Source organism: Vermiculatibacterium agrestimuris, assembly GCF_943193085.1.
Taxonomy (GTDB): domain Bacteria; phylum Bacillota; class Clostridia; order Oscillospirales; family Oscillospiraceae; genus Vermiculatibacterium; species Vermiculatibacterium agrestimuris.
Map to the genome: position 1 here is coordinate 1 of NZ_CALPCU010000017.1, position 46678 is coordinate 46678.

Annotated in this window: 40 protein-coding genes; 22 read left to right on the forward strand and 18 right to left on the reverse strand. The window is 62.9% G+C overall.

Translation table 11 applies throughout. The features are described 5' to 3' along the window. The first annotated feature begins 150 nt into the window (after nucleotides 1-150). Nucleotides 151-1332 carry a tRNA uracil 4-sulfurtransferase ThiI gene (thiI, locus tag NFR87_RS07160; RefSeq protein ID WP_251448390.1) on the forward strand — a complete coding sequence of 394 codons (1182 nt, stop codon included), beginning with the start codon at nucleotides 151-153 and terminating at the stop codon, nucleotides 1330-1332. A 75-nt stretch (nucleotides 1333-1407) separates the two neighbouring features. Here thiI and nifJ read toward each other — a convergent pair whose 3' ends face one another. Then, complete coding sequence (nifJ, locus tag NFR87_RS07165; RefSeq protein WP_251448393.1) at nucleotides 1408-4944, reverse strand: pyruvate:ferredoxin (flavodoxin) oxidoreductase; 3537 nt, start codon at nucleotides 4942-4944, stop codon at nucleotides 1408-1410. 278 nt (nucleotides 4945-5222) lie between these two features. Here nifJ and NFR87_RS07170 point away from each other — a divergent pair, with 278 nt between their 5' ends. Next, nucleotides 5223-6479, forward strand: a complete 1257-nt coding sequence (locus NFR87_RS07170) for a competence/damage-inducible protein A (protein ID WP_251448396.1) — start codon at nucleotides 5223-5225, stop codon at nucleotides 6477-6479. Between the two features lie 54 nt (nucleotides 6480-6533). Here the strand turns inward: NFR87_RS07170 and typA are convergent, their stop codons facing one another. Then, the gene (typA, locus tag NFR87_RS07175) at nucleotides 6534-8399 is read right to left on the reverse strand and encodes a translational GTPase TypA (protein ID WP_420910708.1); all 1866 of its coding nucleotides are present in this window, start codon (nucleotides 8397-8399) and stop codon (nucleotides 6534-6536) included. A gap of 145 nt (nucleotides 8400-8544) precedes the next feature. Between typA and NFR87_RS07180 the strand changes: the two genes are divergently transcribed. After that, entirely contained in the window at nucleotides 8545-10074 is a 1530-nt protein-coding gene (locus NFR87_RS07180) for a phosphodiester glycosidase family protein (RefSeq protein ID WP_251448402.1), read from the forward strand. Between the two features lie 83 nt (nucleotides 10075-10157). Here NFR87_RS07180 and NFR87_RS07185 read toward each other — a convergent pair whose 3' ends face one another. Beyond that, entirely contained in the window at nucleotides 10158-10526 is a 369-nt protein-coding gene (locus NFR87_RS07185) for a BlaI/MecI/CopY family transcriptional regulator (RefSeq protein ID WP_251448406.1), read from the reverse strand. 180 nt (nucleotides 10527-10706) lie between these two features. On the opposite strand from NFR87_RS07185, the gene NFR87_RS07190 reads away from it, so the two are divergent. After that, nucleotides 10707-10988, forward strand: a complete 282-nt coding sequence (locus NFR87_RS07190) for a DUF2508 family protein (RefSeq protein ID WP_251448409.1) — start codon at nucleotides 10707-10709, stop codon at nucleotides 10986-10988. A gap of 14 nt (nucleotides 10989-11002) precedes the next feature. Beyond that, on the forward strand, nucleotides 11003-11263 hold the full coding sequence (locus tag NFR87_RS07195) for a pro-sigmaK processing inhibitor BofA family protein (protein ID WP_251448412.1): 261 nt from the start codon (nucleotides 11003-11005) through the stop codon (nucleotides 11261-11263). Between the two features lie 76 nt (nucleotides 11264-11339). Here the strand turns inward: NFR87_RS07195 and NFR87_RS07200 are convergent, their stop codons facing one another. The 7 genes from NFR87_RS07200 to NFR87_RS07230 form a co-directional block, all read right to left on the reverse strand. Then, entirely contained in the window at nucleotides 11340-11498 is a 159-nt protein-coding gene (locus NFR87_RS07200; protein ID WP_251448415.1) for a FeoB-associated Cys-rich membrane protein, read from the reverse strand. Between the two features lie 11 nt (nucleotides 11499-11509). Beyond that, nucleotides 11510-13906 (reverse strand): ferrous iron transport protein B, encoded by a 2397-nt coding sequence (gene feoB, locus NFR87_RS07205; protein WP_251448417.1) that lies wholly within the window; start codon nucleotides 13904-13906, stop codon nucleotides 11510-11512. Between the two features lie 59 nt (nucleotides 13907-13965). Further along, complete coding sequence (locus NFR87_RS07210; protein WP_251448420.1) at nucleotides 13966-14187, reverse strand: FeoA family protein; 222 nt, start codon at nucleotides 14185-14187, stop codon at nucleotides 13966-13968. Nucleotides 14188-14203: 16 nt separating this feature from the next. Continuing rightward, on the reverse strand, nucleotides 14204-14416 hold the full coding sequence (locus NFR87_RS07215) for a FeoA family protein (protein ID WP_251448423.1): 213 nt from the start codon (nucleotides 14414-14416) through the stop codon (nucleotides 14204-14206). A gap of 178 nt (nucleotides 14417-14594) precedes the next feature. Continuing rightward, nucleotides 14595-15206 (reverse strand): VanW family protein, encoded by a 612-nt coding sequence (locus NFR87_RS07220; RefSeq protein WP_251448425.1) that lies wholly within the window; start codon nucleotides 15204-15206, stop codon nucleotides 14595-14597. Between the two features lie 59 nt (nucleotides 15207-15265). Further along, nucleotides 15266-16768, reverse strand: a complete 1503-nt coding sequence (locus tag NFR87_RS07225) for a Mur ligase family protein (RefSeq protein ID WP_251448428.1) — start codon at nucleotides 16766-16768, stop codon at nucleotides 15266-15268. Further along, nucleotides 16765-17475 (reverse strand): helix-turn-helix domain-containing protein, encoded by a 711-nt coding sequence (locus NFR87_RS07230; RefSeq protein WP_251448430.1) that lies wholly within the window; start codon nucleotides 17473-17475, stop codon nucleotides 16765-16767. The genes NFR87_RS07225 and NFR87_RS07230 overlap by 4 nt, the downstream gene beginning before the upstream one ends. 215 nt (nucleotides 17476-17690) lie before the next feature. Here NFR87_RS07230 and pta point away from each other — a divergent pair, with 215 nt between their 5' ends. Next, a complete protein-coding gene (pta, locus tag NFR87_RS07235) occupies nucleotides 17691-18671 on the forward strand; it encodes a phosphate acetyltransferase (protein WP_251448432.1) in 981 nt (326 codons plus the stop codon). 83 nt (nucleotides 18672-18754) lie between these two features. On the opposite strand, the gene NFR87_RS07240 is transcribed toward pta, so the two are convergent. After that, entirely contained in the window at nucleotides 18755-20164 is a 1410-nt protein-coding gene (locus tag NFR87_RS07240) for a glycine--tRNA ligase (RefSeq protein WP_251448434.1), read from the reverse strand. A 150-nt stretch (nucleotides 20165-20314) separates the two neighbouring features. Between NFR87_RS07240 and ybaK the strand changes: the two genes are divergently transcribed. The 6 genes from ybaK to lepA all read left to right on the forward strand — a co-directional run bounded on the left by ybaK (nucleotide 20315) and on the right by lepA (nucleotide 29052). Beyond that, nucleotides 20315-20791, forward strand: coding sequence for a Cys-tRNA(Pro) deacylase (gene ybaK, locus NFR87_RS07245; protein ID WP_251448436.1), 477 nt, complete (start codon nucleotides 20315-20317; stop codon nucleotides 20789-20791). A gap of 124 nt (nucleotides 20792-20915) precedes the next feature. Then, the gene (gene recJ / locus NFR87_RS07250; protein WP_251448438.1) at nucleotides 20916-22979 is read left to right on the forward strand and encodes a single-stranded-DNA-specific exonuclease RecJ; all 2064 of its coding nucleotides are present in this window, start codon (nucleotides 20916-20918) and stop codon (nucleotides 22977-22979) included. A gap of 18 nt (nucleotides 22980-22997) precedes the next feature. Next, nucleotides 22998-25235: a RelA/SpoT family protein gene (locus tag NFR87_RS07255; RefSeq protein WP_251448440.1), complete on the forward strand. Its 2238-nt coding sequence runs from the start codon at nucleotides 22998-23000 to the stop codon at nucleotides 25233-25235. Between the two features lie 47 nt (nucleotides 25236-25282). Continuing rightward, a complete protein-coding gene (locus tag NFR87_RS07260) occupies nucleotides 25283-26500 on the forward strand; it encodes a carboxylate--amine ligase (RefSeq protein WP_251448442.1) in 1218 nt (405 codons plus the stop codon). A gap of 10 nt (nucleotides 26501-26510) precedes the next feature. Beyond that, nucleotides 26511-27215: a cysteate racemase gene (cuyB, locus tag NFR87_RS07265; RefSeq protein WP_251448444.1), complete on the forward strand. Its 705-nt coding sequence runs from the start codon at nucleotides 26511-26513 to the stop codon at nucleotides 27213-27215. Between the two features lie 25 nt (nucleotides 27216-27240). Next, a complete protein-coding gene (lepA, locus tag NFR87_RS07270; protein ID WP_251448447.1) occupies nucleotides 27241-29052 on the forward strand; it encodes a translation elongation factor 4 in 1812 nt (603 codons plus the stop codon). Between the two features lie 63 nt (nucleotides 29053-29115). On the opposite strand, the gene NFR87_RS07275 is transcribed toward lepA, so the two are convergent. From NFR87_RS07275 to rpsT, 4 genes are all read right to left on the reverse strand, one after another. Continuing rightward, the gene (locus tag NFR87_RS07275; RefSeq protein ID WP_251448450.1) at nucleotides 29116-30081 is read right to left on the reverse strand and encodes a stalk domain-containing protein; all 966 of its coding nucleotides are present in this window, start codon (nucleotides 30079-30081) and stop codon (nucleotides 29116-29118) included. A 112-nt stretch (nucleotides 30082-30193) separates the two neighbouring features. Continuing rightward, nucleotides 30194-30688 carry a GNAT family N-acetyltransferase gene (locus NFR87_RS07280; protein WP_251448453.1) on the reverse strand — a complete coding sequence of 165 codons (495 nt, stop codon included), beginning with the start codon at nucleotides 30686-30688 and terminating at the stop codon, nucleotides 30194-30196. Continuing rightward, nucleotides 30681-31547, reverse strand: coding sequence for a YihY/virulence factor BrkB family protein (locus NFR87_RS07285; protein ID WP_251448456.1), 867 nt, complete (start codon nucleotides 31545-31547; stop codon nucleotides 30681-30683). The genes NFR87_RS07280 and NFR87_RS07285 overlap by 8 nt, the downstream gene beginning before the upstream one ends. A 105-nt stretch (nucleotides 31548-31652) precedes the next feature. Further along, complete coding sequence (rpsT, locus tag NFR87_RS07290) at nucleotides 31653-31916, reverse strand: 30S ribosomal protein S20 (RefSeq protein WP_251448459.1); 264 nt, start codon at nucleotides 31914-31916, stop codon at nucleotides 31653-31655. Between the two features lie 207 nt (nucleotides 31917-32123). Between rpsT and gpr the strand changes: the two genes are divergently transcribed. Next, the gene (gene gpr / locus NFR87_RS07295; RefSeq protein ID WP_251448462.1) at nucleotides 32124-32996 is read left to right on the forward strand and encodes a GPR endopeptidase; all 873 of its coding nucleotides are present in this window, start codon (nucleotides 32124-32126) and stop codon (nucleotides 32994-32996) included. A gap of 1 nt (nucleotide 32997) precedes the next feature. Here the strand turns inward: gpr and spoIIP are convergent, their stop codons facing one another. Both spoIIP and NFR87_RS07305 read right to left on the reverse strand, forming a co-directional pair. Next, on the reverse strand, nucleotides 32998-34170 hold the full coding sequence (gene spoIIP, locus NFR87_RS07300) for a stage II sporulation protein P (protein WP_251448464.1): 1173 nt from the start codon (nucleotides 34168-34170) through the stop codon (nucleotides 32998-33000). A gap of 218 nt (nucleotides 34171-34388) precedes the next feature. Continuing rightward, complete coding sequence (locus tag NFR87_RS07305) at nucleotides 34389-36635, reverse strand: YcdB/YcdC domain-containing protein (RefSeq protein WP_251448466.1); 2247 nt, start codon at nucleotides 36633-36635, stop codon at nucleotides 34389-34391. A gap of 256 nt (nucleotides 36636-36891) precedes the next feature. Between NFR87_RS07305 and NFR87_RS07310 the strand changes: the two genes are divergently transcribed. Next, complete coding sequence (locus NFR87_RS07310; protein ID WP_251448468.1) at nucleotides 36892-37233, forward strand: hypothetical protein; 342 nt, start codon at nucleotides 36892-36894, stop codon at nucleotides 37231-37233. A 111-nt stretch (nucleotides 37234-37344) separates the two neighbouring features. Here NFR87_RS07310 and NFR87_RS07315 read toward each other — a convergent pair whose 3' ends face one another. After that, entirely contained in the window at nucleotides 37345-37719 is a 375-nt protein-coding gene (locus tag NFR87_RS07315) for a RidA family protein (protein ID WP_251448470.1), read from the reverse strand. 285 nt (nucleotides 37720-38004) lie between these two features. Between NFR87_RS07315 and NFR87_RS07320 the strand changes: the two genes are divergently transcribed. The 8 genes from NFR87_RS07320 (at nucleotide 38005) to NFR87_RS07355 (ending at nucleotide 46577) form a co-directional block, all read left to right on the forward strand. Beyond that, complete coding sequence (locus tag NFR87_RS07320; protein WP_251448472.1) at nucleotides 38005-39525, forward strand: YifB family Mg chelatase-like AAA ATPase; 1521 nt, start codon at nucleotides 38005-38007, stop codon at nucleotides 39523-39525. A 147-nt stretch (nucleotides 39526-39672) separates the two neighbouring features. Beyond that, nucleotides 39673-40599 carry an AEC family transporter gene (locus tag NFR87_RS07325; protein WP_251448474.1) on the forward strand — a complete coding sequence of 309 codons (927 nt, stop codon included), beginning with the start codon at nucleotides 39673-39675 and terminating at the stop codon, nucleotides 40597-40599. A gap of 113 nt (nucleotides 40600-40712) precedes the next feature. Next, nucleotides 40713-41648 carry an AEC family transporter gene (locus NFR87_RS07330; RefSeq protein WP_251448477.1) on the forward strand — a complete coding sequence of 312 codons (936 nt, stop codon included), beginning with the start codon at nucleotides 40713-40715 and terminating at the stop codon, nucleotides 41646-41648. A 53-nt stretch (nucleotides 41649-41701) separates the two neighbouring features. Beyond that, the gene (locus tag NFR87_RS07335) at nucleotides 41702-42868 is read left to right on the forward strand and encodes a DEAD/DEAH box helicase (RefSeq protein WP_251448491.1); all 1167 of its coding nucleotides are present in this window, start codon (nucleotides 41702-41704) and stop codon (nucleotides 42866-42868) included. 33 nt (nucleotides 42869-42901) lie between these two features. Then, on the forward strand, nucleotides 42902-43816 hold the full coding sequence (locus NFR87_RS07340; RefSeq protein ID WP_251448480.1) for a DUF2156 domain-containing protein: 915 nt from the start codon (nucleotides 42902-42904) through the stop codon (nucleotides 43814-43816). A 59-nt stretch (nucleotides 43817-43875) separates the two neighbouring features. After that, a complete protein-coding gene (locus NFR87_RS07345) occupies nucleotides 43876-44727 on the forward strand; it encodes a GNAT family N-acetyltransferase (RefSeq protein ID WP_251448483.1) in 852 nt (283 codons plus the stop codon). 105 nt (nucleotides 44728-44832) lie between these two features. Continuing rightward, complete coding sequence (locus NFR87_RS07350; protein ID WP_251448486.1) at nucleotides 44833-45435, forward strand: cytidylate kinase-like family protein; 603 nt, start codon at nucleotides 44833-44835, stop codon at nucleotides 45433-45435. A gap of 242 nt (nucleotides 45436-45677) precedes the next feature. Continuing rightward, a complete protein-coding gene (locus tag NFR87_RS07355; RefSeq protein ID WP_251448489.1) occupies nucleotides 45678-46577 on the forward strand; it encodes a transporter substrate-binding domain-containing protein in 900 nt (299 codons plus the stop codon). Nucleotides 46578-46678: the final 101 nt, after the last annotated feature.

The following is a 46678-nucleotide window of genomic DNA, read 5'->3' on the forward strand; positions in this document are numbered from 1 at the left end:
GGCCGCTCCTCCGGGCGGCCGCTTTTTTACACTTCCAGGGCGGATACGCCGCCGGACGCTGGACAAAGCCTCCGGCCCATGATAAAATGACTGCGTATTTGGGAATTCACGGCCCTGTGGGCCGGAGGAAAGAAAAAGGGAGCTTTTCCTATGAACGATATCATCCTTTTGAAGCTGGGCGAGCTGGTCTTGAAGGGCCTGAACCGCCACAATTTTGAGGAACAGCTTATGGCCAATGCCCGCCGCAGGCTCCACACCTGCGGCGAGTTCAAGGTCTCCACCAAGCAATCCATCACCTATGTGGAGCCCAAGGGCGATGACTGCGACATGGACGCCGCCTTCGAGGCCATGAAAAAGGTCTTTGGCGCGGCGGGGGTGTGCCGCTGCCGGGCCTGTGAGAAGGATAAGGAGGCCATGCTCTCCGCCGTCAAGGAGTTCCTTGGCCCTCAGCTTTTGGCGGCCAAGACCTTCAAGGTGGAGTGCAAGCGCTCCGACAAGGCCTTTCCCCTGAACTCCATCCAGCTGGCGCAGTATCTGGGCGGGGAGCTGGACGACGCCTATCCCCACCTTACCGCCGATATGCACCATCCAGATCTCACGGTCTATGTGGAGGTGCGGGACACCGCCGCCTTCGTCCATGGCGACACTGAGCCCGGCGCCGGCGGCCTTCCCGTGGGCATGGGCGGCCGGGCTGTGAGCCTTCTGTCCGGGGGGATTGACTCCCCCGTGGCCTCCTGGATGATGGCCAAGCGGGGATTGTGTTTGGAAATGGTGCACTTTTTCTCCTACCCCTACACCTCTCCGGAGGCCAAACAGAAGGTGCTGGATCTGGCGAAGATCCTGACCCCCTGGACGGGCCGGCTGGTAGTCCATGTGGTGCCCTTCACTGCCATTCAGGAGGAGCTGCGCCGCTCCTGCCCCGAGGAGCTCTTTACCATCCTGATGCGCCGGTTTATGATGCGCATTGCCGGGGCGGTGGCGAAGCGCACCGGCGCCGGCGCCCTGGTCACCGGCGAGAGCTTGGGCCAGGTGGCCTCCCAGACCATGGAGGCCATGCGCTGCACCGGCGCGGTCACCGACCTGCCCATCTTCCGCCCGGTGGTGGGCATGGACAAGGAGGAGATCGTGCGCATTTCCCGGAAGATCGGGGCCTTTGAGACCTCCATCCTCCCCTACGAGGACTGCTGTACTGTATTTACTCCCAAGCACCCCCGGCTCAAGCCCACCCTGGCCGAGTGCCTGCGGGCGGAGGAGAAGCTGGACGTGGAGGGCCTGGTGCAGGCCGCTGTAGACGGCGTCGAGCGCATCCACATCAGCGCCGATAAGGGCTGAAAAGAGAAAAAAGCCCCCCGGACGATCGTCCGGGGGGCTTTTTGTTTTCCTTGAAAACCAGGCGGGGAAACTGTCTTACTTGTACAGCTCCACCAGTCTGGTCAGGTGCTCGTACCGGGCCTTGGCAGCCTCCTCGTTCTTGGCGAAGAGCTCCTTGGCGCGCTCGGGGAAGGAGCGGGTCAGAGCGGAGTAACGGGCCTCGTTCATCAGGAACTCCTGATAGCCGCCAGCGGGGGCCTTGGAATCCAGGGTGAAGGGGTTCTTGCCCTCGGCCTTGGCGGCGGGGTTGAACCGGAACAGGTTCCAGTAGCCGCACTCCACGGCCTTCTTCATCTCGTCCTGGCAGTGGAGCATGCCGCCCTTGATGGAGTGCATCTCACAGGGGGAGTAGCCGATGATGATGGAGGTGCCGTGATAGGCCTCGGCCTCGCGGATGGCGGTGAGGGTCTGGTTGGGATTGGCGCCCATGGCCACCTGGGCCACGTAGACGTAGCCGTAGCTCATGGCGATCTCAGCCAGGCTCTTCTTGGCGGTGTTCTTGCCGGCGGCGGCAAACTGGGCCACAGCGCCGAAGTTGGTGGCCTTGGAGGCCTGGCCGCCGGTGTTGGAGTAGACCTCGGTATCGAAGACGAAGACGTTCACGTCCTCGCCGGAGGCCAGAACATGATCCAGGCCGCCGAAGCCGATGTCGTAGGCCCAGCCGTCGCCGCCGAAGATCCAGATGGACTTCTTGGCCAGGAACTCCTTGTACTCCAGGATCTCCTTGCTGGCCTCGCAGCCGCACTTCTCCAGAGCGGCCACCAGAGCCTTGGTGGGCTCGGCATTGGCAGCGCCGTCGTCCTTGGTGTCCATCCAAGCCTGGATGGCGGATTTCACGTCAGCGGGAGCGCTGGCGGACAGAGCCTCCAGCTTGCCGGTCAGGCGGTCACGGATGGCCTTCTGGCCATAGTAGAAGCCCAGGCCGTGCTCGGCGTTGTCCTCAAAGAGGCTGTTGGCCCAAGCGGGACCCTTGCCCTCCTTGTTGACGGTGTAGGGGCTGGTAGCGGCCGGGCCGCCCCAGATGGAGGAGCAGCCGGTGGCGTTGGAGACGTACATCCGGTCGCCGCAGACCTGGGTCACCAGGCGGCCGTAAGCGGTCTCGGCACAGCCGGCGCAGGAGCCGGAGAACTCCAGCAGGGGCTGCTTGAACTGGCTGTCCTTCACGCTGGTCACACCGGTCATATCGGCCTTCTCGGCGACCTTATCCACACAGTAGTCGAAGGTGGCCTGCTGGCCCAGCTGGCTCTCCTGGGGCTCCATGGTGATGGCGTTGGTGGGGCAGATACCCACGCACACGCCGCAGCCCATGCAGTCCAGGGGGGAGACGGCCATGGTGTACTTGTACACGCCCTTGCCCTTGCCGGCCTTCACGTCCACGATCTTGGCGCCCGCGGGAGCGGCCTTGGCCTCCTCCTCAGTGAGGGCGAAGGGACGGATGGTGGCGTGGGGGCAGACGTAGGCGCACTGGTTGCACTGGATGCACTTGTCCTGATCCCAGGCGGGAACGGTGACGGCCACGCCCCGCTTCTCGTAAGCGGAAGCGCCCTGCTGGAAGGTGCCGTCCACGTGGCCGTTTTCATAGAAGGCGGACACGGGGAGGGAATCGCCGTCCATACGGCCGATGGGCTCCATCAGATCCTCCACCATCTTCACCACGGCGGGACGGCCCTTGTGGACAGAGACCTTGGGGGCGTCCTGAGCGGTGGCCCAGGAGGCGGGCACGTTGAACTTCTTGAAGGCGGTGGCGCCCAGGTCGATGGCCTTGTGGTTCATATCCACCACGTCCTGGCCCTTCTTCAGGTAGGAGTGGGTGGCGGCGTCCTTCATGAACTCGATGGCCTTGTCGGCGGGCATGATGTTGGCCAGAGCGAAGAAGGCGGACTGAAGGATGGTGTTGGTGCGCTTGCCCATGCCGATCTCGATAGCCAGGTCGATGGCGTTGATGGTGTAGACCTGAATGTTGTGCTCGGCGATGTAGCGCTTGGCCACGGCGGGCATGTGCTTATCCAGCTCCTCATCGCTCCACTGGCAGTTGATGAGGAAGGTGCCGCCGTCCTTCACGTCGCGAACCATGGGGAAGCCCTTGACAATGTAGGCGGGCACGTGGCAGGCCACGAAGTCGGCCTTGTTGATATAGTAGGGGGCGCGGATGGGCTTGTCGCCGAAGCGCAGGTGGCTCACCGTCACGCCGCCGGTCTTCTTGGAGTCGTACTGGAAGTACGCCTGGATATACTTGTCGGTGTGGTCGCCGATGATTTTGGTGGAGTTCTTGTTGGCACCCACGGTGCCGTCGCCGCCCAGACCCCAGAACTTGCACTCGATGGTGCCGGGGGTGGCGGTGTTGGGGCACTCGTGCTCGGGCAGGCTCAGGCCGGTGACGTCGTCCACGATGCCGATGGTGAACTCCCGCTTGGGGCTGGCCTTGCTCAGCTCCTCATAGACAGCGAAGACGCTGGAGGGCGGGGTGTCCTTGGAGCCCAGGCCGTACCGGCCGCCGATGACGGTCTTGTCGGTGACGCCCTGCTCGAACAGCGCGGAGATCACGTCCTGGTAGAGAGGCTCGCCCAGGCTGCCGGGCTCCTTGGTGCGGTCGAGCACGGCGATCTTCTTGGCGGTGGCGGGGATGGCGGCGATGAGCTTGTCGGCCCGGAAGGGGCGGTACAGGCGCACCTTGACCAGGCCCACCTTCTCGCCGTGGGCGTTGAGGTAGTCGATGACCTCCTCCGCCACGTCGCAGATGGAGCCCATGGCCACGATGACCCGGTCGGCGTCGGGGGCGCCATAGTAGTTGAACAGCTGATAGTCGGTGCCCAGCTTGGCGTTGACCTTGGCCATGTACTCTTCCACGATGCCGGGAACGGCGTCATAGTACTTGTTGCAGGCCTCGCGGTGCTGGAAGAAGATGTCGCCGTTCTCGTGAGAGCCGCGCATCACAGGATGCTCGGGGTTCAGAGCCCGGGCGCGGAACTCCTTGATGGCGTCCATGTCCACCATCTCGGCCAGATCGTCGTAGTCCCAGATCTGGATCTTCTGGATCTCGTGAGAGGTGCGGAAGCCGTCGAAGAAGTTGAGGAAGGGCACCCGGCCCTTGATGGCGGCCAGGTGGGCCACAGCGCCCAGATCCATGACCTCCTGGACGTTGCCCTCGGCCAGCATGGCAAAGCCGGTCTGGCGGCAGGCCATTACGTCGGAGTGATCGCCGAAGATGTTCAGGGCGTGGGTGGCCACGGTACGGGCGGACACGTGGAACACGCCGGGGAGCAGCTCACCGGAGATCTTGTACATGTTGGGGATCATGAGGAGCAGGCCCTGGGAAGCGGTGTAGGTAGTGGTCAGGGCGCCCGCGGCCAGGGAGCCGTGGACGGTGCCGGCGGCGCCGGCCTCAGACTGCATCTCGATGACCCGGACGGGGTTGCCGAAGATGTTCTTGCGGCCTGCGGCGGCCCACTGGTCGACATAGTCGGCCATGGGGCTGGACGGCGTGATGGGGTAGATGCCCGCCACCTCGGTAAACGCGTAGCTTACGTGCGCGGCCGCGGTGTTACCGTCCATAGATTTGAACTGTCTTGCCATGTTGAACGATTCCTCCTTCAGGTTATTTGCGCGATGATCGAATCGGTTATTAAGCATCGCCCCTATTCTATCACCTGTTTTGGCATTTGTAAACCGTCTGTTTGGGTTTGGAGAACATTTTTTTGTGTAAAAAACACGTTATTTTCTCAGGAATGGCAAAAAGCATGATAAATTGTACCGGGTCGTCTAATATTTCACACAGAGAGGGGAGATTTTTTGCCTTGCCGCCCTGTTTTGTGGTATACTACTGAAAAACCAGCGGAAAGGAAGTCTCTGCCATGCCCCATACTGCCGAGCTCATCGCGGTGGGAACGGAACTGCTCCTGGGTTCCATTGCCAACACCGACGCCCAGACCGTCTCCAAGGCCCTGTCCGCCCTGGGGATCAACGTCTACTTCCACACGGTGGTGGGGGACAATCCCCAGCGCCTGCGCCAGGCGGTGGAGACCGCCAAGACCCGGGCCGACGTGATCATCACCACCGGCGGCCTGGGCCCCACCTGCGACGACCTGACCAAGAACGTACTGGCCGCGTGCTTTGGGAAAAAGCTTATATATAATGAAGAGGCCGCCCGGCGGATGGAGGCCTATTTCCGCAAGCTCCATCCGGGAACGGGAAATATGACGGAGAACAACTACCAGCAGGCCTACCTTCCCGAGGGCTGCGTCCCCTTTCAAAACGACTGGGGCACCGCCCCGGGCTGTGGCTTTGAGGCGGAAGGGATCCACGTCCTCATGCTCCCCGGCCCCCCTTCGGAGTGCGGGCCCATGCTCCAATACCGGGCCATTCCCTACCTGTCCAAGCTCACCGACGGGGTCATCGTCAGCCGCTCCCTGCGGCTGTTCGGCATGGGGGAGTCCAGCGTGGAGAGCCGGCTGCGGGACAGGATGAATTCCATGACCAATCCCACCCTGGCTCCCTACGCCAAGGAGGGGGAGGTGGAGCTGCGCCTTACGGCCAAGGCCGCCGAGGAAACCGCCGCCCTGGCCCTCATCGCCCCGGCGGAGGCTGCGCTGAAAGAGCAGTTCGGCCCCCTGGTCTATGGGGTGGACGTGCCCTCCCTGGAGTGGGTGTGCCTGGAGCAGATGAAGGAAAAGGGGCTCACCCTCTCCGTTGCCGAGAGCTGTACCGGAGGGCTTGCCGCCAAGCGGTTCACCGACCTGCCGGGGGCCTCCGCCGTTTTCAAGGGCGGTGTGGTGAGTTATACCAATGAGGTGAAGGCCAATGTGCTGAAGGTGCCCCAGCCCCTTCTGGAGGAGCAGGGGGCGGTGTCCGAGCCGGTGGCCCGGGCCATGGCCCAGGGGGTCCGGGCGCTGACAGGCTCCGACCTGGCCCTGGCCTTCACCGGAGTGGCGGGCCCTGACAGCGACGACCGGGGCAACCCGGTGGGACTGGTGTATGTGGCCCTGGCCTGGGACGGAGGGGAGCACGTCCGGGAGATCCACGCCGCCGGCCCCCGCGACCGGGTGCGCACCGTGGCCGCCTCCCACGGGTTTGATCTGCTGCGCCGGCGGCTGGCCGGCCTGCCGCTGTAAAAAGGATAGAAAAAGCCCCGAACCAGACTGGTTCGGGGCTTTCTTTTCGCCTGTTTACTTCTTTTTGCTGGCAATGCGCATCCGCTCGCCGTGATCCAGCACCCGCTTGCGAAGGCGCAGGTTCTCCGGGGTGACCTCCAGCAGCTCGTCGTCGGCCAGGAACTCCAGATCCTGCTCCAGGCTCATCTGCCGGGGGGGCGTGAGGCGCAGGGCCTCGTCGGAGCCGGAGGCCCGCATGTTGGTCAGCTGCTTTTTCTTGCAGATGTTGACGCTGATGTCCTCCTGCTTGGGACACTCGCCCACGATCATGCCCGCGTAGACGGGCACGCCCGCGCCGATGAACAGCACGCCCCGCTCCTGGGCGTTGAACAGGCCGTAGGTCACCGCCTCGCCGGTCTCGAAGGCCACCAGGCTGCCCGTATTCCGCCGGGCGATCTCTCCCTTCATGGGGGCGTAGCACTCAAAGACAGAGGCCATGATGCCCTCCCCCTTGGTGGCGGTGAGGAACTCGTTGCGGTAGCCGAACAGGCCCCGGGAGGGCACCAGGAACTGTACCTTCATCCGGTCACCCACAGGGTTCATGTCCAGCATATCGCCCTTGCGCTTGCCGATGGCCTCGATGACAGAGCCCACATAGTCGGCGGGCACGTCCACCACCAGCCGCTCGATGGGCTCGCACTTTTTGCCGTCGATCTCCTGATAGAGCACCCGGGGGGGCGAGACCTGGAACTCGTAACCCTCCCGGCGCATGGTCTCGATGAGGATGGAAAGGCTCATCTCCCCCCGGCCGGCCACGTTGAAGGAGTCGGTGTTGTCGGTCTCGGTGACCCGGAGGGACACGTCCTTCAGGGTCTCCCGGAACAGCCGCTCCCGCAGCTGGCGGGAGGTGACGAACTTGCCCTCCCGGCCGGCAAAGGGGGAGTCGTTGACCGAGAAGGTCATCTCCAGGGTGGGGGCGGAGATCTTCACAAACTCCATGGGCTCGACGGCGGCGGGGGCGCAGATGGTGTCGCCAATGGTGATGTCGCCGATGCCGCTCATGGCGATGATATTGCCCGCTGTGGCCTCGGTGACGGGCACCTTGGCCAGGCCGTCATACTCGTAGATGGCGGTGGCCTTGGCCTTTTTTGGGGCGCTATCAGGGGTGTGGAAGTTGCACACCGCGATCTCATCGTTCTGCTTGATGGCGCCCCGCTCGATACGGCCGATGGCGATGCGGCCCACAAACTCGTTGTAGTCGATGGAGGAGACCAGCATCTGGAAGGGAGCGGCGGCGTCCGCCTCAGGGGCGGGGATATAGTCCAGAATGGTGTCGAACAGGGGCTGCAGATCCACTCCCGGCTCGTCAGGGGAGTAGCTGGCAGTGCCGTTGCGTCCGGAGCAGAAGAGGGTGGGGGAATCGAACTGCTCCTGGGTGGCGTTCAAGTCCATCAGCAGCTCCAGCACCTCGTCGCACACCTCGTGGATGCGCTGGTCGGGCCGGTCGATCTTGTTGACTACCACGATGACCCGGTGGCCCAGCTCCAGGGCCTTGGAGAGCACGAACCGGGTCTGGGGCATGGGGCCCTCGGCGGCGTCCACCAGAAGGATGACGCCGTTGACCATCTTCAAAATGCGCTCCACCTCGCCGCCGAAGTCGGCGTGGCCCGGGGTGTCCACGATGTTGATCTTCACGTCCTTATAGTGGACGGCGGTATTCTTGGCCAGGATGGTGATGCCCCGCTCCCGCTCCAGATCGCCGGAGTCCATGACCCGGTCTACAGTGGCCTGGTTTTCCCGGTAGATGCCGCCCTGCTTGAGCATCTCGTCCACCAGAGTGGTCTTGCCGTGGTCCACGTGGGCGATGATGGCCACGTTTCTCAAATGCTGATCCTGCACGTTTCGCACCTCAAATCCTTTTTTCTCAATACGGCTACACATTATACTCTAACAAACCGGGGAAATCAATCTTTTTCTTGCCATTTTCCCTGGCGGAGCGTATACTATTTCCACCTGAAAAGGGTGGAAAAATGGGAAAACCACCATTTCACCCGGGGGAATGTCTTACTTGAGAGGAGAATGTGAGATGAAGCACAAGGCAATGGCCGCTGTGCTGGCGCTGCTGCTGGTGACGCCGGCGATGGCGACGCAGCAGCAGGAGAACATGGCCTATGTCTCCCACCAGACGGTGGACGTGGATGGCGCCCCGGTGAGTTTTCAGATGTACGCGCTGAAGGACGAGTACGGCTTTGATATGAACTACGTCAAGCTCCGGGACATCGCCCAGATCCTCAACGGCACCCCCGCTCAGTTCAACGTGACCTGGGATGGAGCCATCAATATCGTCACAGGGCAGGCCTATGTGCCCAACGGCAGCGAAATGACCGACCCCTTCGGCGGGAAGGACTGGCCCTATCTCTTCAGCGACAGTGAAACCAAGGTCGACGGCGAGCGGGTGGACATTGGCGCTATTCTGCTGACAGACGCAGAGGATGGCGGCTTTACCTACTATCGCCTCCGGGATCTGGGCGCGGCCCTGGGCTTTGTGGTGGGCTGGGATGAGACCCGGGGCGTCTATGTGGAGACCGCCGGGACGGACGGGGACTGTGTGCGCCTGTCCACCCAGCAGTATGCCCTCCCCAGCGGTACGGTGAGCGCAAACGTGGTGAGTGTGGACATGACCGATCCCAGGGTCACGGTGAAGGCGGCCCTGCCCGACGGACAGCTGAACAACACCCGCAGCTTTCAGACTGTGGCACAGACCTCCGGCGCCCGGGCGGTGATCAACGCCAACTTCTTCAACTCGGGCAGTGCGGTGAAGGATCCGGTGGGCCATCTGATGATCGGTGGTGAGATGGTCTACGGAAGCAGCGGGCGTTCCACTCTGGCCATCACCGCAGACAACAGGGCCAGCATCGGCCGGCCGGGACTTTTTTACCGCATCGAGACCTGCGACGGCGGCGGCTATCTCTGGTGGGATGCCTTTGAGGTCAACCAGCTGGCGCAGATGGCAAATCAGGCGGTGCTCTACACCCCCGCCAGAGGGAGTTCCGCCCCGGTGAGCTACCCGGGCTTTGTGATGACGGTGTCCGGTGAGCGCCTCGCCGGCTACGCTTCGGTGGCGGCGGGGGATACCATCACCATCCCCGCCGACGGATATGCGGTTTATTTCAGCGCTGAGACGGCCTCCACGGACTGGCACTGCACGCCGGAGGAGGGGCGGCAGGTGAAAATGGCGCCCTACCTGCAGACGGACAACAACGAGCCTTTTTCCATGGAAAACGTGGTGACCATGGTCAGCGGCGCCCCCAGACTGGTGCGGGCCGGCGCCATAGAGACCTATGAGGAGCCTGAGGTCATTGCCGATGCCGGACGCTTCGGCTACGGGGTCAGCTCCCGGACGGCGGTGGGGCTCCGGGCGGATGGGACGCTCCTGCTGGTGAATTGTCCGGCCGCCACCATTCAGCAGATGCGGGAGCTTATGCTCCAGCTGGGCTGTGTGGAAGCCATCAATATGGACGGCGGCGCCTCCACAGGCATGTACTATAACGGCCAGTTCTTTTCCACTCCGGGTCGAGAGATCACCTCTACACTGCAAATTTTTGTGGCGGAGTAAGATGAGATAAGACAAAACCGCGCCCCATTGCGGCCCTGCAAAACAGGGATCGCAATGGGGCGCGGCGCATATTCAGGAGCATATTACAGGTGGAACTCCATGTCGCTGAGATCCTTGCGGTTGAGGCACCCGTGCTGGCACATGGCCATGGTTAGGGCCTTGGCGTCCCCGCCGTAGAGCCGGGAAATGAGCACCTCCGCCAGATCCCAGCCGTAGTCGGCCTTGGTAAAGCCGGCGGCATAGGTGGCCACGTCGGCGTCTTTGTCCACCACGATGGAGCCCTTTTCCGCCAGCCGGGTCAGCAGGGAACGGACGGTGGTGCGCTCCCACCCTCTGGTGTCCTTCAGGGTGCTCTGAAGCTCTTTGGCGGTCATGGCGGCCCCGGTGTCCCAGAGCACCTCCATCACAGAGAGCTCGGCCTCGGAAATGCGGCGGCTGGCGTAATCAGACATAGCGATCCCTCAATTCCTCTTATATAAAGCAACTATTTTTATAAGAATATACGATTTGGGGAGAAATGTCAAGATAAAGGGGCGGATATCCTGGTTTTCTTTGGAAAAGAGCGCCGGTATAACCGGGGGAATATTTGTCCACACTTTCCATAGAATGGTGAAGAAAGGAAGGTGGAGATCATGAAGGGAGGCAGAAAGGGCGTCTTTCGGGGCCGCCGGGGCCGGGAAGAGGAGGCTCTGCGCCTGGAGTTGGAGGGCAGCCTGGAGCAGACCCGTCTTCAGCTGGCCCAGGCCTACGCCGGGTTCAATTCCGTCACAGATCAGGAGCTGGTAGAGTCCTTTATCTATGAGATCCAGGCCCTTCAGGCCCGGTACTCCTACCTCCTGCGCCAGCGCAAGGCGCTGGAGGCGCAAAATGCCCCGGCGGAGGGCCCCCAGCCCTCCGCGCTGCCGGTGATGTGATGGGCCCCGGCGGTTTGAGCGACTCCCTGCCCTGGCTGGCAGGGAGTCTGCTGCTCGTGTTGGCCCTGTGTCTGCTGCGCCGGCCCCTGAGGTCGCTGCTGCGCCTCCTCGCCCGCACCGGGGTGGGTCTGGCCTTTTTGAGCCTGTTTGCCCCCCTGGGGAATTTCCTGGGAGTGGGCCTGGGGGTGAATCTTTTTAACGCGCTGGTGCTGGGACTCTTCGGCGCTCCCGGTTTCGGACTTCTGATGCTGCTGAAATGGACGCTGCGTACATAGGGTGAAAGCCCCCGCCAAACTCTGTTTGGCGGGGGCTTTCCCTGAAGTGAGGTATATTGAGGTGTAGAACGCGATGTTATTTCTCCGGATGGCACAGATCGTGTCCCGGACACTGGTCGCAGCCGCAGGAGCAGCCGCCTTTGCCACTCTTTCTGTTGCGGATGCCCCGGGCCACAATGGCCACGAAGATCCCCAGCACCACGAGACCGACCAGAACAGTGGACAAATTGGGCATAGGGTGCCTCCTTACTTGACCGCCGCGGCGGAGACGGAGCGGACAGTCAGGTCGTTCTTCTCATACTTATTCTTCCGCACCAGCAGGTAGACCATCCCCACCAGACACACAAGGGCGGCGACGGTACCCGGGCCGAAGGAGATCTCCCCGGCGATAAGCCCGCCGAGCTGATAGACCATGAGGCTCACCACATAGGCAAGACCGCACATATAGCCGATGGCGGCCCAAGTCCACTTGGCGTTGTTCATCTCCCGCTTGATGGCGCCCATAGCGGCGAAGCAGGGAGCGCAAAGAAGATTGAAGATCATGAAAGAGTAGGCGCTGAGGCCGGTGAAGGCCATCGCCACCTGGGCGGCAAAGTTGCTGCCCGGGAAGAGGACATGGAAGGTGGAGACCACATTCTCTTTGGCGATGAGGCCGGTGACAGTGGCCACGGTGGACTGCCAGTTGCCAAAGCCCAGAGGGGCGAAGATCCAGCAGACGGCTCCGCCGATGAGGGCCAGGATGGAGGCGTCGGAATCCTCCACCATCTGGAACACCCCGTCTACAAATCCGAAGCCCTGGAGGAACCAGAGGATGATGGAGGAGGCGAGGATCACGGTGCCCGCCCGTTTGATAAAGGACCAGCCCCGCTCCCAGGTGGCCCGGAGCACGTTGCCCACGCTGGGCACATGGTACTGGGGCAGCTCCATGACGAAGGGCGCCGGATCTCCGGCGAAGGCCTTTGTCTTTTTCAGCATGATGCCCGATACAATGATGGCCGCCACACCAATGAAATAGGCGGAGGTAGCCACCAGGGTGGAGCCGCCAAAGAGAGCCGCGGCAAACATGGCGATGATGGGCATTTTCGCCCCGCAGGGGATAAAGCAGGTGGTCATGATGGTCATGCGCCGGTCCCGTTCGTTTTCAATGGTGCGGGAGGCCATGACCCCGGGCACGCCGCAGCCGGTGCCCACCAGCATGGGGATAAAGCTCTTGCCGGAGAGGCCGAACTTGCGGAAGATCCGATCCATGATAAAGGCGATCCGGGCCATGTAACCCACATCCTCCAAAATGGATAGGAGCAGGAACAGCACCAGCATCTGGGGCACGAAGCCCAGCACCGCGCCCACGCCGCCGATGATGCCGTCCACGATGAGACCGCTGAGCCAGTCGGCACATTCAATGCGCTCCAGCCAATTCCCTACGATGACGGGGATGCCGTCCTGCCAGTGGCCGTAGTCGCTGGGATCGGGGCCCTCCTCGCCGAACTGGGCCACAGTCTCCTGGGCCTCGGCGTAGACGGCGGCGTCCACGGGAACCTCCTCGGTCTCGCCGCTGTCGTCATCGTAGAAGTAGACCACGCTCTCGCCGTTTTCATAGGCCTCGATGATGGCGCCGGCGCTTTCGAAATCTCCGGCGTCGTCCTCGTAGCCGTCGCCCCCGGAGAGGAACCAGCCGTCGCCGAACAGCCCGTCGTTGGCCCAGTCGGTGGCGGCAGTGCCGATGGACACGCCCCAGCCGCCCATAGCGATGGCGTACACAAGGAACATCACTGCCACAAAGATGGGCAGGGCGGCCACCCGGTTGGTCACCACCCGGTCGATCTTGTCGGAGAGCGACAGGGCGTGCTTAGCGGCCTTCTTTTTGACGGAGCGGTTCACCACGCCGCTGATGTAGGCGTAACGCTGGTTGGTGATGATGCTCTCGGCGTCGTCGTCCAGCTCGGCCTCGCAGTCGGCGATATGTTGCTCCAGGTGGGACTGCAGGCCGGGGTCCAGCTTCAGCTCCTCCATGACCTTCTCGTCCCGCTCAAAGACCTTGATGGCATACCAGCGGAGATACTGGGGGTCCACCTTGCCCTCGATGGATTCCTCAATATGGGCCAGGGCGTGCTCCACGCTGCCGGTGAACACGTGGGGAAGCTCCCCGGCCTTCCCGGCCTGGGCCAGTCGGACGGCCTCCTGGGCGGCTTCCATGCCGCCCTCATTTTTCAGGGCGGACATGCTCACCACCGTGCAGCCCAGGGCATTGCCCAGCTTGTCAAGGTCGATCTGGTCGCCGTTTTTCCGCACCAGATCCATCATGTTTACCGCCACCACCACGGGAAGACCCAGCTCAATGAGCTGGGTGGTGAGGTAGAGGTTCCGCTCAATGTTGGTGCCGTCTACGATGTTCAGGATGGCGTCGGGCTTTTCGTTCACCAGATACGACCGGCTCACCACTTCCTCCAGCGTATAGGGGGACAGGGAATAGATGCCGGGCAGATCCTGGATGATCACATCCTTTTGACCCTTCAGCCTGCCCTCTTTCTTCTCCACCGTCACGCCGGGCCAGTTGCCCACGTACTGGCTGGAGCCGGTCAGGGCATTGAACAGCGTGGTCTTGCCGCAGTTGGGATTGCCCGCCAGCGCGATTTTCAGTTCCATGTCAGTTCTCTCCTCTCAATTAGCGTCCGCTAACTTATGGTCAAAAATGAATACCGGGCTTACGCCAGCTCGATCATTTCGGCGTCGGCCTTCCGCACGGAAAGCTCGTAACCCCGTACATTCAGTTCCATAGGATCTCCCAGAGGGGCCACCTTGCGGACAAAAAGCTCCGTGCCCTTTGTGATGCCCATGTCCATGATGCGGCGCTTCACCGCCCCCTCTCCGTGAAGCTTGGCTACGGTGACGGTCTCGCCCACCTTGGCGTCCTTCAGAGTTTTCATGCTGCTTCCTCTCCTCTCAGATCATAATACGGTTTGCCATGGTCTTGTCCAAGGCCACCCGGCTGTCCTTCACCTGCAAGATGAGGTTTCCGGCCAATTCGCTGACCACCGTCACCACCTCATCCACCACAAAACCGAGCTCCGCCAGATGGGCGCGTATCTCGTCCCTGCCGGTGATCTTGCGGATGGTGACGCTCTCGCCGGGCTTTGCCATTGATAAAGGCATCATAAGCCCTCCCTCCCTTCCCAGGGGGTTAGGGGGTGCTAACGCCCGGGGCAAAGATTGGAGTTAGTTTGCACTAACTCCCAAGTGACCATAGTTTACCTCTGCTAACTGAGTTTGTCAATCCCCTTTCTTCAAAAAAATTTGCGCAGGGCGGCAAAGCCGTTCTCCGCATGGGAGGGTCTTATTCGGCAGGGGCCTCCAGATAGGGGGAATACATCATCACCGCGTGATTTTCCACCAGAGGTTCCTCACACAGCAGCCTGCCCTCCAGGTCATAGACCAGCCGGACCAGCCGGCTGTGCCGGGTATAGCCGCCCCAGTATTCACCCCGCATCTCGTGGCCCCGCTCCACGATCTCGTAGCGCAGGGCGGGGGGCGTCTCCCCCCAAATGGCCCCCTCCAGCTCCCGCTGCCCCACCCGCACCAGTAGCTGGAAGCACTCGTCGGTGTCATTGCGCAGGATCATGCCCTGGGTAAAGCCCCTGCGGCGGCAGGGGTTCCCAATGAGATACCAGTAGCTGAAGGTCTCTCCCGGCCGGATGAGGATCCCGTCCAGGGCCTCGGCCGCCAGCGTTAAATTATGTACCTTGCTGCGCTGCAGCTCCATATCCACATCCTTGAGCTGCCGCAGCATAGGGGTGGCGTGGCGGAACTGAAGGCAGGAAAGGGGCTGGGCCTGTCTGGTTTTCGCGAAGGAGGGCTCCAGCTTCAGCCACAGCAGCCGCCGGGCGGCGCCGTAGCAGAGCGCCCCCGCTTTGGCGCGCAGTTTAGATCGCTTTTTTGGCTCGTCCACAGCGCTCCCTCCTCTGAAAAGGGCTGGGAGAGACGTCTCCTCCCCCGGCCTTCGGCAGCTTATTCCCCCAGGGGGAGCTCCAGATATTTTTTGGCCAGCAGAGCGTCGGGGACGCAGGGCTCGGGGCCGTTTTTCCGCTTTTGTTCCATCTCGCTGCCCTTGCCCGCCAGCACCACCACCCCGCCTTCGGGGGTTTGGGCGATGGCGGTGCGGATGGCCTCCTCCCGGTCGGGGAGGACGGTATAGGTCTTGCCGAAGGGGGTGATATAGCTCCCGATCTCGGCGCAGATGGCCTCCACCTCCTCGGGGCCGGGGTCGTCCTCGGTGAGGTAGATGGCGTCGGCGTATTTTCCCGCCGCAGTCCCCATGCCCTCCCGGCGGTCCAGCCCCTTGCCTCCGGTGCAGCCAAACACCAGGGCGATGGGGGCGGCGGGGTAGTCGGCCTGAACGGAGCGGAGCAGGGCCTCCAAGGCCATGCCGTTGTGGGCGTAGTCCACGATGACGGTCTTCCCCCCGGCGGAATAAGTCTCCATACGGCCGGGAACCCTGGCCCCGGCAAGGCCCTGCCGGACAGCCCACAGGGGGGCCCCCAGCATGGAGCACACCGAGATGGCACACAGGGCATTGGAGACGTTGAACGCCCCTGTGAGGGGTAAGGTGAAGGACTCATCGGCTTCACCGATATGGACAGTGAAGGACATACCCTCCCCGGTGCGGCGCAGGCCGTGGGCAAAGCGAAGGGAGTAGGCGCTCCATTTTTCGCACTTTTCCGCCGCATCCAGAAGCTCTCCCTGCCGGTCGCTGTCCAGGTTGACCACGGCGGCTTTGGCGTGGTCGAAAATTTTCAGCTTGGACTGAAAGTAGTCCTCCAAAGTGGGGTGCTCCTTGGGGCTGATATGATCCTCGCCAATGTTGAGAAAAGTGGCCACAGCCAAGTCCACCCCGGTCATGCGCCCGTATTTCAGGGCCTGGGAGGAGCACTCCATCACCACATAGCCGCAGCCGGCGTTTGCCGCGTTCCACAGGTGCCGCTGCAAGTCCAGCGGTTCCGGGGTGGTGAGGACGGCGGGCCGCCGCTGGGCGCCGTCGTCGGTGACGATGGTGGAGAGAAGCCCCACACTGTGGAGCCCCTCCCGCTGCCGCCAGCAGTCCAAAATGGATTTGATGAAATAGGCGGTGGTGGTCTTCCCCTTCGTCCCGGTGATGCCGATGACCTCCAGCGCCCCGGAGGGATGGCCCCAGGCCAGGTCGGCCAGCTCCCCCATAGCGGCGCGGATATCCGTGACCCGGATGCAGGGGGCGGGCACGTCATCGCAGGCGGTCTCGCTGACATAGGCGAAGGCCCCCCGCTCCAGTGCCTGGAGGAGGTATTCCGGCTTGAAGTGGGCCCCCTTACAGATAAAAAGACTCCCGGGCACAGCGGAGCGGGAGTCGCAGGTCACCGCCTCCACCGGCCTTGTCAGGTCGGCGGACAGGGGGGTGTGGTCGGCCAAAAGGCCCTTTTTCAAAAGCAGCTGATAGTACGCTCCCAGGGGGAGGCGGGGACGCTCCAGCATGGTCATTTCTTCCCCTTCCAACGGTTTTCCAGGTCAAAGTTGATCCGCTCCCCCGTGTTGTGGATGAGCTGGAGGAAGGACTGGTGGGCCTGGGGGAAGTCGTTTTTCAGCGCGTCGTTGTTCATGGGGGGGAAGCACTCCTTTCCCTTCTCCTTCACAAGCTCGGAAAGGGCATCCACATAGTCGGCCTCGGAATAGAGCATGTCGGCGGTGACGCAGCCGGCCACGAAATCTCCGCTTTTCACGGCGAAGAAATCCTCGCTGGCGCCGGCGGAACGGGAGAGGTGCCGGAAGAGCTTATAGATGGCGGCGGAGAGGTAGTCGGAGGCCGCCTGGATGGAGGCGCGGCTGCCGGCCTTGCCCAGCAGGTCGAAGAGTACCCCCACAGAATTCACCACCAGCTTTTTGTTCAGCGTGGCGGCGATGCTTCCCCGCATGACGTTGTCCTTTTCGGCGGAGGCGTCGTAGAGCTCCTCGGCGCCGATGGTGGTGCCGTCCCGGGTCAATGCCCGGCCCAGCAGAAAGTCAGCGGACACCCGGTAATAGTCGCAGGCCCGGCGCACAAAGGCCAGGCCCGGTTCCCGCACGCCGTTTTCGTAATGGCTGAGCAGGGCCTGGCTGATGCCCAGCTCCTTGGCGGCAGAGCGCTGGCTTACGCCCTTCTCCCGGCGCAGCAGGGACAGGGATCGGGCAAAGTCATTGTTGGGTTCCATATCACACACTCCAAATCGGTTTGTTAGGTTCTGAGGATCTTACACTGTGGAGCAATAAAACAGTAAGTTATAGTATAGTCAGGAAAATACGATTTGTAAAGGAAATTTTTTTGAAAAATGGATAAGTTCACATTGAGTTTTCCCCATACCGGGAGTATAATGATGGCAAACGCCCCCAGTGGGGACAAAAAGGAAGAAAACAGGAGGAAAAAGTAATGTTTGGATTTGGCACCATGATCGAAAAGCTCAAGAAAAATCCCAAGACTATCGTCTTTACCGAGGGCACCGACCCCCGCATTCTGGAGGCCAGCGGCCGGCTGCTGGCCGGCACCTGGCTCACGCCCATCCTGGTGGGCGAGGAGGATGAGGTGAAACACGCCGCCGAGGAGGCCGGCTTCAACATCCGGGGCGCCCGCATCATCAGCCCCAAGACCTACGAGCGCATGGACGAGATGGTGGACAAGATGGTGGAGCTGCGCAAGGGCAAGATGACCCCCGACGAGTGCCGGGAGATGCTCCAGAAGCCCAACTACTTCGGCACCATGCTGGTGGTGATGAAGGAGGCCGACTGCCTGCTGGGCGGCGCCACCTATTCCACTGCCGACACCGTCCGTCCCGCCCTTCAGCTCATTAAGACCAAGCCGGGCAACAAGATCGTCTCCTCCTGCTTCATCCTGGTGCGTGACCACGCCACCGGCGACCGGGAGGTTTTGGCCATGGGCGACTGCGCCATCAACATCGACCCCTCCGAGGACGAGCTGGTGGAGATCGCCGTGGAGACCACCGAGTGCGCCCGCCACTTCGGCGTGGAGCCCAAGGTGGCCTTCCTGAGCTACTCCACCAAAGGCTCCGGCAAGGGCGAGACGGTGGACAAGGTACACAACGCCTGCGAGAAGGCCAAGGCGGTCATGATGGGGATCCCGGTGGACGGCGAGATGCAGTTCGACGCCGCCGTCAACCCCACGGTGGGCCAGCTGAAGTTCCCCGGCTCCCCGGTGGCGGGCTATGCCAACACCTTTATCTTCCCCGACATCAACGCCGGCAACATCGGCTACAAGATCGCCCAGCGGCTGGGCGGCTTCGACGCCTACGGCCCCATCCTCCTGGGCCTCAACGCTCCGGTGAACGACCTCTCCCGGGGCTGCAACGCCATCGAGGTCTACTCCATGGCCATCATCACCGCGGCCCTGAGCTAACCTATTCTGCCCACGGCGAAAAGATACAAAACCGCCCCTGCCGGTACCGGCAGGGGCGGTTTTTGCTGAAAAACAGGGGACGTTTAGAAGGCTACCCGCTTGGCGATGTAGTCCCTCAGCTCGCCCACGGGGATGCGCACCTGCTCCATGCTGTCCCGCTCCCGGACGGTGACGCAGTTGTCCGCCTCCTCGGTGTCGCTTCCCACGGTCTGGAAGTCCACGGTGACGCAGAAGGGGGTGCCGATCTCGTCCTGGCGGCGGTAGCGCTTGCCGATGCTTCCGGCGTCGTCAAAGTCCACCATAAAGTCCCTGCACAGCTCGTCGTAGATCTTCCGGGCAGGCTCGGAGAGCTTTTTGCTCAGGGGCAGGATGGCGCACTTGAAGGGGGCCAGGAAGGGGTGGAGGCGCAGCACGGTGCGCACGTCGTTCTTCTCCGCGTCCACCACCTCCTCGTCATAGGCCTCGCACAGGAAGGCCAACGCCACCCGGTCGCAGCCCAGAGAGGGCTCGATGACGTAGGGGACAAAGTGCTCGTTTTTCTCCTGGTCGTAGTAGGTGAGATCCTTGCCGCTGGCCTCCTGATGCCGGCCCAGGTCGTAGTCGGTTCGGTCGGCGATGCCCCACAGCTCCCCCCAGTCGGTGAAGGGGAAGGCGTACTCGATGTCGGTGGTGGCACGGGAGTAGAAGGCCAGCTCCGCCGGCTCGTGATCCCGCAGGCGCAGGTGCTCCTCCTTGATGCCCAGGGAGAGCAGCCACTTGTAGCAGAAGTCCTTCCAGTAGGCGAACCACTCCAGGTCGGTGCCCGGGGCGCAGAAGAACTCGCACTCCATCTGCTCGAACTCCCGGGTGCGGAAGGTGAAGTTGCCCGGGGTGATCTCGTTGCGGAAGGCCTTGCCCACCTGGCACACGCCGAAGGGCAGCTTCTTCCGGGTGGTGCGCTGGATGTTGTTGAAGTTGAGGAAGATGCCCTGGGCGGTCTCGGGCCGGAGATAGACGGTGGAGGAGGAGTCCTCGGTGACGCCGATCTGGGTCTTGAACATCAGGTTGAACTTCCGGATGGGGGTGAAGTCGTGCTTGCCGCACATGGGGCACAGCACATCGTCATGCCCGGCAATGAACTCGTCCATCTGGTCAAAGTCCATGGCGTCGGTATTGACCTCGGGGTGGGCGTCGCCGATGAGCTTGTCGGCCCGGTGCCGGGCCTTGCAGCTCTTGCAGTCCAGCAGGGGGTCGGAGAAGCCCGCCACGTGGCCGGTGGTGACCCAGGTCTGGGGGTTCATGAGGATGGCGGCGTCCAGGCCCACGTTGTAGGGGCTCTCCTGGACAAACTTCTTCAGCCACGCCTTTTTTACATTGTTTTTGAACTCCACGCCCAGAGGGCCGTAGTCCCAGGAATTGGCCAGACCGCCGTAGATCTCGCTGCCGGGATAGACAAAGCCCCGGCCCTTGCAGAGATTGACGATCATCTCCATGGTCTTGTCGCTGTGATTCATGGGAAAACACTCCTTATTTGTGTTGCGGTTCGGTGGGTAAACATTACCACCTTTTGCCCTCTGCGTCAAGGTTTTCTTGGCACATAGAGGTTTGAATTTCTCCCGGGAATGGACTATAATGCACGGGAAAGAAAAAGGGAGGGAACTGTCATGACCGAGGATAAGACCAATGTGATGCGGCTGTTAGACCAGAAAAAGATCCCCTATACGCCTCATCAGTACGATGTATCCGACGGCGCGCTGGACGGCGTGACGGCGGCCGCGCGGCTGGGGGTGGCCCCGGAAAGCTGCTTCAAGACCCTGGTGACGGTGGGGGCTTCCAAGCGCAACCATGTTTTCGTGGTGCCGGTGGAAAAGGAGCTGGACTTGAAGGCCGCCGCCCGTGCGGTGGGGGAGAAGTCCGTCGAGATGCTCAAGCAGGCCCAGCTGCTGCCCCTGACGGGCTATGTCCATGGGGGCTGCTCCCCCATCGGCATGAAAAAGCGGTTTAACACCGTCATCGACGCCTCGGCCCAAAGCCTGACCGGGATGACAGTCTCCGCCGGGCGGGTGGGCCGGCAGGTGACCCTGTCTCCTCAGGCTCTGGCGGAATTTGTAGGGGCGCTTTTCGCCCCGGTGAGCAAGTGAATGGGACGCTGTGTGAGCCCGCCGAAAAAGCTCCGCCGGAACTTTTTTGGCAGGCTCATATTGTTTCTGCTGTTTGAATTTGATATAATAAAAGATAATTTGCAATTCGGAGGGCGGGACGCCCATGAGGTATCGACAATGGAATGAGCCCCCCGCGCCGGGGGGAGACGAGGGAGCTCTGCACCGGGCGGGGATCCCGGCGCTGTGCGCCAAAGTCCTTGCCGCCCGGGGCCTCGGTGATCCCGGGGAGGCGAGACGGTTCCTCTATGAGGAGGAGCCCCTGTGCGATCCGCTGCTCATGAAGGATATGGACAAGGCGGTGTCGCGGCTGCGGCAGGCCATAGAGACGGGGGAGACTGTGGCGGTCTATGGCGACTACGACGTGGACGGCATCACCGCCACCTGCCTGCTCACCGGGTTCCTCCGCGGCGAGGGGGGAACGGTCATCCCCTATATCCCCAACCGGCTGGAGGAGGGCTATGGCCTGAACCGGGGGGCGATGGAGCAGCTGGCCGGGGAGGGCGTGAAGCTGGTGGTCACTGTGGACTGCGGCATCACCGCCGTGGAGGAGACCGAATACGCCAAGACCCTGGGCCTGGACGTGATCGTCACCGACCACCACGAGTGCAAGGACGCGCTGCCCGACGCGGTGGCGGTGGTGGATCCCCACCGGCCGGACTGCCCCTATCCCTTCCCCCATCTGGCGGGCGTTGGGGTGGCCCTGAAGGTGTGCATGGCCCTGGCCGGGAAGGCCAGGGAGGAGGAGCTTCTGGCCCGGTGTGCCGATCTGGCCGCCCTGGGCACTGTGGCCGACGTGATGCGCCTGACGGGGGAAAACCGCACCATTGTCCGCCGGGGCCTTTCCGCCCTGCCCAACACGCCCCGGCCCGGCCTTCAGGCCCTTCTGCGGGAGGCGGGGGCCGAGGGCAAGGCCCTCAGCTCCATTTCGGTGGGCTATACCCTGGCCCCCCGGATCAACGCCGCCGGGCGCATGGGCTGCTCCCAGGTGGCCCTGGAGCTGCTGCTCACCGAAGATAAAGAGCGGGGCGGGGAGCTGGCCAGAGAGCTGTGCGAGCTCAACCGCCGCCGCCAGGAGCTGGAGGGGAAGATCTTTTCCCAGTGCGACCTGCTGGTGGACGCCCTTCCGGCGGGGGAGCGGGACGCGCTGGTGCTCTCCGGGGACGACTGGCACCAGGGGGTGGTGGGCATCGTGGCCTCCCGCCTGACGGAGAAGTACGCCGTGCCCGCCTTTATGATCTGCCTCAGCGAGGGCCGGGGCAAGGGCTCCTGCCGCTCTTACGGGGAGATGAACCTCTTCGCCCTGCTGGAGGGCTGCGCCGACCTGCTGGAGACCTACGGAGGTCACGAGCTGGCCGCGGGCTTCACCATTTTGGAGGAAAATATCCCCGCCTTTCGCACCCGGGTCAACGAGCTGACCCGCCAGGCCCGGCGGGAGGAGCCGGTCACCGCACTGACGGTGGACTGCGTCCTCCCCGACGCCTCCTTCCTCACCCAGGAGGAGGTGGAGGGGCTCTCCCTGCTGGAGCCTTACGGCCCCGGAAACCCCAAGCCGGTGTTCCGTCTGGATCGGTGCTGCCTGGCGGGACTGACCCAGGTGGGAAATGGGAAACATATGAAGCTGAAGCTGGCGGTGGGACAGGAGCGGCTGGACGCCATCTTTTTCTCCGCCACAGCGGAGGGCGCCGGCATCGACCGCACCGACCGGGTGGACGTGTGCTTCTATCCTCAGATCAATGAGTACCGGGGCTGGCGCAGCGTCCAGCTCCAGGTCTGCGACCTGCGCCCCGCCCGGACGAGGGCCCAGGCGGAGGAGGAGCTGTTCCGCCGGCTCATGGCCGGGGAACCGCTGACGGCCGGGGAGGCGGCGGCCCTGCTGCCCACCCGGCAGGAGTTTGCCAACCTGTGGCGGTACCTCCGCTCCCGGCAGGGAGAGGGCGCCATTGAGGAGACCGCCCAGCGGCTGGCCCGGAACGTGGCCCGCTCCTGCGGCGTGCGGGAGACCTTTATGCGCACCGAGGTGTGCCTTGCGGTGTTCCACGACCGGGGACTCATCCAGGTGGAACGCGCCACCGACCACCTGCGCATCCGCATCCGGGAGGATGGGGGAAAGGTGGATCTGGAGAGCGCGGAGCTGATGCGCCTGCTGCGCCGCATGGCGGGGGAGTAAGAGAGGAGGGGATCGGGTATGGATCCCATTTTGGAACGGTATCAAGCGCTGGAGGACAAGGTGCGGGCCTACAACCCCACCGTGGACGTCCGCCGGCTTTTCGACGCGTTTTCCTTTGCCGACAGCGCCCACTCCGGCCAGCTGCGCAAAAGCGGGGAGCCCTATATCATCCACCCCCTGGCGGTGGCCGAGATCGTGGCCGAGCTGGAGCTGGACACTGACTCCATTATCGCCGCCCTCCTCCACGACGTCATTGAGGACACAAACGCCACCCACGAGGACATCGCCAAGCGGTTTGGCGAGCCGGTGGCCCTTCTGGTGGAAGGGGTCACCAAGCTGACCAAGATGCAGTACACCTCCAAGGAAGAGGAGCAGATGGAGAACCTGCGCAAGATGTTCATGGCCATGGCCAAGGACATCCGGGTCATCCTCATCAAGATCTGCGACCGGCTCCACAACATGCGCACCATGGAGTACCAGTCGGCCAAAAAGCAGCGGGAGAAGGCCCTGGAGACCATGGAGATCTACGCCCCCATCGCCCACCGCCTGGGTATGCAGCGCATCAAGTGGGAGCTGGAGGACACATCCTTAAAGTACCTCGACCCCATCGGATACAAGGAGATCGCCGACGAGCTCTCCGCCCGCTCCTCCGTCCACGAGGAGTTTATGGGCAGCATCCAGAAGAAGATCGAGGGCCGCATGGCCGAGGAGAACATCCACTGCCAGGTCTACGGCCGGGTCAAGCATATCTACTCCATCTACCGCAAGATGTACACCCAGCAGAAGACCCTGGACGAGATCTTCGACCTCTACGCCTTCCGGGTCATCGTCTCCGACGTGCCCACCTGCTACTACGTGCTGGGCTGTATCCACGATATGTTCAACCCCGTGCTGGGCCGGTTCAAGGACTATATCTCCACCCCCAAGCCCAACGGCTACCAGTCCCTCCACACCACCGTCATCGGCCGGGAGGGCATCCCCTTCGAGGTGCAGATCCGCACCGAGGAGATGCACAACACCGCCGAGTACGGCATCGCCGCCCACTGGAAATACAAGCAGGGCATGGCCAACGACCAGCTGGGCACCGAGGAGGCCTTCGAGTGGGTGCGCAAGCTGCTGGAGTCACAGCAGGACGCCGACCCGGACGAGTTCGTGCGCACCCTGAAGGTGGACATGTTCGCCGACGAGGTCTTCGTCTTCACCCCTCAGGGGGACGTGAAGAGCCTCCCCGCCGGGGCCACCCCCATCGACTTTGCCTACTCCATCCACTCCGCTGTGGGCAACCGCATGACGGGGGCCAAGGTCAACGGCCGCATCGTGCCCTTTGAAACGGAGCTGAAGTCCGGCGACATCGTGGAGGTCATCACCTCCAAGACCGCCCACGGCCCCAGCCGGGACTGGCTGAAGCTGTGCAAGTCCAACGAGGCCCGGAACAAAATAAGGCAGTGGTTCAAGAAGGAACGCCGGGAGGAGAACATCGCCACCGGCCGGGCCCTGTTCGAGTCGGAACTGAAGCACCAGGGGGTCTCCCTGGCCGACGTTACCGAGGAGGCCAACCTGCCCATTCTGCTCAAGAAGGTGCGCTTCAACTCCCTGGACGAGCTCTATAACGCCATCGGCTACGGCGGCGCCTCCGCGGTGAAGGCGGTGGCCCGCATCCGGGACGAGCTGGTTCGCCAGGACAAGGCCCTGGCCGACAAGCTCTCGGCGGAAAAGCTGGTGGCCACCACGGGGGACGAGGTCATCATGCCCGCCTCCGCCGCACAGACTGCCGGCGGCAGGGAGAAGGCCCGCCACTCCCAGTCCGGCATCATTGTGGAGGGCCTGGACAACTGCCTGGTGAAGTTCGCCAAGTGCTGCACCCCCGTACCCGGGGATCCGGTGATGGGCTTTATCACCCGGGGCTTCGGGGTGTCTGTCCACCGCGCCGACTGTCCCAACGCCCGGGTGGAGACCCGCAAGCCGGAGGAGGCGGGCCGCTGGGTAAAGGTGGAGTGGGTGGAGGGCGACCTGCCCGGCTACTCCACCGCCCTGGAGATCTCCGCCAAGGACCGGGACGGCCTGACCCTGGACGTGGCCATGGCGCTGTCGGCGGCGAAGGTAAAGGTGAAGAGCCTCTCCGCCAGGGCCATGTCGGACGGCTACGCCGTCATTTCCGTGGTGGCGGAGGTGGGGGACAGAAACGAGCTGATGAACATTATCAATAAACTCTCCCAAATTCAAAGCGTCTACCAGGTCAAGCGCACCGTTGGTTAAACAAAATGCCCCTTGCGGGCCTATCTTCCACTTTTGGAGGCTTACCAATGAAGGATCAGTCCTTTGTCCCCCTGCTGCTGGGGGCGGATATCAACGTCTATTCCATGGCCCGGGCCTTCCATGAGGCCTATGGGGTCAGAACCGTGGCCTACGGCATGTACCCCTCCGGCCCCTGCTACGGAAGCGCCATCATCGACTACCGGGTCAGCGATAAAAACGACAGGCCCGAGAAGGTGCTGGAAAACGCAAGCCATGTCTCGGCCCAGTTCCCGGATAAGACCATCCTCCTTCTGGGCTGCGGGGACAATTACCTCACCGCCATCGCCGACAACCTGGGCAAATACCCCCCCAACGTGGTGGCCCCCTATGTCCCCCTGGAGCAGATGGAGGGCCTGATCCACAAGGAGCGGTTCTACGCCCTGTGCGAGCAGTACGGCATCGACCACCCCGCCACCTTTGTCTACAAAAAGGAGATGGGCCACGATTTCGACCTGCCCTTCCCCGGCCCCTTCGTGGTGAAGCCCGCCGAGTCCGCCACCTACTGGGACCACCCCTTCGACACCCAAAAAAAGGCCTACGTCCTCCAGACAAGGGAGGAGGTAGACCGGGTAATCGACGATATTTACGGCCACGGCTATGAAGATTCCCTCATCATTCAGGACTTCATCCCCGGCGGGGACGAGAATATGCGGGTGCTCACCTGCTATTCCGGCGCCGACGGCAAGGTGCGCCTCATGTGCCTGGGCCATGTCCTCTTGGAGGAGCACACCCGACACGGCATCGGCAACCACGCCGTTATTATCACCGAGCCGGGGGGAGAGCTCTACGACACCTTCCGCCGCTTTTTGGAGGGGGAGCATTTCGTGGGCTTTTCCAACTTCGACATCAAATTCGACCCCCGGGACGGGAAGTTCAAGGCCTTTGAGATCAACTGCCGCCAGGGCCGGAGCAACTACTATGTCACCGGGGCGGGCTATAACCTGGCAAAGTTCCTGGTGGAGGATCGGGTGGAGCACAAAAGCCAGCCTGAGCCGGTGCTGACCCAGAACCGCCACCTGTGGATGGCCATTCCCAAAAAGGTGGCCTACGACTATATCCCCAAGCGGTTCCATGAGGAGATGAAGGCTCTGGAGCGGGCGGGGGCCTACGTCAACCCCCTCTGGTACGCCGCCGACGGCGCACTCATTCACAAGCTGCGGCTCTACCGGATCCAGCGCCGGCAGTTCGGCTGGTACGCTTCCAGCATGGAAAAGCCGAAGGACTGAGAGGAATAGTATGGAAAAAGGGAAATTAGGGGTCATCGGCGGCATGGGCCCTCAGGCGGGGCTGCTGTTCTATCAGCGGGTCGTCGACTGTACTGCCGCCCACAGCGACCAGGAGCACCTGCCCACCCTCCTGCTCAGCGATACGGAGATGCCCGACCGCACCGCCGCCCTCCTCTCCGGCCAGGTGGGGCCGGTGCGGGCCAAGCTCCTGGAGGACGCCAGGCGCCTGGAGGACTGGGGGGCCACCGCCATTGCCATCACCTGCAATACCGCCCATGCCTTTCTCCCCTTTTTTGAAAAGGAGCTGAAAGTCCCGGCGGTGAATATGATCGCCGAGACCGCCGAAGCTCTGAAAGCCATGGGGGCCAGGCGGGTGGGGATCATGGCCACCGACGGCACCATCAAAATGGGCCTGTACCACGCGGCTCTGGCCCAGCAGGGCATTGAGGCGGTCTCTCCCTCCCCCCAGGCCCAGAAGCTGGTCATGGGCCTGATTTACGACGAGATCAAAAGGGGCCTCCCCGGCAGCGAGGAGAGCTTCAACGCCGTGACGGCGGAGTTGAAGGCCGCGGGCTGCGACCATGTGGTACTGGCCTGTACGGAGCTGTCCGCCTACAAGGACTGGCACCCGGTGGATGAGATGTGCGTGGACGCCATGGACGTGCTGGCCCGGCGGTGCGTGGAGGCGTGCGGCTATCCGCTGAAAAATCCCTGAGATCCCCTTGTGGAGGTATTTCTTTATGACAGATCAAAGTAAGATCCGCAACTTTTCCATCATCGCCCATATCGACCACGGAAAGTCTACCCTGTCCGACCGGCTCATTGAGCTGTGCGGAGCGGTGGAGCAGCGGGAGATGGAATCCCAGCTTTTGGACAACATGGATCTGGAGCGGGAGCGGGGCATCACCATCAAGGCCCGGGCGGTGCGCCTTTCCTACAAGGCCCTGGACGGGGAGACCTATGCCCTCAACCTTATCGACACCCCGGGCCATGTGGACTTTAACTACGAGGTCTCCCGCTCCCTGGCCGCCTGCGAGGGAGCCATATTGGTGGTGGACGCCGCCCAGGGCATTGAGGCCCAGACCCTGGCCAACACCTACCTTGCCATGGAGCACGACCTGGAGATCCGCCCGGTGGTGAACAAGATCGACCTGCCCGCCGCCGACCCCAAGCGGGTCAAGCAGGAGATCGAGGACGTGATCGCCCTCCCCGCCCAGGACGCGCCGGAAATTTCCGCCAAAATGGGCGTCAACATCCAGGCGGTGCTGGAGGATGTGGTGAAAAACATCCCCGCCCCCACGGGGGATCCCAAGGCTCCGCTGAAGGCCCTGGTCTTCGACAGCCAGTACGACGCCTACCGGGGGGTCATCGTCTACTTCCGGGTGGTGGAGGGCACCCTCCGTCCGGGCATGAAGATCCGGATGATGGCCTCGGGGGCGGAGTATGAGGTCATCGAGTGCGGCCACCTGCTGCCCCTGGGCATGGAGAGCTGCAGGGAGCTGATCGCCGGGGAGGTGGGGTATCTCACCGCCTCCATTAAAAACGTAAAGGATACCCGGGTGGGCGACACCATTACCGAGGCCCAGCGCCCGGCGGCCCAGGCACTTCCCGGCTACCGCCCTGCCCAGGCCATGGTCTACTGCGGCATCTACACCGAGGACGGCTCCAAGTTCCCCGACCTGCGGGACGCGCTGGAAAAGCTGCAGCTCAACGACGCGTCCCTGTCCTTTGAGCCGGAGTCTTCCGCCGCCCTGGGCTTCGGGTTCCGGTGCGGGTTTTTGGGCATGCTCCACATGGAGATCATTCAGGAGCGGCTGGAGCGGGAGTTTGACCTGGATCTCATCACCACCCTGCCCAGCGTCATCTACCGCATCACCAAGACCGACGGCAGTGTGGTCATGGTGGACAACCCCCACAACTATCCGGAGACCGGCTCCATCCAGCTGGCGGAAGAGCCCTACGCCAAGGTCTCCATCATTGCCCCGCCCGACTATGTGGGCAACATCATGCCCCTGTGTCAGGACAGGCGTGGGGAGTTCAAGGACATGCAGTACCTGGACACCAACCTGGTGGAGATCCACTACCAGATGCCCCTGGGGGAGATCATCTACGACTTTTTCGACACTCTGAAGGCCCGAACCAAGGGTTATGCCTCCTTAGACTATGAGCTTTCCGAGTACCGGCCCAGCGAGCTTGTAAAGGTGGATCTGCTCCTCAACGGCGACCAGGTGGACGCGCTCTCCTTCATTGCTCACCGGGACAAGGCCTATCCCCGGGCCCGGAAGCTGTGCGAGAAGCTGAAGGAAAACATTCCCCGCCAACTTTTCGAGGTGCCCATCCAGGCCGCCATCGGCGGCAAGGTCATCGCCCGGGAGACCTTGAAGGCCATGCGCAAGGACGTGCTGGCCAAGTGCTACGGCGGCGACATCACCCGGAAGAAGAAGCTGCTGGAAAAGCAAAAAGAGGGCAAAAAGAAGATGCGTTCCCTGGGAACAGTACAGATTCCCACCGAGGCATTCATGGCAGTGCTCAAGCTGGACGAGGAGAACTGAACGCAGACAAGAGCGCCCGCTCCCAAAAGGGAGCGGGCGCTCTTGTCTATTTTTCGCGTAGTTTTACTGCGCGTCCATCTCCTGGACGGCGGTCTTGAACTGCTCTACGGCCTCGTCGGCGTTCTCGGCGATGAGGAACAGGAACCACTCGCCCCCGATCACAAACTTGGCGTTCTCCACCTTGGGCAGGTTGTGGGAGAGATACCACTCAAAGGTGGCCTCCTGCTGCTTGCGGTAAGCCTCAAAGCTCTCCTCCAAATCCTTCTCCTTGCCCTCGGCAAACTTGCCCATCACCAGGGTGTCGGGGCTGGTCATCATGGGCAGGAAAGCCACGCCCTCGGTGACGAACTCGGCCTTGAAGCCGGTGCTCTCGCCGTAGAACTCCTCCAGCTCGGCGGGGGAGGACTTCATGCCCATGCCGATCCCGGCGACCTCCATCAGCTCATAGGCCAGCTTCACAATAGGCGTGCCGTTGGGGGTGCTGATCTCATAGCTCTCCGCCTCTTCGGTGGAGTTGTCCACCACGGCATAACCCTCCAGGCCCTCGAAAATGGAGACAGGCAGGTAGGTGACCCCGCTGCGCAGCACGGCGGAGACGCCTTCCACGACCTCGTCGTTCACCTTGACGGACAGGTCGTCGAACAGGACGGTGATCTCTGCCTCGCCCAGGCTGAACCAGCTCTGGTTTTCCTCCTCGCTCCAGTAGCAGCTGCCGTGGTCGGCCTGGACGATGGCCCGCATGGGCACGTATCCCGCGGGGACGGCGTCCAGCTCGCTGATCTTCCAGGTGACGCTCTGGCTGCCCCAGCCGGGCACATCCCGGTCGAAGTCAAAGGACTCCAGGGCGGCGCCGTTAATGGAGATGAGGGTGCCATAGCCGCCGTTGGGGGCGGGTACCTCCACCTGGGGCATACCTGCCGTGGGGGTGGGGGCGATGAGCAGAGGCTCGTCCTCAGCCAGGGCCGCGGGGGCCAGGGAGGCGGCCATGACCAGGGCCAGGCCGGCAGAGGTGATACGCTTCAAATTCATGTAAAAAACTCCTTTTTGCATGTTGATGTAGGCCCGAATAACGGGCAGACGAGCTTTGGACGGCGGGAAACCAAAAAAGTTCCCGAAAAAAGAAAAAATTTTTGGAAAAATCTCACTTTTTCCGCTTGGGGAATTTCTCCATCCAATAGTGGTCGTTCTCCTCCAGCACCGGTTCTCCGCCCACATAGGTATAGCCCAGCTTGGCGTAGAAGGGGTGGGCGGTGATGGAGGCGGAGACCACCACCCAGCGGGCGGTGAGGAAGGCGCTGTCGCCCTCCAGAACGGCCATTATTTCCCGGCCGATGCCCATGCCCTCCACATCGGGCCGGACGTAGACCGAACGGATCTCCATGGCGCCCCGCATCTCCTCCGAGGGGGCCACTGCCCCGCAGGCGGCCAGCTCGCCGTCCAGGTAGGCCACGTAAAAGTGGCATCCCGGAGACTCCACGAAGGCGGCCAGCTCCCTGTCGTCGTACCGCTTTACATACTCCTGCAGATAGGCCTCGTCGTAGTCCTTGATGTTGACCTCCAGCATCACCTGGCGGATCAGCTCCACCACCTGGGGGTATTCCTCTTTGCGAATGGGGCGGATATCCAATTTACTCATTTCTGTTTCCCTCCTGTTCCGGACGCCGCCGCCGGAACCGGTCATACCACACCCGGTTGCAGCAGCTGCCTAAAATAAGAATGTTGCCGCACAAATAAAGCCACACCAGCAGGATCACCACCGAGGCCAACGACCCGTATACCAGGGAGTACCGGGAAGAAAGGCCGATGAAGTAGGAAAAAATGACCGACGCCAGAACCAGGGCGGCGGAGGCGAGCAGCGCCCCCCGGAAGATGGGGGCCCGGGGCCGCCCCTTCAGGGCGGTGGCCCGGTAGAGCAGCAGCACGAACACCAGTACCAGACAGAACAGGATCAAAAACCGCATCCACTGCCAGTCCCAGGGCAGGCGTACCTCGGAGAGCCGGGGCACCCGGTGGATCAGCTCCTCCAGCAGATGGAAAAACCAGTTGCCTGTCAGCACCACCACCAGGGACAGGTAGATGGTCAGCAGGAACAGCACGGAAAAGGCCACGCTGGCCACGATCTGCCACAGCCCGGTATAGCTTCTGCGCTCGTAGATGTCGTCCATTACATCCATCAGGGAGCGCATGGCCGCCGAGGCGGAGAACAGGGTCATGATAATGCCGCCGGTGAGCAGGGCCCGGGACTGGTTTACCGTGATGTAGCGGACATACTCGGTGAGCACCGACAGGGCTGCCTCCGGAATGATGACCGCCGCCTTTTCCAGAAGGGAGGCCACGTCCAAGTCCAGGGTGCCGATAATGGCGTTGATACAGATCAGGGCGGGGAAAAAGGAGAGGATGAGAAAGTAGGCCAGCTCCGCCGCCGAGCGGGAGACTTTTTTGTCAAAGTACAGACCCACCACGTCCAGGCCGAAGCCCAGGAACCTTCTCGCCATATCTCATCCCCCTTTCAGCCGCTTGGCGCGGAAATCCTTTGCCGCCCCTTTGGGGCAAACAAAAAACCGCCTGCTCAGCGCAGGCGGTTCCATGAGTGACCCGGATCAAGCCAGCTTGTTGAGCTTCAGGGTCATGCCGCTTTTCTTGTGCGCGGCGCTGTTCTTATGCAGGATCCCGTGCCCGACGGCCTTATCCACCGCCTTGACAGCGACCTTGTAAGCGCCCTCGGCCTCGCTGCGGTTGCCTCCCGCCACCGCGGCCTCGAACTTCTTGATGTCGGTCTTCAGCGCGGAACGCGCGGCCTTGTTCTGCAGGGCCTTTGCCTTGTTCACCAGAACACGCTTCTTGGCAGACTTAATGTTCGGCAAACCAAACACCTCCTCCGATGACGATTTCGGGACATAATTCACCCGTTGCGAGTTTCTATTGTAGCAGAACCGGCAAGGAATTGCAAGAATTATTTTCAAATTTCCGGGCTTTTTTGGATAGCGCGGCCTTTTTCGCAAAAAATAGTGCCGGCGAAAATTTTGCGGCACCATATCTTGGGCCGCTCGATCATGACGGGAGGGAATATCATGTCCATGATACGCACCGATCTGGCCCTGGAGGCCAGGGATCTGGCGGGCACGCCGCCTGGCGTGGAGAGCGAGGAGACCGTCCGGGAGGGCTGGCCCCTGACCACCGTCCGGGTCACTTCGGCCCAGGGGGCTAAGGCCATTGGAAAGCCGGAGGGCACATACCACACCCTGGATCTGGCCGCCCTGGCCAAACGGGAGGAGAACGCCTTCCCCCGGGCGGTAGAGGCCCTTCGGAGCATCCTGGCCCCCCTCCTGCCCTCGGACGGGGCCCCGGTGCTGGTGGTGGGCCTGGGCAACCGGGCCATCACCCCCGACGCGGTGGGCCCCCGGGCCGCCGACCGGGTTCTGGTGACCCGCCATCTGGTGGAGCTGGCGCCCAGCCAGTTTGGGACGTTTCGCCCCGTGGCCGCCCTGGCGGCGGGGGTGCTGGGCAGCACCGGCATGGAGAGCGCCGAGCTGGTGCGGGCGGTATCCGACAAGCTGGCGCTCGCCGCTGTCATCGCCATCGACGCCCTGGCCGCCCGAAAGGTGGAGCGGCTGTGTGCCACGGTGCAGGTCTGCGACACCGGCATTTCTCCAGGCTCCGGGGTGGGCAACCACCGTTTTTCCCTGGACGCCGAGAGCCTGGGAGTCCCCGTTCTGGCGGTGGGAGTGCCCACCGTGGTGGACGGGGCCACCCTCTGCGCCGACCTTTTGGAGGAGGCGGGCAGCGGCATCGACCCCCGGACGATCCCCGGCTCCACGTTGATGGTGACCCCCCGGGACATTGACCAGCGGGTGGAGGATATGGCCAAGGTCATTGCCTACGGCGTGACCCTGGCCCTTCAGAGCGAGCTGACTCTGACCGACCTGGAGGCCCTTTTGGAGTGAGCTACCCCACGCTCTCCCGCACCAGGCCCAGGAATACCGCTCCGGCGGCCCGGGCGAAGGCCCGGGCGCCGGCCAGTGCCTCCTGGAGGGAGTTGCCGTGGCTGCCCACCTCCACCAGCAGAGAGCCGGGCAGCAGGTTTTGGTTGTAGGCCGACTGACGCAGGGTCATGGGCCGGGCCAGGGTGGGGTAGAGGGTGTCCAGCCCCTTTTGGAGCTTGGCGGCCAGAGCCAGGTTTTCCTGCCAGTGGGGGTGCTCAGTGCCCCCGGCGTCGCTGCCCACCACCAGCATCACCTGGGCGGTCTTCGCCCCGTCGATGGCGGTCACCGCCTTATATACCGTGCCGTCGCTGCCCACCAGGGCGTCCCGGTGGACGTCCAGCACCAGCTTTATGGTGGGATATTGCGCCAGATAGGCCTCCACCGCGGGGCCGGAGCGGGTGTAAGAGCCGTTGTACTGGGGATAGTCGTAGAGCTCCCGGTCGTGGAGGACGGACAGGCCCATCTCGGTGAACACCCGCTCCATCTCGTCCCCCACCCGAAGCATGTTGTACCGCTCGTCGGTGGTGCGGGTGTTGTTGTCGCTGGGGACGTAGGTGTCCTCCCCCTGGGGCGTATAGGCCTCGGTGGCGTGGGAGTGGATGATGAGGATCTGCGGCCCCGCCTCGGCAGGAGCTAGGGAGAAACACAGATCCGCCTGGGCCACAGCGGCCAGATCCACAGACAAGTCAGTGCGGTTATAGAGGTAGAGCCCCGCGCCGGTGACATATCCCTGGGTGGTGGTGGGGATCAGCGTCCGTTCCACCACGTCCCCCGGCTCACTGGCGGCGGGAGGCGGCTCCTCGGTCATGTCGTCGTGGTCGGGGGCGGGCTGGGCATTGGGAAGGGGAGCGCTCTCCAGGGGCTCCGGAGTTTCTGAGTGCTTGGGTGGGTTGGCCTCCAGCAGAGAGGACTGCCCCACCGCCAGCCGCTGCCAGAAAGGGAGGCTCTCCTGGCCCGCCGGCCCCAATTCCAGGCGCAGAGCGGCGGTGACGAAGTCCTCGTTTTGCCCCAGCGCCTCCAGACTGCGCTCCGCCGCCCCGGCCCCCACCCCCAAAAGCAGGAGCCAGAGCGCCAGAACGGCCATACATAAGGACAGTGACCGCCGCAGCAGCCGCCCCCAATGGATCCTTCTCATCGCTTGTCCCTCCCCGTGCCGGATAATGCAATTCACTTTATGCGGCGGCGGGGCGGGATATGCTTCAAGATATTTTGACGTCAAAGGCGGCCGGCTTACCGGGCCGGGTAAGATAGATCCGCTGCAGAGTGCGGGCCGATGTTATTCCTCTAATCCATAACATGTAAAAAAGTACCCGCCTCCAGATGGAGGCGGGTACTTTTTTGCAGAGGCGAAACTTACCGCTTCATGTATTGCCACAGCATCATGGCGCCCTCCGCCCGGGTGGCGGTGCGCCCGGCGGCGTAATCCAGGCCGTCGCCCCCGTGGACGATGCCCAGACCCTGGGCCAGAGCGGCATAGCCCAGCTCGGCGGCGGGGATGGCGTCGGCGTCGGCAAAGTCGCAGCGGAAGATGCCGGGCAGATTGGCCACCTGCCTGTAACCCAGGCTGTTCAGCAGCATCCGCACCGTCTCGCCCCGGGAGAGGACTTTGCCGTCCTCCCGCTCCTCCTTGGCAAGCAGGCCCCGGCGGATGGCGTAGGAATAGAGATCGTCCGCCGCCCCCTCGTCACTGAGATCCAGGGCGTAGCCGTCGGCGCTGGCCAGCAGGACGATGTAGTCCAGCTGGGTCAGCTGGGCGTCGGGCCGGGCCTGGCCGCCAAACCAGCCCACGTTGTACTCCGCCAGCTCGCTGAGGGCGGTCTGGGCCCAGTGGCCCGCAATGTCGTCGTAGGTCATGGCGGGGGCGGTAGAGTCATAGCTGGGCTTTACCAGCGCCCCGGTCTTGGCGTCCACGCCGAGGTACCAGGCGTCCTGGTCACCCAGGGCGTAGCCGGGCTTTAAGGTGTTGTAATAGCTGAAGCCGGCGTTGATGAGGGGCTTGGCCTCGGGGCCCATCAGATCCAGCTTCACCGGCACGGCGATGTAGCTCAGCTCCACCGGGTAGCTGGCACACCAGGCGGCCACGGCGTCAGCCTCGGAGATGAGACCCTGGGCGTCGTCAAAGACCACCTCGTTGTCAAAGCTCTTACTGAAGCCCATGATGGAGCCGTCCTCGGCGGAGACCCGGACAGTGATGGAGTTGGGGGCGAAGAAGTAGCCGTTGACCTTCTGGTCAAAGGTGAACCAGTGGGCCTGGGAGCAGGTCTCCACCTCGGTGGACTCGTAGAGCTCGGTCTTGGCGAACTGCTCGCCCCACAGCTGCGTCAGGAAGGCCTCGGCGTTTTTCCGGGCCGCCTGGAGGCCGACCTTCACGGCGGATTCATCGTAGGCGTTGTAGCCGCCCATGGACTCCAGCTCGCCGGTCTTGGCGTCCAGGGTCACGGTGCGGCGGGAGATGCTGTCCCCGGCCTTCTTTGCATAGGTCAGGGTGGCGGTGACCTTGGCGGCGGCCCCGGTCTCAGCCTCGGCGGCCTCCCCGGCGGCCCCGGCCACAGCCACGCCCTCCGTGATCGCGATGGGCATGGGATAAACGCCGCTGTCCTTCTGCTCCACCCGGTAGCTGGCGCCGGTCAGCTCAAAGCCGGTGAGGCCCAGCTGCGTCCAGACGCGGACTTTCCCGTCCAGCGTCTGCTGATCCAGAACCCCCTCCAGCTTGGCGATGCCCTCCAGCTCAGCCTGGCTCAGGCTGCTGTCGGCGGCGGCCTCCGGGGCGGTGGTGGTGAACGTGTTTTTGCTGGCACCGGTGCCGGCCTCGCCCGTGCGCAGCTGATCACGCAGCTCGGTGAGGTTCACCAGCTTGCCGGTGGCGGCGTCCACGTAAAAGTCGTCGGTGGAGTTGGGCAGCCAGCGCAGCACGGCCCTGTTCTCCTCCCCCTCGGCCCGGACGTATTCCAGCCGCAGGGACATGGTGTCCCTAAGCAGCGCGGCGGCCTTGTCGGCGGCGGTGGAGCTCTGGGCAGCGGGCAGCCCGCCCACATACTCGGACACATCGTCCCGCCGGAAGGAGGTCACAGCTCCGTCCGCCGTCCGCACCCGCAGATTGAAGCGCAGAGGGGAGGGCAGGCCGTTGAGGGTGATGCCGCCGTAAAAATAGTAGGCGGCGGCGTTGAGAGAGGCGCCGGATTCCTCCCCGTCAAAGACGGCGGCCTCCCCTTCGGTGAGCACCCGGGCCAGGAAGGCCTCAGCCTGGCTCCTGGCGTCGGCGTAGGTAAAGTCGGGGAAGGCGGGGCCCTGCTCCTCCCGGTCGGGCTGGACGGTCTCCCCCCACAGGTTCATGGACAGGACTTTGCCCTCGTCGGTGGCGGAGACGTTCAGGCTTTTGCCCTCGGCCTCCCAGCTCAGCGTCCACTGGGTGCCCAGCATGGTCTCGGTGGGCTCGCCGGAAAAGCTCTCATATTCATCCCCGATGTCCAAAGTGGCTTTTACCGCCTGGGTCACCTTGGTCAGCCGCACGTCGGCGGCGTCGGCGGCCAGAGCCGGGGCGGACAGGGAAAGCCCCAGCGCCGCCGCCAGAACAGCGGCAGTCAGTTTACGCAGTTTCATGGCTCGTTCCTCCCTTTTTGGGCCTTTTGCCCATCTGCTCCCTTTAGACGGAGCAAAGGCAAAAAAGTTTCCTGCTTTTTCAAAAAATTACGTCTTTTTTCCAGAAAAGTCTCTTGACAAACTCGAACAAACGTTGTATATTTGGAAAAGAACAAGCGTTCGATTGTTTCAAAAAATCACCAGGGGGATGAAAGTCCGATTTATGGGACTGCTTCCCCGTTATACTGGGGTCACTCAAACAGAGGAGGTACTCCAAATGGATACAGTCTACTATAATTTGAAGGCCCGGCGCATCAAGGTCTCCGGCGGTGAGGAGCTGGTCACCTTCGTCCCCGCTCCCGCCCCCAAGCCGGCCGGAGAGGTGCTGGACTTTGCCCGCTGCCGCCAGAAGCTGGAGCGGAAGACGGCCTGGAAGCGTCTGACCGAGGCCGCCGGGGAGGAGGAAACGGAGGCGCGCTGGGCGCCTGCCGCCGCCGATGTGGAGCGGGAGCCCGCCCCCCGGCCCGAGCGTGGAATGGAGCGGCTGGAGCTGGCGGCCACCCTGGCGGTGACGCTGGTGAGCCTTTCCGCGGCGCTGGCCTTTTTCAGCCTGGTCTGAGCCTCCTCTGGCAGGGGCCTTGTAGGCGGAGAGCCGGGCCCCTTCGCACCCGTATAAAAAGCCCGCCGGGAGAGCGCTCCCGGCGGGCTTTTTTCAGAAAAGGGGATCAGCTCACTTTACGGCGATGGCTTCGACCTCCACCAGGCCGCCCATGGGCAGAGCGCCCACCTGGAAGCAGGAGCGGGCGGGCACCTCGCCCTTGAAGTACTCGGCGTAGATGGCGTTGAAGGCGGCGAAGTCCTTGATGTCGGCCAGGAAGCAGGTGGTCTTGACCACGTCGGAGTAGTCCATGCCGGCCTCTTTGAGGATGGCGCCCAGGTTCTTCAGAGCCTGGTGGGCCTGGCCCTCGATGCCGTCAGCCAGCTTGCCCTCGGCGGGGATGAGGCCCAGCTGGCCGGAGGTGTACAGAGTGTTGCCGCACAGCTTGGCCTGGCAGTAGGGGCCCACAGCGGCGGGCGCGCTGGCGGAAGCAATGGTCTTGTTCATGATGAAGTTCCTCCTTAGAATTGGTAATGGCAGAAAATTTAGCTTCTTTTCCATTATACCGGAATTACAGAAAAAAGCAAGGCATGGAGCGGTTCTTTTGGCCTTATTTTTCCAAGGGGCACGGGAAATGTGGAAAAATATGCCTGGGTATGGTACAATAGATTCGCTTTGCGAGCAAAGGGAGCTTAGGGAATCTTCTGTGCCCTTGTGGTACAATAACTTTGAATAAGCGGAGCAAAAGGCCGCGCTTGCACCGCGGCACGAGAAACAGACGGGGGTGGTTTTATGATGTCCCAGGTGCGCTCACTGGGTCTTCACGGAGTGGAGGGCTACGAGGTGCTGGCGGAGTGCGACCTGTCCGGGGGCCTGCCTAACTTTGAGATCGTGGGCCTGCCCGACGCGGCGGTGAAGGAGGCCCGTGACCGGGTGCGCGCGGCGGTGAAGAATTGCGGCTTCTCCTTCCCTGTGTCCCGTATCACGGTCAACCTGGCCCCCGCCGACCGGAGAAAGGGGGGCACGGTCTACGACCTGCCCATTCTGGTGGGCATTCTCTCCGCCAACGGCCAGCTCCCGGCGCCCGATCCCAAGACCGCCTTTTTGGGGGAGCTGTCCCTGTCCGGCGCGGTGCGCCCGGTGCCCGGCATGCTCCCCATGGCCCTGCGGGCCAGGGCGTCGGGATTCACCGCCCTCTTCGTCCCCGCCGACTCCGCTCCAGAGGCCACGCTGGCCAAGGGACTGACGGTCTACCCGGTGGGCCATGTGAAGGAGCTGGTGGAGCACCTGAGGGGAGAGCGGCCCATTGCGCCCGCCCCGGCGTGGACGCCGGCGGAGAGCGGGGAGAGCGCTCTGGACTTTGCCGACGTAAAGGGCCAGGAAAACGTGAAGCGGGCGCTGGAGATCGCCGCGGCGGGAGGCCATAACCTGCTGATGATCGGCCCGCCGGGCTCGGGCAAGTCCATGCTGGCCAAGCGCCTGCCCTCCATTCTCCCCGCCCTGACGGAGCGGGAGGCCCTGGAGGCCACAGCCGTGTGGTCGGTGCTGGGCAAGACGGACAAGGAGCGCCCCATGCTCACCCAGCGGCCCTTCCGCGCCCCCCACCACACCCTCTCCGCCATGGGCATGGCCGGGGGCGGCGCCCCGCTGATCCGTCCCGGCGAAATTTCCCTGGCGCACCACGGAGTGCTCTTTTTGGACGAGCTGCCTGAATTCCACAAGGATGTGCTGGAGGTGCTGCGCCAGCCCATGGAGGAGGGGCGGGTGCAGATCACCCGGGCCGGGGGAAGCGAGACCTTCCCCGCCCGGTTCATGCTGGTGTGCGCCATGAACCCCTGTAAGTGCGGCTGGTACGGCCACGGTAGCCGCTGCAAGTGCCGGCCGGCGGACGTGGAGAAGTACCAGGCGAAGATCTCCGGGCCGCTTTTGGATCGGATCGACCTGACCGTGGAGGTGGAGGCCCCCGACTTCGAGACCCTGGCGGACAGGCCCACCGGGGAGAGCTCGGCGGAGATCAAAAAGCGGGTGGACGCCGCCCGGGCAGTACAGACCCGGCGTTTCGGGGCGGAGGGCATCTCCTGCAACGCCCAGATGACGCGAAAGGACATCGAGGAGCTGTGCCCCCTCAGCGAGAGCTGCCAGGCCCTTCTGAAGGGCGCCTTTGAACGGCTTGGCCTCACTGCCCGCAGCTACGACCGGGTTCTGCGGGTGGCCCGCACCATCGCGGATCTGGACGCCGCGGCGGAGATCGAGACCGTCCACCTGGCGGAGGCCCTCCAGTACCGGGCCTCCGGCTGGCTGGCAAAGGGATAAAAGCCGCTGGGGCCGCCGTCTCTTCCCACGGCGCTCCGCCTTTATAAAAGGATGGAACTTTACGATTTTTATAGCTTTTTGCGCTCTGATATGGTAAAATAATCCGCTGAATTGGATGATTTCCTTAAAAGGTCGTGAATTTGGAGTATGCTGGAGCGGTTTTTTGTGGTGCTGAGCCAGGTGTCCACCCTGTTTTTCCTCATGGCGGTGGGCTACCTGCTGGGAAGGCTGGATAAGATCAACGAGGCGGGAACCAAGCAGATGTCCACCTTGCTGGTCTACTTCGCCACTCCCTGCGTCATCATCGACTCCTTTCAGACCGACTGGGACGAGGCGATGCTCCGCACCCTGGGCATCGGCACCCTGGCCATGGTGGGCTGTTTTGTGTTTTACATCCTCTCCGGTTATCTCTTTTTCCGGAAGGAGGAACGGGATCTCCAGGCCCCCTTGCGCTTTGGCGCCATCTACGGCAACACCGGCTTTATCGGGCTGCCTCTGGTGGAGGCGGTGCTGGGGAAGGGGGGGCTGATCTACGGGGTCATGGCCATGGTGATCTTCAACGTATGTATTTTTACCCACGGCGTAGCCATGATGGGGGGCAGGGAAGTCCTCTCCCCCCGGAAGGTGATCTGCAGCCCGGGACTGGTGGCGGTGGCCATTGGCCTGCCCCTGTTTTTGACCCGCACCGCCCTGCCGGGGCCCATCGGGGCGGGGATCGGCTACATCGGGAATCTGAACACCCCGCTGGCCATGGTGGTCATCGGCGCCCAGATGGCCCGGGCCGACCTTTTGCGTACCTTCCGGGAGAAAAAGCTTTACGCCGCCACAGCGGTGAAGCTGCTGCTCATGCCCCTGCTCACCGCCCTGGTGCTCCTGCCGTTAAAGCTGGACGCCACCTTTTACATCGCCGCCGTCATCCTGGGCGGCGCGCCCTCGGCGGGGCTGACCAGTATGCTCTCCGAGCAATATGGCCGGGATGTGGAGCATGCGGCCCAGCTGGTGAGTCTGTCCACCCTTCTGAGCATCTTCTCCCTGCCGGTGATGACAGTCCTGGCGGAGGCGCTGGCCCTGTAAGCCGGCACTGGTTCGACTTTTTTCCTTTTTCCGTAGCTTTTTCCACCGTTCCATGTTAAAATGGACGATATTCCCGCAGAGCAAAAGCATTTTCCCCGGAGGTGGCGTGAAAGATGTTAGCGCGTTTACTGGTGGTCACAGGGCAGGTGGCGACCCTTTTTATCCTCATCGGCGTCGGATTTGTCATGGGGCGGATCAAGCAGATCACCTCCGCCGGCACCAAAGAGATGTCAAATCTGCTGATGAATGTGGTCATCTTGTGCGTGATCGTCGACTCCTTCCAGAACGCCGCCTATGACCCCTCCTTCCTGGAGATCCTGGGCACGGCCATCGGCGTGCTGATCCTGTGCTACGTGCTCCGGGCCGTCATGGTGCAGTTTTTGTTCCGCAAGGAGGGGGACGCCATGCGCCCCTGCCTTCGCTTTGGCTGTATGTACGGCAACACCGGGTTTATGGGCATTCCCCTGGTGGCGGCGGTGCTGGGGGACGGGGCCCGCATTTTCGCGGTGGTGTCCATGCTGGTGCTCAATACCGCCATCTGGAGCCACGGCACCGCCATGATGGGGGGCCGCTCCTCCATCTCGGTGAAGAAGATCGTCCTCTCCCCCGGCGTTATGGGCGCGGTCATCGGCATCCCCCTCTTCCTGGCCCAGGTCAAGCTTCCTGGAGCCCTGGGCAATGCGGTGGGATTCCTGGGCGATTTGAATACGGGCCTTGCCATGGTCATCATCGGCGCCCAGATGGCCCGGACAGACCTGCTGTCCACCTTCCGGGACGGCAAGCTCTACGCCGCGGCGGCGGTGAAGCTGATCGTTCTGCCCCTGATGACCGCGGCCATCCTTTTGCTGCTGCCCATCCAGTTCGAGTTCAACTTTTTTGTGGCCATCGTCATCCTCTCCGGCGCGCCCTGCGCGGGGATCACCAGTATGATGGCAGAGAAGTACGGCAAGGACGCCGAGCGCTCGGCCCAGCTGGTGAGCCTTTCCAATCTGCTGAGCATCGTCACCCTGCCGGTGGTCACTGTGCTGGCGGAGACTTTGGCCGGATAGGGATACTGGGCTGATAAATCAGGAAAGATAAACGAGGAAAGGGTTTGACCCATATGGAGATCAACGGCGAACAGGTAAACGAAATCAGACGATATGACGAGCTGGGACTTTCCGAGGCCATTTTGAAGGCAGTGGAAAAGAAGGGCTACATCCAGGCCACCCCCGTCCAGGCGGGGGCCATCCCCTACTTCATGGAGTGGAAGGACGTCATCGCCAAGGCCCCCACGGGCACCGGCAAGACCTTTGCCTTCGGCATCCCCATGGTGGAGCACGCCGATCCGGCGGGCGGCGACGTCACCGGCCTGGTGCTGGCCCCCACCCGGGAGCTGGCCATCCAGATCCAGGAGGAGCTGCAGGATCTTTGCGCCTTCAAAGAGGGGGTGCAGGTGGTGTGCCTCTATGGCGGCGCCCCCATCGAAAAGCAGATCACCCAGCTCAAGAAGGGCCCCCAGATCGTGGTGGCCACCCCGGGCCGGCTGATGGATCACATGAAGCGGCGCACGGTGCGCCTTGACCACGTGGAGACAGTGGTGCTGGACGAGGCCGACCGGATGCTGGACATGGGCTTTATCCGGGATGTGACCCGGATCCTGGATCAGATCAAGTCCCGCAGGAACATCGGCATGTTCTCCGCCACCATTTCCCGGGAAGTGATGGACATCTCCTGGGTCTACCAGCGCGATCCGGTGGAGATCACCGTTCAGGCCGACGTGCAGAATAAGCCGGACATCGACCAGTACCGCATCGAGGTGGACCGCTCGGCCAAGGCGGAGCTGATGGTGCAGCTGCTTACCCACGGGGGGTACGAGCGGGCCATCGCCTTCTGTAACACCAAGAATATGACCGACCGGCTCTCCGGACTTCTGCGTATGGCGGGGGTGAAATGCGAGGCCATCCACGGCGACATTCAGCAATCCGCCCGGGAGAAGAGCCTGGGCCGGTTCCGCCAGGGGAAGTTCCAGGTGCTGGTGGCCACCGATGTGGCCGCCCGTGGCCTGGACATCGACGATGTGGACGTGGTGTTCAACTATGATGTGCCCGACGAGAACGAGTACTACGTCCACCGCATCGGCCGTACCGGGAGGGCCCGCCGCCACGGGGTGGCCTACACCTTTGTCTCCGGCGTCACGGAGGATCTCCGCATGGATGAGATCGTCAAGGGCACCCGGAACACGGTGAAGAAGCTCCGCTACGAAAAGGGCACTTTAGAGGAGCTTTGAGCGCAGATAGAGAAAAGGAGACAGCAATTTCCCATGATCAATTTTCAGATACCCCAGCCCGCCGACAAAGCCTGGGTGGATCAGCGCCTGGCCGGAGGGAATTACCGGGGATGTGAGTACAGCTTTACCAACCTGCTGGTATGGGGCGCGGCCTACGACCAACGCATTGCCGATGTGGAAGGGTTCCTGGTGGTTCGAGTAAAGGGGAACCTGGGCTACGGCTACTTTTGGCCCGCGGGGGCGGGAGACCTGGACAAGGCGCTGACCCTGCTGGAGCAGGACGCCCAAGAGCGGGGCGAGGAGTTCCGGCTGGTGGGCGTCACCCCCGAGGGGGCGGCGGAATTGGAACGGCTTCGGCCGGGACAGTATACCTGTACCCTTGACCGGGACGGCTCTGACTACCTTTACGACATTGATAAGCTCGCCGACCTGGGCGGGCGGAAGCTCCACTCCAAGCGCAACCACTGCGCCCGGTTCCAGGATAACAACCCCGACTGGGTCTATGAGGACATGACGCCCCAGGCGCTGGGGGAGTGCCTGGAGCTGGACGAGCAGTGGGATCGCCTTAGCCGGGAACGGGAAGGGGCGGAAGAGGCGGAGGACATGACCAACGAGCGCAAGGCCCTGCTGCTCTCCGCCAAGTACTTCAAGGAGCTGAAGCTGGAGGGCGGGCTCCTCCGGGTGGGAGGCCAGGTGGTGGCCTTTACCATGGGCGACCTGCTGGGGGTCGACACCTTTGACGTGCACTTCGAGAAGGCCTACAGTGAGATCCAGGGGGCCTACCCCATGATAAACCGGGAGTTCGCCCGGCGGATCCGGCAGCGGTACCCCCAGGTGCGCTACCTGAACCGGGAAGAGGATATGGGCATCGAGGGCCTGCGGAAGGCCAAGGAGTCCTACTATCCGGATCTGATGGTGGAAAAGCACTGGGTGGTGCGGAAAAAATAAGGGAAACGGGAGCCACGGCCCTGTGGCCTCCCGTTTTTTGCTGGAAAGGCGGCGTTTTTATGACAGAGACCGGCCTGGCCCGGCAGGAGGAGCTGCCCCGGCTGAGAGAGCTGTGGCAGCTGGCCTTCGGGGACGAGGAGGCGCTCATTGACGGCTTTTTTGCCCGCTGGGGCGGCCCTGACCGGCTGCTGACGCTGCGGGAGGGGGGCGTGGCCATGTCCATGCTGGCGCTGCTTCCCATGGAGGCGGTGACGGCATCGGGGCAGCGGGCTGCACTGCCCTATGTTTACGCCCTGGCCACCGACCCCGCCCAGCGGGGAAAGGGCTACGCCAAAAAACTGCTGGACTATGCCGCCGACCGGGCGCGGGATATGGGCGCGGCGGGGATCTGCACCGTTCCGGCCCAGCCCTCTCTGCACAAATTTTTCGCCTCGGCGGGGTACGGCGAATGTTTTGCCGCCCGGCGGTGGATCGCCGCTATGGATCCCTCCGCGGCGGCGGGAGAGGCGGCCAACCTGGGTGCGGCGGAGTATGCCCGGCTGCGGGAGACGCTTTTGAAGGGCGTCCCCCACGGGGCCTGGGACGGGGAGCTCACCGCCATTCAGGAGAGCTTTTCCCAAAGCTCCGGGGGTGGGCTCTACCGTCTGACGTTGGCGGAGGGGCCTGGCTGCGCCGCCGTGGAGCGGCATGGCGGCATGGCGGTGGCCAAGGAGCTTCTGTGCCCCGCGGGAACCCTCCCCCAGGCCGCGGCCCTGCTGGCCCGGCAGCTGGGGATCGGGAACTGGGAGCTGCGGGGGCCGGCGGCCATGGAGATGGGGGAGGACTGGCGCTTCGGTATGGCGATCTGGTTCGACAAGGAGATGGGAGCGGCCTTCGGAGAGAGGGCTTACCTGGGCCTGGCCTTCGATTGACCCATATAAATTTTCATGACACAAAAGGAAGATCTTGTGATAAAATATAGGGGAAAAGCGGCCCGATCATAACGAGAGCCGCCGGAGGGAAAGGAGACTTTTTCTATGGAGAATATCTACATTACCATCGGCCGGGAATTTGGCAGCGGAGGCCGGGAGATCGGCAAGAAGGTGGCCCAGGCGCTGGGGATCCCCTACTACGACAAGGAGCTGCTGGCGGTAGCGGCCAAGGAGAGCGGCCTGAGCCGGGAGTTCCTGCAAAGTTACGACGAAAAGCCCACCAACAGCTTTCTCTACTCCCTGGTGATGGGACAGCAGAACCTGCTCACCGGCGTCCAGGGCACCACGGTGGAGCAGCTGGCGGCAAAGGCCCAGCGGGACGCGGTGCTCTCCGTGGCGGAACAGGGCAGCTGCGTTATCGTAGGCCGCTGCGCCGACTACATCCTCCGGGATAAGCCGGGCCTTGTGCGCGTGTTTGTCTGCGCCGACTGGGATAAGCGGCTGGAGCGGGTCTGCGAGCGGGACGGCGTGAGCCGGAAGGAGGCGGAGGAGAAGCTGCGCCGGGTGGATAAGGCCCGGGCCTCTTACTACAGCTTCCACACCGACCGGAAGTGGGGCGAGGCGGAGAGCTACGACCTGTGCGTCAGATCTTCCCTCCGGGGCACCCAGGCCGCCGCCGACCTGATCGTCCAGTTCTGCAAGGGCTAAGGGTTTGCCCGCCGTGCCCCCTGCGCCACTGCCAGGAGACAGGATGGAAATTATGCATCAAAAATGAATATTTGAATATCCAATACATCCTCTTTCCGCATCCCGTCCGCCGTTTCACCGGCGGACGGGAATTTTGCACACTGATTTTTGTGCAAAATAACAACAAAATAGGGGTTGCATTTTTATAAATGACGATGTATAATTATGCACATCCTCAGCAGAGGACAAAAGGAGAGAGTGATATGAAAAACGATACGATGAAGAAGATCCTGGGCCTGACGCTGAGCGCCGCCCTGTCCCTGAGCCTGCTGGCCTCCTGCGGCGGCGGTGCTTCCACCCAGACCCCTGCTCCCGATGAGAGCAAGGCCGCTGAGCCTGCTCAGTCCCAGGCCGCCGAGCCTGCCGCCCCCACCAAGCTGGTCTTCGGCACCTCCGCCGACTATCCCCCCTTTGAGTTCCACATCCTGGAGGACGGCGAGGACAAGATCGTGGGCCTGGACGTGTCCGTGGCCAAGGCCATCGCCGAGGACATGGGCGCCGAGCTGGAGATCGTGGACATGAACTTTGATAACCTGCTCACTTTGATGGCCCAGGGCAAGTGCGATTTTGTTATCGCCGACATGGAGTCCACTCCCGACCGGGAGGCAGCCGCCGACGCCTCCGACCCCTACTATGAGGATCTGGCTCCCATGGTGCTGGTGAAGAAGGCCAACCTGGAGCAGTACAAGAGCATCGAGGACTTTACCGGCAAGAATGTGGGCGCCCAGACCGGCACAAACAAGGCGCTCATTGTCACCGGTGAGGACGAGGAGACCGCCCCCATCCACATGACCGGCGCCAATGCGGTGCTGCTGACCAACGTGGGCGACCTTATTAACCAGCTGGTCTACGACAAGTGCGACGCTGTGGTGCTGGACGGCGCTGTGGCTGTGAAGTATGCCCAGACCAACGACGAGCTGGCCGTTGTGGAGGGGATCGAGCTGGGCCACGTGGGCCTGCCCTGCGTGTGGGTGGCCGAGGGGGATCCCAATGGCCTGCTCCCCGCCATCAATGAGACCATTGCCAAGCTGAAGGCCGCCGGCTCCATCGACACGTTCAAGGAGGAGGCCGACTCCCTCAGCGACCAGGCCATCGGTGGCTGAGGCCGGCCATTCCCCAACATAAGTAAATCAAGACGCCGCCGCGCGGGGCTATTGCCCCAAAAGCGCAACGCCACCCTCCTCTCTCTTTTGGAGGTCTGCGC

Excerpts from the sequence above, each read along its gene's own strand:
- thiI (WP_251448390.1), top strand. The coding sequence starts at position 151 with ATGAACGATATCATCCTTTTGAAGCTGGGCGAGCTGGTCTTGAAGGGC.
- nifJ (WP_251448393.1), bottom strand. The coding sequence starts at position 4,944 with ATGGCAAGACAGTTCAAATCTATGGACGGTAACACCGCGGCCGCGCAC.
- NFR87_RS07170 (WP_251448396.1), top strand. The coding sequence starts at position 5,223 with ATGCCCCATACTGCCGAGCTCATCGCGGTGGGAACGGAACTGCTCCTG.
- typA (WP_420910708.1), bottom strand. The coding sequence starts at position 8,399 with ATGTGTAGCCGTATTGAGAAAAAAGGATTTGAGGTGCGAAACGTGCAG.
- NFR87_RS07180 (WP_251448402.1), top strand. The coding sequence starts at position 8,545 with ATGAAGCACAAGGCAATGGCCGCTGTGCTGGCGCTGCTGCTGGTGACG.
- NFR87_RS07185 (WP_251448406.1), bottom strand. The coding sequence starts at position 10,526 with ATGTCTGATTACGCCAGCCGCCGCATTTCCGAGGCCGAGCTCTCTGTG.
- NFR87_RS07190 (WP_251448409.1), top strand. The coding sequence starts at position 10,707 with ATGAAGGGAGGCAGAAAGGGCGTCTTTCGGGGCCGCCGGGGCCGGGAA.
- NFR87_RS07200 (WP_251448415.1), bottom strand. The coding sequence starts at position 11,498 with ATGCCCAATTTGTCCACTGTTCTGGTCGGTCTCGTGGTGCTGGGGATC.
- feoB (WP_251448417.1), bottom strand. The coding sequence starts at position 13,906 with ATGGAACTGAAAATCGCGCTGGCGGGCAATCCCAACTGCGGCAAGACC.
- NFR87_RS07210 (WP_251448420.1), bottom strand. The coding sequence starts at position 14,187 with ATGAAAACTCTGAAGGACGCCAAGGTGGGCGAGACCGTCACCGTAGCC.
- NFR87_RS07215 (WP_251448423.1), bottom strand. The coding sequence starts at position 14,416 with ATGATGCCTTTATCAATGGCAAAGCCCGGCGAGAGCGTCACCATCCGC.
- NFR87_RS07225 (WP_251448428.1), bottom strand. The coding sequence starts at position 16,768 with ATGACCATGCTGGAGCGTCCCCGCCTCCCCCTGGGAGCGTACTATCAG.
- NFR87_RS07230 (WP_251448430.1), bottom strand. The coding sequence starts at position 17,475 with ATGGAACCCAACAATGACTTTGCCCGATCCCTGTCCCTGCTGCGCCGG.
- pta (WP_251448432.1), top strand. The coding sequence starts at position 17,691 with ATGTTTGGATTTGGCACCATGATCGAAAAGCTCAAGAAAAATCCCAAG.
- NFR87_RS07240 (WP_251448434.1), bottom strand. The coding sequence starts at position 20,164 with ATGAATCACAGCGACAAGACCATGGAGATGATCGTCAATCTCTGCAAG.
- ybaK (WP_251448436.1), top strand. The coding sequence starts at position 20,315 with ATGACCGAGGATAAGACCAATGTGATGCGGCTGTTAGACCAGAAAAAG.
- recJ (WP_251448438.1), top strand. The coding sequence starts at position 20,916 with ATGAGGTATCGACAATGGAATGAGCCCCCCGCGCCGGGGGGAGACGAG.
- NFR87_RS07255 (WP_251448440.1), top strand. The coding sequence starts at position 22,998 with ATGGATCCCATTTTGGAACGGTATCAAGCGCTGGAGGACAAGGTGCGG.
- NFR87_RS07260 (WP_251448442.1), top strand. The coding sequence starts at position 25,283 with ATGAAGGATCAGTCCTTTGTCCCCCTGCTGCTGGGGGCGGATATCAAC.
- cuyB (WP_251448444.1), top strand. The coding sequence starts at position 26,511 with ATGGAAAAAGGGAAATTAGGGGTCATCGGCGGCATGGGCCCTCAGGCG.
- lepA (WP_251448447.1), top strand. The coding sequence starts at position 27,241 with ATGACAGATCAAAGTAAGATCCGCAACTTTTCCATCATCGCCCATATC.
- NFR87_RS07275 (WP_251448450.1), bottom strand. The coding sequence starts at position 30,081 with ATGAATTTGAAGCGTATCACCTCTGCCGGCCTGGCCCTGGTCATGGCC.
- NFR87_RS07280 (WP_251448453.1), bottom strand. The coding sequence starts at position 30,688 with ATGAGTAAATTGGATATCCGCCCCATTCGCAAAGAGGAATACCCCCAG.
- NFR87_RS07285 (WP_251448456.1), bottom strand. The coding sequence starts at position 31,547 with ATGGCGAGAAGGTTCCTGGGCTTCGGCCTGGACGTGGTGGGTCTGTAC.
- gpr (WP_251448462.1), top strand. The coding sequence starts at position 32,124 with ATGTCCATGATACGCACCGATCTGGCCCTGGAGGCCAGGGATCTGGCG.
- spoIIP (WP_251448464.1), bottom strand. The coding sequence starts at position 34,170 with ATGAGAAGGATCCATTGGGGGCGGCTGCTGCGGCGGTCACTGTCCTTA.
- NFR87_RS07305 (WP_251448466.1), bottom strand. The coding sequence starts at position 36,635 with ATGAAACTGCGTAAACTGACTGCCGCTGTTCTGGCGGCGGCGCTGGGG.
- NFR87_RS07310 (WP_251448468.1), top strand. The coding sequence starts at position 36,892 with ATGGATACAGTCTACTATAATTTGAAGGCCCGGCGCATCAAGGTCTCC.
- NFR87_RS07315 (WP_251448470.1), bottom strand. The coding sequence starts at position 37,719 with ATGAACAAGACCATTGCTTCCGCCAGCGCGCCCGCCGCTGTGGGCCCC.
- NFR87_RS07320 (WP_251448472.1), top strand. The coding sequence starts at position 38,005 with ATGATGTCCCAGGTGCGCTCACTGGGTCTTCACGGAGTGGAGGGCTAC.
- NFR87_RS07325 (WP_251448474.1), top strand. The coding sequence starts at position 39,673 with ATGCTGGAGCGGTTTTTTGTGGTGCTGAGCCAGGTGTCCACCCTGTTT.
- NFR87_RS07330 (WP_251448477.1), top strand. The coding sequence starts at position 40,713 with ATGTTAGCGCGTTTACTGGTGGTCACAGGGCAGGTGGCGACCCTTTTT.
- NFR87_RS07335 (WP_251448491.1), top strand. The coding sequence starts at position 41,702 with ATGGAGATCAACGGCGAACAGGTAAACGAAATCAGACGATATGACGAG.
- NFR87_RS07340 (WP_251448480.1), top strand. The coding sequence starts at position 42,902 with ATGATCAATTTTCAGATACCCCAGCCCGCCGACAAAGCCTGGGTGGAT.
- NFR87_RS07345 (WP_251448483.1), top strand. The coding sequence starts at position 43,876 with ATGACAGAGACCGGCCTGGCCCGGCAGGAGGAGCTGCCCCGGCTGAGA.
- NFR87_RS07350 (WP_251448486.1), top strand. The coding sequence starts at position 44,833 with ATGGAGAATATCTACATTACCATCGGCCGGGAATTTGGCAGCGGAGGC.
- NFR87_RS07355 (WP_251448489.1), top strand. The coding sequence starts at position 45,678 with ATGAAAAACGATACGATGAAGAAGATCCTGGGCCTGACGCTGAGCGCC.